Below are 55,537 nucleotides of genomic sequence, written 5' to 3' on the forward strand. Positions count from 1 at the left end.
GGGTGCCGGCGCCCGAGGCAGACCACGGTCCGCCGTGTCCGATCGGGCAGAAGCCGAGATTCTCGACCTGTTGGATCTCGCCGAATGCGGTCGCGTCGTGCACTTCGGCGACGTCGACGTCGTCCGGCCCAAGCCCCGCTTCCTCATAGGCGGCGAGGGCGGCTCGACGTCCGATGTGGTTGTGTGCGTCGTCTGCGGCTCGGTCGGTGCCCGAGACCAGCGCACTGCCGAGGACCGCGACCGCGCGGTCGCTCGAGGCGGCCCGGCGTGCGAACTCGGCGCTCGCCACGACCACTGCCGCAGCACCGTCGCTGACGGGTGAACACATCGGCACGGTCAGTGGCCAGGCGACGCGCCGTGCGGCCAGTACCTCGTCGGCAGTGAAGGATCTGCGGAACTGAGCACGAGGGTTGTGCACCGAATGGGCATGGTTCTTGGCGGCGACGGCGGCCAGTTGCGACTCGGTGGTACCGAATCGCTCCATATGCGCGCGGGCGAGCGCCGCATAGACCTCCATGAAGACCGACCTGTCCCCGCGCGAGGTGTCGAGCTGCGGCGGGAGCGGGGCGGCGAGCGCCGCCAGAGTCGCGAGAACTTCGTCGCGGTTCGCGACGTCGAGCGCACCGTCGAAGACCGCCAATCCCCGCGCGGGGTCAGCGCAGACGAGCTTGTCGACACCGGTGGCAAGTGCGACCTCGGACAGCCCGGCCCGGACGTGAGCGATCGCCAACCAGAGCGCAGTCGCACCGCCGGCGCACGCGTTCTCGACGTTCACCACCGGCACTCCGACGAATCCATGTGGGCGCAAGGCAACCTGGCCCGGAATCATGTGCTGGTGGTCGAGGGCCTTCTGGCTGACTGTTGCATGGAAGACCGCACCCACATCGGATCGCTGGAGTCCCGCGTCGGTCAGCGCGTCGGCCGCTGCGGCGCCCAACAGGTCTGAGGCGGTCTTGTCCGGGTGTCGGCCGAAGGGGGTTGCACCGACTCCCAGCACCATCACATCGCGGATCATGCGACCACCCGGTTGCGCAGGACGCCCAGGCCGGTGACCTCTAGCTCGATCACATCTCCGGGCTCGAGGTAGCGGCCGTGCTCGATTCCGCAGCCCGTCGGCACAGTGCCCGAGCACAACACCTCGCCGGCGTGCAGCCGGGTCGAACTGGAGGCGAACGCGATCATGTCCGCGAAGGTGTGGTGCATGTCTGCACTGGTTCCGCGGCTCACCTCCTCGCCGTTGATCCTGGCGACCATGTGAAGTCGATACGGGTCGCCCATCTCGTCAGCCGTGACGATCCACGGGCCCAGCACGTTGGAATCCGCGAAGTCCTTGCTCTTGCTCAGTCCGAGTCCGGTCGAGATCTCCTCGAGCTGGGTGTCCCGGGCACTGAAGTCGTTGAAGATGGTGTAGCCGAAGATATGGTCGTGAGCCTGCCCGCGCGGGATGTCCGTGCCACCGCGGCCGAGTACACATGCGAACTCCAGCTCGTAGTCTCTGACCGTCGAGTAGGCCGGCCACGCCACCTCGGCGCCGTGACCGGTCACCGACAACCGGTTGGCGACGTAGTACAGCGGTCGCTCGAGCTGGATCGCGGGGAGTTCGACCTCGCTGACAGGGATGCCCTGAATCCGAGCCCTGGCATTGCGGAAGTGGTCCATGAAGCACCCGAAGTCTCGGATCTGTATGGGCTGGGGCAAGGGTGACATCCAGCGAACCTCGTGCGCCTCGACGACCGCCTCGTTCGGGGATGCCGCGGCGATCCGGTCGAGCATCGCTCGTACTGGGGCGCCGCCTTCGATGATGAGCTGCATGGTGGACAGCTCCGGGGCCTGTTCCCCGGTCACCAGGGCATGCGCGCGGCCGAGCAACAGGAGCTTGCCGCCGTCCTCCAGCACGAGTGCGGTCTGCTCGGATGCCTCGTACTCAATGGTCGCCAATTTCATTGATGATCAATTCCTTTCGTTTGTTCGGGTCACCGTGTGGCGAACTCACACGAAGGCGACGACGCGAGCGGGTGCAGCGCTGGCGCGGGCGAGCTTGATGGGGAAGAACGCCACCCGGAACCCGGACGGTGGCAGCGCGGCGAGATTCGTCATCTGCTGGACGATGAAGACCTCGCGCTCGCGACCGGCTCGGTGTCCGTCCCACAGCACCGAGTTGTCGCCGGTCTCCTCGAACTTGCGAGCCATCACCGCGAAGCTCAGGTCCCATCCGGCGGCGTCGGTACCGAGGACCTTGGCGCCACGCTCGGCGAGGAGCAACGTGCCCTCGCGGCTCATTCCCGGGTATTGGAAGAACTCCGGGTCGGTCAGGGTGAATTGCTCCTGCCCGGTGCGCAGCAGGACCGCTCCGCCGGCCGGGATCGGGGCGCCGTTCGCTGTCAGGGCTGCTTCGAGCGCGTCGACCGAGATTGCGGTGTTCGCTGCGCAGCGACCCCGGAGGTCGAGAACGATTGCCTCGCACCACAGCTCGTCAAGAGCGATATCGGTGATCGTGCGGGACGGTTTGCCTTCGCACGTAGAGCCGTAGTGCAGCGGCGCGTCGACGTGCGTACCGAGGTGTGAGCTGAACTCCGTCACCAACTCCGAGCCCCACCCCTCGCCGCCGGGTAGATCTTCGACCGAGCACCGCATCGCCGCTGCGAACTCGTCCCGGCCGCTCCCGGAGGGATGCGCATAGGTCACTGCCGGCGCGACAACTGCAGCCAGCGGCCGCAGCTGCTCCGGGAGGAGATCGCGATCCGCCGGGTCCAGCGTCCGTGTCAGGTCGATCAACTGCATGATCACTCACACCTTCCAACTAGTTATTGGACGGTCAGCATAGAACTGGATGAGTGACATAGGCAAGGGTCCAGCGGCCCAGGCGCGCTGAACCTCACTGCCCGACCGGCGCTTCGATCTGCCTCCGGCTGCCCGGATGGCATAGCAAGAAATGGTCGATCACCTGCGAGAACCCGTCAGAAGCCTCGACCTAGGGCGGCTACCGGGGACGGATATCCGATCATTGGACCGATAACATAGGTATCCAGGGTGGGGCTCCCAGCCATGAGCACAAGCTCGCCCTGCCCCGCGCTCACAGCGATCAGAACGAGGCAGAAGACACGATGGCATCGACACGAAAACAGGAAATCTCCGAGGAAACGCGGCGGCGACTCGTCGCGGCCGCCACCGAACTCGCGGCCGAACGCGGGGCCACAGCCATGTCCATCCAAGCCGTAGCAGAACTGTCAGGCATCAGCCGCGGCTCAGTCGCATGGCACTTCGGATCGAAGGACGGACTGATTCGCGCCGTGGTCGAGGAATCGTTCCAGTGGGCGCTGACCCAGCTGCGAGACAACCTCGCGGCCGCAACCGAACAGGGCGTCGCGGCACTCATCGAGGCCAACTTCGCAATAATGTCGCAGCCCGAGGCGCGAATCTTCGCGACGATCCTCCTCGAGGCGACGAGCAAGGATTCCCCAGTGCGCGACACCTACGCCGAGCAGTATCGGACACTGCGCCGCTACTACGCCGACTACCTGCGTTCCGTTTCGGCGCCCGTCGCTGATCCGGATGCAGTGGCGGTGGCGCTCCTGGGCGGAACGCTGGGTATCAACATTCAGCACCGCCTCGACCCAGACCACGTGGATCGACGGGCCGCAGTGACTGCGCTCGAGACCGTCTACGCACGCGCACTGACGAAAACCCACACTGGCACAGAGGATCCTGACTGACCTGCTCACAACCTCTGACGAAGCGGAGCGCTCCTTCGCGACGTTGGACGCAGACACCATGTGGCAGTTGGTCACCGACTCGAGCCCCGCATCCGGTCTCGCCGTCTACCGCGACCCGACTTCGAGCACATCTACCGTCGCTGTGTGAGGGAGGCGTTCGACGCAAACACCACCCGCAAGAGTATTGATTCCTCTGGGGGCCGTACTGCTTGTTTGAGGGTGCCGGGCTTTTTTGTTGTGCAACTACGGGTTTGGTGTGCTCGGGCGCACTCTGATTGCCCTAGTCGCCGTCCTGGCCCTGACTGATCCAAGGACATTGATGGGTCCGGTTCTTGGCAATCAGTCGGCCCCGAACCGCACCGGAAGCGTCGAAATCTCCATCTATTGAAGGAGATCTCGAAGCGACGGCTTGGTGAGAAGAAGAATAGTAGTGTGCGCTTTGTTGTTGTCGAAGAGCACCGGGTACCAGCCCGCCGGATCCCGGTAACTCTCACCGGGGACAACCGCAGGGGTGCACGGTGAGATCACCAGGACGTCGCTCGGCGTCGAAACATCACTAGCGCAGAGGATTCGACTTGAAGCGTTCAATCATCGTTGCATTGGCCGGCGTAGCAACCATCGCCTTCGGCACCGTGGCTTCGGCATCGGCGGCCACGTCCCCCGATGGCACCCTGTCCTTGGAGGTGTCCCCGCCGCCCGGAGGATACGTCGTGGGTGTGAACGTGAGCATGGTCGTGGAGGGGATCGGCGGCTCGATGTTTCCCGTTCCCCAGGCGCGGGTGACCCTCAGCGACAACGGAACCTGCTACTACTCCTTCGACCCCGGCCAGGCTCCCCCTGGATTCAGCTACCTGTCTTGGATGCCGACTACGGCCGGCACCCACACGATCAGTGTCACTCAGTACGACAGGACGGTGTCGGAATCCGTCACGGTCAATCCGGCGCCCGACGGTGCTCCGGTGCCGGCTCCGGAGGCCCCGGGGTGCGGGGGCGGCGGGAGCCTCGACGCCCTCAACTCCGGCAGCCTGGGAAGCCTTGGATTCTGACAGCCGAGGCCGCGAACTGCGGTGGCCCATGAGCACAAGCAGAATGGCTGACCGCCGGATCGGAAACTATAGCCGCAGAAGCTGTTCGATACGCGTCAGGGAGCCGCGCAGCGTGTTGCCGCGCGGCGCTCCAACGCGATCTCGAGACTTGCGTCGTGAACCACCAGGGGGCCGCAGCTGGTGGATCGGCGGACGCGCTGAGGTGTCGCGACGACGAGCGCTGCGTTGCTCAGGCCGCTGAGTTGCTGGCCTGGGCGATGAGGTGTTCGACGAGCGCTATCAGTACGGACTTACACGACTCGCGATCACGAGCGTCGCAAAGCATGACGGGGGTATCGGTGTCGAGGTCGAGTGCCTCGCGAACCTCGTCAGTTGTGTAGGCCTGGGCGCTGTCAAAGCAGTTCACCGCGACCGTGAACGAGACACCGCGCCGTTCGAAGAAGTCGATGGCGGCGAACGAGTTCTCCAACCGACGGGTGTCTGCGAGAACGACGGCGCCGAGGGCCCCGCGCACCAGTTCGTCCCAGAGGAACCAGAACCGGTCCTGTCCAGGCGTGCCGAACAGGTACAGAACCAGGCTTTCATCGAGTGTGATACGACCGAAGTCCAGGGCCACGGTGGTCGTGGTCTTACTCTCCACGCCCGACAAATCGTCGACGCCGGTGGACAATTCGGTAATCGTTTCCTCGGTGCGCAGTGGTGTGATCTCGCTGACGGAGGACACCATCGTGGTCTTACCGACTCCGAAGCCGCCGGCTACGAGGATCTTGACCGAAGCAGCCAGGTCGGCTGAGGACGCATTGTCAGGCATAGTGGTCTACAGCTTTCGGATTCCATCGAGTACTGCTTGCAGGATGTGCAGGTCGCCGATCCCGGAAATGTCGTTGTAGGAGTCGCTGGCGGCGGGAGCCCGGAAGTTCAGCATTCCCTCGGCGATGAGATCACCGACCAGGATCTTGGTTACCGCCAGAGGCAGATTCAGGTGCGCCGAGACCTCGGCCACCGACTGCGCAGTGCGGCACAACTGAACGATCTCCGCGTACTCCGTCTCGATGTGCTGCAGCCGCGGAGCGGGGGACACGGTCACTACGAGCGTGAGCATGTCGAGATCGTGTCCCGCGCCCATCGTGCGGCCCCGCGTGACGGCATACGGGCGGACCAGGGGACCGGCCGCATTGTCGAACCACGGTTCGCCTATACGTGTCACGGCGATCTACGCTCCCTGCTCGGCCACACCGATACGAGGATCGGCGGACAGGAAGCTACCGACACGCTGCACAGTCAGGTTCATTTCATACGCGACCATACCCAGATTCGCGGTGTCGGCGGCCTGCAATGCGAGACATGCGTTGCTTCCGGCCGCCGTCACGAACAGCACCGCCTTCTCGAGTTCGATGACGGCCTGCCGAACGCCGCCGCCTTGAAAGCGATGTCCCGCGCTGCGTGCGAGCCCGTACAGAGTGGCCGACATGGCGCCGAAGTGCTCGGCGTCCTCACGACTCATGGCGGTGGATCGGCCCAGCAGCAGCCCATCGGTGGAAAGCACGACTGCGTAGCGCACCCCGGCGAGACGATTGACCAGATCGTCGAGAAGCCAGTTCAGATCACCTGAGTTAGAAGTCGTCACCTTCACCTTCCTTCACCTTCCATTTCGTCCCTGGTGGCATCCCCGGTCGGGGATGCCGAATGCCGAGCCTGCTGGGTACCGTACGCGATGGCGGACATCAGATCTCGCGCTTGCTCCGCCGATTGTTGCGGCTGCTGCGCTTCCGCCTCGAGCTGAGTGTCGTGCGCCAGCTCCGGTGCCAGACTGGCCTGCCGACGACGCCGAGGCAGGCTTGGGCGAACCCCACCGCCGTTGTCGGGCAACGGTTGCGGGGTATGGGACTCCGGTTCGACGGCAGGGGTCGGCGGCTGGTGCCACGTGGTTTCCACAGGAGGCTCCGTGTACTCGTTGTGTGGCGCGCCATCGATGTGCTCGAGGTGCGCCCACGCCCGCGGCGGGGCCACCGACTCCGCTGGCTGTTCGGTGGGAGGCGCTGGAGTAGGGGGTGCCAGCGTTGCGACACCCACTGCGGCCGAAACGGATTCGCCGAAATCGGGTTCCGGCATCGCGCTGGTCAACTGAAGCTCGGGCCGACGTCCGGCGAACCGATCTGGCAGATCGCCGGCCACAGGTGTCGCATCGGCGGCGACCACCGAGTTCGGCACCAGCACGATGGCGCGAATGCCGCCGTACTCGGATTCGGTTAGCTGCACACTGATTCCGTGCCGTGCACCCAGCTGTGAAACGATGAACAAGCCGAGGCGTGAAGTCGCCGAGAGCGTATCGACTCCGAAATCCGGTGGATTGCGCAGCATCTCGTTGACGCGGTCGATTTCTTCGACGGACATTCCCATGCCCTGATCGGTGATCTCGATCGCGACTCCCTTGCCGACCACGTTGCCGCTCACTTCGACGCGCGACTGCGGCGGGGAGAACGCCGTCGCGTTGTCGACCAGTTCGGCGAGCAGGTGGATGAGGTCGGCGACCACGTTGCCGACGATGAACACCTGAGGCATGCGGCGGGTGTGCACCCGCGTGTAGTCGAGGCTCTCGCCGACCGCGCTGCGCGCCAGATCGACCAGTGGCACCGGACTCCGCCACTGGCGGCCGGGCTCGCCGCCACCGAGGATGATGAGGTTCTCGGCGTTGCGGCGCTCGCGGGTAGCCAGGTGGTCGAGACGGAAAAACGTCTCCAGCATGGCGGGATCCTCTTGGCTTTGTTCGGCCTCGTCCAGGACCTCGAGTTGCCGGTGCACCACCATCTGGCTGCGGTGGGCGATGTTGAGGAACACCGCGCGCACGCCTTCACGGGTGCGGGCCTCGGCGACCGCGGCGGAAACGGCCGCGGTGTGTGCGCGGTTGAAGGCCTTTGCCACCGCACCGATTTCGTCGTCACCGAAGTCCAGGTGCGCGGCTTTGGGATCGATTTGCTCGCCCGCGCCCAGCTTGCGCATGGTTTCGGGTAGTTCGACCTCTGCCAGGTCCAGTGTTTCCTTGCGTAGGCGCGTGAGTCGCCCGATCAGTCGGTTGGCCAGCCACAGCGACAGCAGGAACGCCACGAGCGCAAGCGCGAGCACAGCGGCACCCGCCCACAGTGAGTTCGCCGCGGTGCGCTTGCCCTCGTCCGCAGCGATCTGGTTCGCATGGTCGTTCAGGCCTTTCCATGCGCCGATCACGCCTTCAGACAGCGGTTCCTGCGCGGTGTTCCACTCGTCGAAGGTCATGGGCGGTGGCGGGACGACGCCGGTTTTGTCTGCCTTCGGCGGATTGATGAGGTAGTCCTCCATCGCGGCCACCTGCTGCCAGTTGGGAGAGGCCAGCGCCGCCCGGATCTTCTCGGCTGCTGGATCGGCGCCCAGGTCGGCGGCGAGCTGCGGAAGTGCGCTCCGGTAGGACCCGACCAGATTTCGATAGTCGTTACGCAGCGGACCGCTGCTGAGCTGTCCCTGTAGTTCGGCGGCGGTGAGCGCGGCGGAACGTGACATTCCCTCCATCGCGTGCAGGATGCGCACGCCATTGATCAGTGCGACGCCGACCTCGGCGCTGGGCGCGTTGGAGGTGATGAGGTTGGTGCCGAGCGCGACCGCATCGAGAATGGTGTTGTAGAGGGCGTACGTGTCCTCGATCGGCATTTTTCCTGCATCGATCGCGCCGCGAATCTGGGGCAGGCGAGCAAGCAAGGTGTCGAATCCACCCGTGTCGGCACCCATGGTGCCCTGCGACGCGCTCTGCAGCCTTGATGAGTAGGGGGCCAGCTCTGCGAACGCGGTGTCGAGCTTGGTCCGTGCTGCGGCGAGCGCGGCCGGATCGCTCTGTTCACCGGACAGATGCCACAGCGACAGCATCCGTTCCTGTTCTACGCCGGCAACCACGTCGCGAGCGTGGCTCATGGCATCGCCGTTCGCTGCCGCCCATTGTTCGGACTGTCGGCCCTCACGTATCAGGTATCCCGCTGTGCCTACACCGACTCCGAGCAACGCCAGGCTTGGAACCAAAGCGATGGCCAGGATCCGGGCCCGGATCCCGAGGCGCACTTTCAACATCGGGGGAATATAACTGGTCGAATTATTTACCCGTACGTCGGCCTCGCTACCCCGATCTTCTCGATTCGGCCGGGCCGCTTGGCGTTTAACGCTATTCGCGCACGCGTCGGTGTGAATTGCAAGGCTAACGAAGCTTGCTATTCGTAGTGCTCCTGGAGACGATGGCGGACGTGGCCGATGGGGACTATCCCGGCGGTGTCCCGTGCGGCTCGCACAGCTGGGGCAATTCGGTGGGGCAATTCCTGATCACGTTTATTGCACTGCGGTTTGTGATGGCACGATCGGACCATGAATCAACTGACCAGCCGGCTCGCGGGGCAGCTCGACTTCGGCGAGGACTCGGCGGCCGGTGCCGTGCTACCCGCTGGGATAGACGGATTCGGAGCGGGTGCCTGGTATTGGGTTCACGGTGATGAGACTCTGAACCAGAGCGAACTCGACAAGGCAGAAGCCGCGCTCGGCGATGTGCGGGCTCTGGTCGCGGCGGCGTTCGTGGCTTTCGCCGCCGAGCTGACCGATCCGCGGTCGACCACGTCGTTGTTTCGAGAGTTTCACGTCGAGGAGATCCCCGAAGAGATGGTGCGCGAGCTGTTCGGCGTGGATGCCCGTGAGGTCGTCACCGACGAGGTCTTCCTCGACCATCTACACCTCGTCGGCATCGCGGTCAGCCCCGCGGCCACGGAACGTGTCCTCGCACTCGACTTTGCAGTCGGCGCAGACAAGCCCACCGACCAACTGCTCGTCGCCGTGTGGGATCGGAACGACACCGTCACCGTTCACCACGAAAGTTGAGCCCGGCGGCCGAGCCATCGTCCCGCCACGCCTGATCGCGACCCTCGTCACTCATCTCCGGTCGCGTCCTCCAGCAGCACCGCGATCGCCTGTCGGTCATACGGCAGGCCGACGCGCATGAGCGCCAGACCCGCGTTGCCGACGTTCGTTCCCCACAACCCCTCGTTCGCCACCAAAGCCGCGAGGAGCTGACGCTGGGGCGCGCCGATGTTCTCGGGTACCGGTGGGTACTGACCAGGAACGAACTCGACCTCGGGGAACGCGGCACGAAGTAACGGTCCCCAGTCGTTGTCGGCCGTGTACGGGGTCGAAAGCTGCACTATCGCAACGGCCGCCGGCAGGATCGCGGCGAAGGACGTTTCCCGTTGCAGGAGCGAATTCAGCAGCGTGAACCTGACGTGCATGGGAAAACTGCTCGGTCGCCGTTCGAACCACCGGTCGACTTCTTCCGGCTGAGTCAGCGCACGGACGAGTTCTTCCGCCGCCTCCCCCGAACGCGGCAGGCACAGGGCGGCACATGCGCGGATCGCGGGATCGGCGTCGGCGAGCCGGCCGCTGACGTCGGCCCCGACGGTGCCGAGAGCGAGAACAGCCGCGGCTCGGTCATCACGCTCCGTGGCGCTGTCCGCGAAGGAACCCAGCGCCGCGGCGACTCGGTGCTGATACGGCGGAGTGGAATTGCCGTTCCACCGCGCCAGCGCGCTCACCGCCCCGGCCTTGTGGGCGAAGGCATCCGATCTCATGAGCTGAAGAAGCCCCTCGAGGACCGGGTCCGCCTGCTGCCGGAGCGCCGGGATGGCGAGAGCCATGAGCGCTTCTGCCACCGGCGACTCCCACGCCTCTTCCGATTCCTCTTCGTCGTCGGACGCAAGGGCCTCGAAGAACTCGCGTTCATCCTCGCCGGAAGGCGGCATGGCGTCGCCTTCGTCCGGACGCAGTTCCCCGATCAGGGCAAGGCTGTCGCCCGCCGCATCGAGGAAGTCCACCAGCGCGGGCAAACGCGCTGACGCGGTCTTCCGGTCCGCGCCGCCGATCCAGAACGAGACGGCTTGTGCAACAGCGGCAACCGCGGGTGCCGTTGCCGGGTAGATGGTGCCCTGATGCAGCACCGCGCCGTACAGATGCTCCATCGCCGTCGAGAACGCCGTCTCGTCGGCACTCACCAACGCCTCCAGGTGAGCCGGCGTGTCCGTCGCCACCGCATAGGCGTGGAAGAGCCGATCCCAGTCGTGGGTCTCGCTCACGCGACGTAGTCCTGTTCATCACGCCGTGCCCGATCGATGTACCCCTCGGCCAGTGCAAGTGCACCGTCGTCGAGCGCGCGACCTGGCACGAAGAACGCCGCCTTCCCCGCCGTGTTCCGAAACACGATGCCGTCCTTGATGCGTACCGCTCCGGAGAACGAATTCCACGGCGCGCGCGATGAGCCGAAACTGCCATCCAACCCCAGCCCGTCCGGAGCTATCCGCACCGTGAGTCGCGATCCGACACGCATGGCGTCATCGACCGCCTTCGCGGCAACGCGACGAAGGATGCCCACGAAGACGACGAGCAGCAGCGCAAGGGCTGCGATCACCCCGAATGCGAAGACCCCGATGGAGCGACCCGACACCGCCAACACGATGCCGACGACCAGCGCGATCGGGAGGGCGATCATGCCCGTGATCCGCAGGCGACGCGACACCGCCGCATCGGCGAACGCCCGCCGGACGGCCGCCCTGTCCGCGGCATCGATCGTGATGCCGTTCTCGAACACGGCCGCCTACCCGCTTCCCTGTATCGCCGGCCCGGTGAGCGCCGCACGAATCCGCTCGAACGCCTGCCGAGTCTCCGACGGTGCGAGGAAGTCATCCAGCGGCGCCCCGCTCGCCTCGAAGTCCGCCTGTTCGAGCAGCGCGATGCCGAGAGCGGCGATCCGCTCCGAGGATCGTTCCTCCAGATGGCCGGCCCACGCCTCCAGCGCGGTGATCGCGCGCAGGAGATCCGGATCCATGTCGCCATCGGACAAGTCGCCCTCGTCGATCTCCACGATCCATGCCCGGAGCTGCTCGGCGGACGCCGTACCTGCTCCGTCGGCAGCCGCGCTGACCGCGCGTGCTCCGGCCTCCGCCAGCTCGGCGGCCGCCGCCGCGGCCACGCCATCCGCGGTGAGGAGCTCCCGCGTGACCGCGATCCCGAACGCGACCTGCGCCTCGACCGTGGCGTGGGTTGCATACTCACGAACGGAGTTCTCGACTTCCTCGTAGCTACTCACGCCGCGTCACCTTTCCAGCCCGGGCGAGGTCGCCGCATCCCGCAGCCCCTGGTCGGGATGTGAGAGAAACCGCTGGGTATCTGACGACGCGTGCTCCTGTCTTCACCGCGGCGATTGTTCCACCAGTTCCCGGAGCCGCGATGATCGACGGCATGGAGAACACCAGCGCCCAACCACGCGACACCGTCCGCGAGTCATATTCGGCCAGATCCCAGGAGTACGTGGATCTCTTGGGCTCCATGACCTCGACGCACCCATCCGATCGAGCCCTGGTGCGCAGCTGGGCCGCCACCCTGACGGGCCCCGTGCTCGACGCTGGGTGTGGTCCGGGGCAGTGGACAGACTTCTTGGCCACCGAGTGCGGACAAGCCGTGAGCGGGATCGACCTGGTTCCTGAGTTCGTTGGACGAGCTCGATTGGAGTACCCCGATCTCACCTTCGAAGTCGGCGGCTTCGAGGCATTGCATGCCGCGACGGGATCACTGGGCGGCGTGCTCTCCTGGTACTCGCTGATCCACCACCGTCCGCAGGAGATCCGGACTCCGCTCGCCGAGTTCGCGCGCGTGATCCGGCCGGGCGGAGGGGTGTTGGTGGGCTTCTTCGAAGGTGCGGCCGTAGGGCCTTTCGACCACGCCGTCACCACTGCCTATCGGTGGCCGGTGGCCGAACTCGGTCAGGAGTTGGTCACGGCCGGCTTCGAGGTGATCGAGACGCATACCCGAACGGGGAGCGGCTACCGGCCTCACGGCGCGATCGCCGCGCGCCGACGGAGCAGCCGGTGAGGGATCGGCCAAGGCCGCGTCCGCCGGACCGACCTCGGGACCCGTCAGTGCGCCGCGTCCGCCTTCTTCCGCTTCGGGATCAGGTGCATGATCAGGACGACGATCGCGCCGACGACGAGTCCGACCAGAGCGGACGCCAGGGTCCCCGCGCTCCAGGACAGCACGCCGCCGAAGCCGCCGTGCACGAGTTCACCGAACCAGTGCTCGAGGTCGTGGAGGCGATCGGCAGGCCAGTGGAAACCCGCCTCGCCGACGTTGACGATCAGGATGTGGCCGCCGACCCACAGCATCGCGGCGATTCCGACCACGGTGAGCACCGCCATCACCTTCGGCATCGCGGCCACGAGGCCGCGGCCGATCCGCTGACTGAACGACGACTTGCGCTGGGCGAGCGCGAGCCCCACGTCATCCATCTTCACGATCAGCGCGACCACGCCGTATACCAGGATGGTGATGAGAACCGCGACGACGATGAGCACCATCAGCCGGGTGAAGAACGGTTCGTCCTCGACCGACGACAGGGAGATCACCATGATCTCGGCGGAGAGGATCAGGTCGGTGCGGATCGCGCCGTTGACCATCGTCTTCTCGTGTTCGGGCCCACCCAGCGCCGCGGTCTCCGCCTCGCCCTCGTGATGACCGCCGGTCAGCGCCTCGTAGACCTTCTCGGCGCCCTCGTAGCAGAGGAACAAGCCTCCGGCGATCAGCAGGTAGGGCAGGGCCTGCGGCAGAAACTGGCTGAGGATCATCGCCACCGGGAGGATGATCAGCAGCTTGTTGCGGATCGAGCCGATCGCGATCTTCCGGATGATGGGCAGTTCGCGCTTGGGAGAGAAGCCGTGCACGTACCGCGGCGTCACGGCGGTGTCGTCGACAACCACGCCCGCCGCCTTGATGCTGGCCTTGCCGGCCGCCGCACCGATGTCGTCGATGGACGCCGCGGCCACTTTCGCGATCGCTGCGACGTCGTCCAACAGGGCGACGAGACCACCAGCCACGGGAACCTCCCAGTTCGGATGTGCAGAGCCGGTCGAACGACACGCGGTCGCGCGTCGACACAGAACGGTACCGAACCGGCGGTCACCGCTGCCCGCCTGACCGCGGACGGGTGCCCGGCCCGGGCGCGCCGGCTCAGTGAGATGTGGATGCGGTCGGGAGTGGGAGCCACACCGGCTCGGTAGGGATCCGTTCCAGCACGCCGCCCGCGAAGACGTCGTACAGCGGAAGCTGCTCTGCGTGCACATAGCCGATGTGGCAGTCACACACGTCCAGCGGGCAGGGGCGCGGCCGCAAGGCATGCCGGAAGGAGCCGTCGTGCAGGTTGCCCAGGACCTCGGGAACGAAATGACAGCGCCTGACGGTGCCTGCCCCGTCGACGGACACCACCGAGTCACCCGTACGGCATGCGCTCCCCCGCGTCCGGTGCGGGTGCCTGCTGAACTCGAAGAGGGGGTCGATCTCAGTCCAATCGGCCGCGTCGGCGTCGATGTACTCGTGTCCCTCGGCGGCGTTGACCCATAGGTACACCGAATCGGGAAGCTCGGCGCGCAGCCGGCGGGCGGCCTCCAGATGCTCGGGCAGTCCGACGACACCCACGCTGAAGCGCACCCCGAGCGTGGTCAGTTCGGCGGTCTTGGTGAGGAACCGGTCGCGGGGCGTCTGACCGGGGTGGTACGTGCACCACAGGGCGACCGTGTCGCGGTCGGCGTCGGCGAGCCAGCCGGTGCGGCAGCTGAGGTTGGTCTGGATCGCCACCCGGCGTACACGAGGCAGCCGGGACAGGTCCACCAGGGCCCGCCGATACCAGGAGCGGACGAGGCCCTCCCCCCACGGTGTGAAGAGGATCGACAGGTCCTCGTCCTGGTCTGCCGCCCACGCGCAGAAGCGCTCCAGTGCGGCCCGGTCGGCCCGCAACTGTTCGCGGGTGTCCCGGCGTTTGGCGAACGGGCAGTACGGGCAGTCGTAGTCGCAGGACGCCAGCGGACCCCGGTACAGGATGGTCAGCACCGTCAGCGGCCTTCGTACTCGGCCATCGCGGCCCGCACCTGCAGCGAGAACAGCTCGGGCCCCAGCGCGTCGGAGTACGCGATGCCCAGCGTGGTCAGCCGCAGCCGGGTGCCGTCGGAGTCGAGCCATCCGCGGTCGGACCACCGGTCCAGCTCGGCGCCGAAATGCTCGTGGGGATCGGCCCCGAATCGGGACCGGTAGTCCGCCAACGGCATTCCCGAGGCCTGCAGCACGGACTGCAGCAGGTGCCGGCGTCGGGCCTCGTCCTCGGTCATCGCGTGGCCCACCACGGCACGGCGGAAGTCGTCGACGGTGCCCGCCACGTAGTCGTCGATGATGGCGCGCACCTCCCGCGCGTCGACCGCGTAGTCGAAGGAGTAGTGCAGTCCTCGGGTGTACGACCGCGCGCCGCAACCGAGTCCGATCATGCCGTCGGTCTGACAGGCGTAGTCGTTCGGGCCGAGATCGGGGGCGTCGGCGCGGCGGAACATGCGCATCGACTCCTGGATGTAGCCCGCCGCGATCAGCCGATCGCGGCCGCGGCGGTAGAGGTCAAGCCGGCGGGCGTCCCATTCCGGATCGGGACCGGCGCCGCGGCGGGCCAGGCCCGTAAGCGGCCGCACGTACAGCGGGTACAGGTACAGCTCCTCCGGACGCCAGGCCAGCGCGGCGTCGAGGGAGGCGGCCCAGGAATCCGTTGTCTGTCCGTCGATTCCGTAGATCAGGTCGATGTTGAGCACCTCGATCGCGGCGTCCCGGATGCGCCCGAGGGCTGCCTCGACGTCCGCGCGCCGTTGCGGCCGGACCGCCGCCCTGGCCTCGGTGTCGTCGAAGCTCTGCACACCGAGGCTGAGCCGGGTGATCCCGCGCTCGGCCAGTACCGCGAGCCGGTCGGACGTGGCCGTCGCCGGGGACGCCTCCACCGACAGGGGGAGCGCCCGTAGGTCGGCCCCCATGCCCTCGGCGATGTCGCACAGCCGGTCCAGTTCCGCCGAGGTCAGGTAGGTGGGGGTCCCGCCGCCGAACGCCGCCGTCGCGAATCGGGCCGAGGGCGCCAGGGCCTCGCGCACCGCCTCGGACTGCCGCTCGAGGGCGTCGAGGTACCGGGTGGTCAGCTCGTCCGGTGCCCCGACCCGGGTGAACAGGTTGCAGAAGCCGCACCGCACCTCGCAGAACGGCACGTGCAGGTACAGCGACAGCGCGTCCTGCGGTTCGCCCGCCCACAGCTCGGTCAGGGCCGGGCGCGGGTGCAGCGGCCGATACGCGGTCTTGTGCGGGTACGCGTACACGTAGTTCTGGTACGGCGGAAGTTAATCCGCCGCAACGGAGTCCGGCGGCACCGGCAGGGGCAGGTCGACGGCGGTCATCTCGGTCCCTCGAGGAAGAAGTGGGCGTAGGGCACGGTCCACACCACGGGGTGGCCCAGCCGGTGCCCGGTGTAGCCGTCCTCGCCGTACGCGGTGCCGTGGTCGGAGCACACGATCGCGAAGCACCGGCGCCGGCTCGACATGGCGGCGAACAGACGCCCGATGTGCCGATCGACGTACTCCAGCGCGGCCGCGTGCGTCTCCCGGGTGTCCCCGGCATCCGCGGTGGCTCCCTCGGCGAAGAACCAGTTCGGTTGGTGCAGGGCCGAGACGTTGACGAACAGGAACAGCCGACGCTCCGCGGGGAGCCGGCCAACCACCCGCGACGCCAGATCCACCTGCGTCTCGAACGATGTCGGCGACGTCACCCCGAGTTCGGGTGACCAGTGCGCCTCGTCGAACAGGCCGGGCAGCACCGACCCCAGTGCACCCCGGCGGTTGAAGAAGCCGACGCCGCCGATGCACACCGTGTGGTAGCCGACGGAGGCTAGGCCCGCAACGAGATTCGACTCCGCGTACACGAACGTGCCGTCCGCGGTCGACTCGCTGCCACCGAACTCGGCCGCGAACAGTCGGGGGTGCGGCCCCTGCGCGACCGGGGTGGGCAGGAACCCGGCGAACATCGCCTGATGCGAGGCGTAGGTGAAGCTGCCGGGCGCATGACGTTCCTCCCACCGGCCACCGGGCAGGTGCTGCGCGAGGTTCGGGATCCGACCGGCCGCCGCGAGCTCGCAGGCCACGTCGTAGCGCAGGGTGTCGAGCGTGATCAGCAGGATGTCGTCGGAGTCGACGACGGTGTTCATGTCCGGCTGTGCCGCAGTCGATTCCGGCTGCGTGCCGACCGTCGTGTCAGGCCGCGACATGATCGGACCACCCTCCGGCGACCGCGGCCAGTTGGGCCGCATAGGTGTCGAGGCCGTCGGCGCGGCCCGGGAGCCCGCTCAGGCCCGGGAGCAGGTCGCCGAACGCATTCACCTCACCGACCGCGGCCCCGCGCCAGTTCGCGGCGGGCAGCAGGTCCACCCCGACACACAGCGTGCGCGGGAAGCAGGCGGCGGCCCGTTCCGCGACGGCCAGCGCGCTCTCCCAGCCGTATCCCGCGGCGTCGAAGCCGGCCCGCGCGGCCTCCAGGTCGCCGCGTTGCCCGCCCAGGTGCAGGTTGGTCATGGGGTGGGCGCTGGTCCGCAGCACCGCGTGGGTCGCCCGCCCGGCGATCACCACGACCCGCAGATCGGCGGCGCGACCCTGCCACGACGGCTTCGGCAACCACGCCTCGATGTGCAGGCATTCGCCTGCCAGCGCGTCGATCAGGGCGCCGACCTCGGCTTCGCCCGTGAGTCGGCGCACGCGCAGCGAGTTGTAGAGACCGTCCTCGGCGATCTCGACGCTGCTGCGCGCCTGCACCCGGCCACCGGAGGCGGTCTCGACGGCAACCACCCCGGCCGCGGACGATCCGTGCGCGGGCTTGACGAAGAACCGCCGCAGCCCGGCCGCCGCGGCCAGCTCGCGCACCTCCGGCCAGTCCCGAGGCGCCGACGCGTCGCCGCCCGAGGTGGGCGAGATCGGCACCGGCACACCATCACCCGCGAGGACGGCGTGGCAGCGTCGCTTGTCGAACAGCACGGCCAGATCGTCCGGATGGGTCAGCCGGCGCCCGCCGCGCAGCGTGCCGACCGCGGCGAGCAGCGACGCATACCACCGCGGGCCGTCGGCGATCCGGGTCGGGTCCCCGGCTCCGCGTAGCAGTGCGTCGACGTCGGGGTCCTCGCCGGGCGAGTCGAGGCGCACCCACTCGTCGGCGTGGAACCGGGTCCCGCGGCCGATGAGCACCTCGCGCCAGGACACCACCCGCGGGGTGGGCATGCCGGAGCGGGTCGCGGCGTCGAGCAGCATCGTGACGCGACGGTTCTCCGGGTTGCCCACGACCGCCAGTCGCGAACGGGTCATTCGCCGACCGCGACCGACCGGTAGATCGTTCCGTCGTACTCGTCTTCCTCGGCATCCTCACCGTCGAGACTCAGGTGCATTCCGGACGGTTCGAGTGCCGCCCGCAGCCGCTCCCGCATGCCGTCGCTCAGGTAGTTGTGGTGCAGGTCGAGCGTTTCGAGGTGGGTGAGCGACTGACCGCCGAGCAGCGCCTCGGCGCCGGCGTCAAGCAGTACCCCCTTGGACAGATCCAGGACGCGCAGCCGCGGAACGATCGGCGCCGTCGCGACGGCGGCCGCGATCTCGTCCTGGTACTCGCTGTTCGAGAGCGCGAGGCGGGTCAAGAGGGGGAGCTTCTCCCCGGAGAGGATTGGGGCGAGGTCCTCGACGCTGGAATCGGCGCCGTATTCCTCTGTGCCCAACCACAATTCCAGATCGGTAAGGGACGGAAGATCCGAATCGGCCACCGCCCGGACCACGTCGGCCGGCAGGCCGCCCGACTCGAACACCAGGCTGCGCAGGTTCTCGTGCCGGACCGGGGTCAGTGCCAGCTGGTTGCCGCCGCGCACCGACAGGTGCTCCAGCCGCGGAAACGCCGTCAGCAAGGCGGTGACGTCCGACTGCACGATCCAGGAGATCTCGCAGTCCTCGACGGTCATGTCTCCGATGAACAGGGCCCGCAACGCGGGGAGATCGCCGGAAGCCGCGACGAGAGCCTCCACCACGTCGGCGGAACTCTCCTCGTATGGATCCGTCCAGCCGCCGACGACGATCGCCTGCACCGTCGACGGATCGACCGCGGCACGGAACTTCTCGAAAGCCTCCGGCCACCCCATGGGCGGTTCGTACGTGGGAACCGAGATTCGCCAGGCGACCGGGCCCTCCTCGGGCATGGTGGGGGCAGTGTCGATGGGGAACTCCAGGACCGGAAGTCCGTGGAACTCTTTCTGCAGCTCGCTGATCACCGGGGGGCTCCTGGTCTCGGGTGGGCTCGGTGGGCACTATGCCCGATTTGGGGCGGTTGCTGACGACCCTACAGACCACCCCGCTCGGGCATTCATCAACGCCTCCGAGGTCGACCCGACGTCGGCGGCGGGCGGGGTCGACCGCCGCTGACCCTGAAACCCGTTGTCGCGCAGACGGGCACCAGCCGCGGTGGCAGCGCGGTCGTCGACATCACGGCCTCGGCGCCAAGACCGGGATCGGGGGTGCTGTCGGAGGTCGACCGTAGGGTCGGCACGACGGGCCGAGTGGCCCGCGAATGAGGAGGAGTGAGCTATGGGGGCCTGCGTATGTCGGGTCCCTGACCCCGGAGCAGCGTGCCTGGATCGTCACGACGCTCGAACGCGCGATCGCTGACAGCGACACATCGGAGCTGCGCGAGTTGTGTGCCGAGAACGGCCCGGAGGATCTGGAGAAGTGGCGGGCGCTGATCCTGCGCAGCGTGGAGAGCCTCGGGGCACTGGGCTGAGCGCGGGCCGGCAGTGAGACGGCCGCTCAGCGTTCCGCGAGTGGTGTGCTGAGTTCGGTGAAGTCGCCGGTGGGGGCCAGATCCCGCAGTAGCCGAAGCAGATCCTCGGGTGGGCTGGTCAGGCGCCGCTGGCCGAGGTCGAGCCAGCCCCCGGTCGAGGTCACCGTGGCGGCGACAGTGCCGTCTGCTCGGGTGAAGGTGTTCCGCATCATGAAGCGGGCGCCGTCGGGCGAGAGGCCCGCCATCTGCAGGGACAGCTCTGCCTGTTCGAGAAGGCGCAGTTCGGAGCGGTAACGGAGCTGGTCGGTTTGGATCACCGGACCGAAGCCGCGCCTCGCGAACTCACCCGCTGAGAACCCGGATCCGGCGAAGTACTGCATCCTGCTGTTCTCCGCGGCCGCCAGGTACGCGGTGGTGCGCATGTGGCCGTTCTGATCCATGTCCGACCATTGGGGTCGGAACGGGATCGCGAAGGTGTGATGTCGCTGCGTGTTTGTATCCGGACCACTCATGGGAACCATGCTCGGCGCCCCGATCCGTGGTGGCTAGTTCAAATTTTGAACCTCGCACGGCGTCGATTCGGGATTAGTCTCCTCGGGTGAGCGGATACGGCCAGTTCTGCGCGGTCGCGCGTGCCCTGGAGGTGGTGGGCGAGCGGTGGACCCTGCTGATCGTGCGCGAGCTACTGCTCGGTGCTGCATCCTTCGGCGACATCCGCCGAGGCCTGCCTCGGATCCCGAAGGCCACGCTGTCAGCACGGCTGCGCGGACTCCGGGCCGCCGGGATCGTCGACGCCGACTACCGGCTCACCGATACCGGGTTGGCGCTGGCGCCGGTGGTGCGGGAACTGGCACGGTGGGCGGTCGCCACCGACAGCGTTGCCCTGTCCGAGGACGACCTGGATACGGCGGCGCTGACGTGGGACATGCAGCGGCGTGTCGATACCGACGCCCTACCCGAGCGGCCGCTCGTGCTCGCGCTGGAGTTCACCGACAGGCCGGCTGCCGACCGCCGCTTCTGGCTGCACCTGTCGCGAGGGAGCATCAATCTGTGCCGCGACGACACCGGGGCCCCGGTCGATGTCTGGCTCACCGCACCGACCGGCGTGCTGACCAGGTGGTGGCTCGGCGAATTGGCCTGGACCGAAGTTCTCGGCCACCCGGAAGTGCGGGTACACGGCGACCGGACGCTCCAACGCGAGATGCCGCGCTGGTTCAAGCGCTACCTGTTCAGACCGGAAAATCTGAGCGGACCCGAGAACACGGTTCACGAGCCCTCGGGATAGCGCCATATGACCGCTCGGTATTCACTCGATCCCGGTCTGGGTAGGACGGGAAATCGCGCGGAATCCAGCGATCGAACTGGCCCGTACGCGTGGTGATCGATACGTTTGATCCTTCAGCGAAGGCAATTGCCCGTGGCCGATGAAGAGGATCGAACGTGACCAAGCGAATACTCCACGTCGTCACCAACGTCGCACACTATGCCGATCCATCCGAGCCGACCGGTCTGTGGCTGTCGGAGCTCACCCATGCCCACGAGATCTTCGCGGCGAAGGGGTACGAGCAGCGCATCATCAGCCCGAAGGGTGGACTCTCGCCGCTGGAGCCTCGCTCCCTCAAATGGCCGAATGTCGATGCGACGGCCAAGGCGTGGTTGGCGGACGACGCCCGCAAGGATCTGCTGTCGAACACGGCCAGGCCTGACGAGGTCGATCCGGCGGACTTCGATGCGATCTACTTCACCGGCGGGCACGCAGTGATGTGGGATTTCCCCGATGACGAAGGGCTGCAGCGGATCACGCGCGACATCTACGAGCGCGGCGGGATCGTCTCGTCTGTCTGCCACGGCTATTGCGGCCTGCTGAACACCGAGCTGTCCGACGGCACGCTGCTGGTTGCAGGGCGTCGGCTCACCGGCTTTTCCTGGCGGGAGGAAGTGCTGGCCAGGGTCGCCGACAAGGTGCCCTACAACGTCGAGGAGGACATGAAGCGGCGCGGGGCGCTCTACGAGAAGGCCCTGCTGCCGTTCACTTCGAAGGTCGTTGTCGATGGCCGACTGGTGACCGGCCAGAATCCGCAGTCGGCCAAAGCGACGGCCGAGCGGGTGGCCGACCTGCTCTGACGCCAGGCCTTGCTCGGGAAGGATCGCAGAGCACCGGTCCCGACCCTTCCCGACACTGAACGTCAGGCGTTCGCGGCCGCGTTGTTCAGCTGCTCGAGGGTGCCCGTCGCCTCGAGGTATTCCTGCACCCAGCGCTCGATGACGGCCGAGGTCTTCTCCACCTTGGTGAACTGGCCGACGACCTGACCGACGGGGTTGAACGCGACGTCGACGGTCTCGTCCGGGTACTTGTGGGTGGCGGCGACCGCCATCCCGGACACCATGTACTGGAGCGGCATGCCGAGCGGTTCGGGGTTGCCCTCCTGCTCCCACGCCTCGGTCCAGTCATTACGCAGCATCCGGCACGGCTTGCCGGTGAACGAGCGGCTGCGCACGGTGTCGCGACTGCTGGCATTCGCGTACGCGGCCTGCTGGACGGGTGTGTTCTCGGCCTCCTCGACCATCAGCCACTGCGAGCCGGACCAGGCGCCCTGGGCGCCCATCGCCAGCGCGGCGGCGATCTGCTGTCCGCTGCCGATGCCGCCTGCGGCGAGCACCGGGACCGGTGCGACCTCCTTGACGACCTGCGGCCACAGGACGATCGAGCCGACCTCGCCGCAGTGCCCGCCGCCCTCGCCGCCCTGCGCGATGATGATGTCCACGCCGGCGTCGGCGTGCTTACGGGCTTGGTAGGGCGAGCCGCACAGTGCGGCGACCTTGCGGCCTGCGTCGTGGATGTGCTTGATCATGTCCGCCGGAGGCGTGCCGAGCGCGTTCGCGATGAGCGTCACCTTCGGGTGCTGCAATGCGACCTCCACCTGCGGGGTGGCGGTGGCCTCCGTCCAGCCGAGAAGCTGCAACGCGTTCTCGTTGCCGTCGTCGGGCAGGGGCACGCCGTGGTCGGTGAGGATCTTGCGTCCGAAATCGAGGGTTTCCTTCGGCACCATCGACTGCAGCATCTTCGTCAGCTCGTCCGCCGACAGGTTCGAGTCCATGCCCTCGTACTTGTTCGGGATGACGATGTCGACCCCGTACGGATGGTCGCCGATGTGCTCATCGATCCAGTTCAGCTCGATTTCCAGCTCCTCGGGAGTGAACCCGACCGCGCCGAGGACGCCGAAGCCGCCTGCCTTGCTGACGGCAACCACGACGTCGCGGCAGTGGGTGAACGCGAAGATGGGGAACTCGATGCCGAGTTCGTCGCACAGGGGTGTGTGCACGGGTACTCCTTCGTTGAGGTGAACGCGTCTTCTGTAACGCGTTTCACCATAGGTCGAGGGCGTTTCCGGAGTGTGGCTGTTGGCGAATCGACCTTCGATCGGTCGTCAGCCGGCCGCCCCGGTTTCGGCCAATCCGGTCAGGGCCTGCGGCAAGGGACCAAGGTGCAGCACGCCGAGGCGTTGGGTGGCGCGGGTGAGTGCGACGTAGAGTTCGGCCGCCCCGCGCGGCCCGTCGGCGAGGATCCGTTCCGGTTCCACGACCAGGACCGCGTCGAACTCCAGGCCCTTCGTCTCCGACGCGGGAACCGTGCCCGGCACCCCGGGCGGCCCGATCACGACGCTGGTGCCTTCGCGCCCGGCCTCGTCCCGGACGAACTCCTCGATGGCCATCGCGAGTTCGTCCTCGGTGACCAGCCGGGACCATGGCCGGACGCCGCACGCGCGGACCGACTCCGGTGGCCGGACCCCGGGCGCGAACTCGGCGAGCAGCGCGCCGGCGACACCCATGATCTCCGCCGGCGTGCGGTAGTTCACCGACAGCGACCGGTAGGCCCAGCGGCCGGGCACGTACGGTTCGAACAGCGTGTCCCAGGAGGTCGCTCCGGCCGCCGACCGGCGCTGGGCGAGATCGCCCACCACCGTGAAGGACCGGTCCGGGCAGCGCCGCATCAGCACCCGCCAGTCCATCTCGGACAGTTCCTGCGCCTCGTCGACCACGACGTGCCGGTAGGTCCAGTCCCGGTCCGCCGCGGCGCGCTCGGCGAGTTCCCTGGTGTCCCGCTCGAGGAAGCGATCGGCAAGGTCCTCCGCGTAGAGCAGATCCGTTGCGAACAAGTGGTCGTCGTCGTCCATGTGGTCCTCGCGGCCGACCATGAGGTCGAGCACGCCGGCCGCGTACGCCGCCTCGGCCTCGGCGGCGGCCTTCCGCTCCCGCTCCGCGGTCTGCTCGGCCGCCGGGTCCGGGCCGAGCAGGTCGACCAGTTCGTCGAGCAGCGGCAGGTCCGACACCGTCCAGGCATCGCCGTCGGCACGCAGCAGGGCGTCGGCGCCCGCCGCGCGCAGGCGTTCGGGGGACGTGTACAGCTGTGCCAGAAGTGTTTCCGGCGTCAGGATCGGCCACAGTTCGTCGAGCGCGGCGACGAACGCGTCGTTGTCGGCGAGCTCGGCGACCAGGTCCGCCCGCAACTCCTCCCAGGCCTGCCCGTCCTTCCTGGTCAGCCAGCCCCGGCCGATCCGGGCCATCGCCCGTTCGGTGAGCACGTAGGTCACGATCTCGCGGAACACCGCGCGAGCCTCGTTGTGCGGCAGCCCGCTCGCGCGCGCCTCCTCCCTGGCCCATTCCGCGGTCTCGGCGTCGATCCGCACCGCGACATCCGACAGCTCGATCGGCAGCGGATCCCCTGGCAGTCGCTGCCGATCGGCGATCGCCGCCGCGAGCACGTCCAGGACCTTCAGCGAACCCTTGAGCCGCGCGGCTTCCGGGGCGTCCTCGGCGGTGACGCGGAGACCGGGCACGAGATCGCCTGCGGTCATGAACACCACGTCGGACTCGCCCAGCGACGGAAGAACGCGGCCGATGTGGTTCAGGAACGCCGGGTTGGGCCCGACCACGAGCACCCCGTGGCGCTCCATCCGCTCCCGCTGCGTGTAGAGCAGGTACGCGACACGGTGCAGCGCCACCACGGTCTTCCCGGTGCCGGGGCCGCCCTCGATCACCAGCACCCCGGGGTGGTCGAGCCGGATGATCTGGTCCTGTTCGGCCTGGATCGTCGCCACGATGTCGCGCATCCCCTCGCCGCGCGGCGCGTTGACCGCCGCGAGCAGGGCGGAGTCTCCCCTGCCGTCATCGTCGGCACCGTCCGGGCGGCCGAGCGCCTCGTCGGTGAAATCGACCACCTGGCGCCCCCGGGCGTGGAACTGGCGGCGCCTGCGCATGTTCTCCGGGCTGGCGGCGGTGGCGACGTAGAACGCGCGCGACGCGGGTGCCCGCCAATCGAGCAGCAGCGGTTCGTAGTCGTTCGCCTCGTCGAAGATGCCGATCCGGCCGACGTACGAATGTTCGCCCGAAAGGGTGTCCAACCGACCGAAACACAGCCCGTTGTCGGCCACGTCCAGCCGATTCACCTCCCGCGCCAGCGCGCGCACCTCGGCATCTCGGTCCACGAGGGTCCCGCCGTTCTCGGCGTCGATGGGGCCCCGCAACGCCGCGCCGTATCGACCCTTCACCCGCGCGCGCTCGGCGTCGAGCCGCGCGTAGAGCCCGGCCACGTGGTTCCGCTCGGACCGCAACTCGTCTTCGTGTCCCTGAGTCGACATGTGCCCCCATTTCCGCAGGTTCTGGCTTCGGCCAGCGATTCTGCGGCACCACCGGGGTCTTGCCGCAAGCCCCCCGGTGCGCTATAAGTTGAAAGTGGAAAGGAGCAGGTACTCCTTTCCATTCTTTGTTTGGCCGCACTTCCTTCCCGCGAAGCGGCGTGGTGTCGTCCGCCCCCTCCTGGTCGTGAACGCGCGCCGAACGGCGGCCGGAGCATGCGCGGGGACGGCGAAAGTTTCGTTGTGTAACGGAATCACCTTCGCGGCCGACAGTTCCGATGTACTGCAAACGAACAGGGAGGGAAGCACATGGGTTCGGCTGTCGATGCTCTGGAATGGATCCGCGAGGGGTACCTGGCCGGTGATCCGCTGCGATCTGCTCTCTTCGTCGGGGCGTCGTTCATCACGATGCCGTTGCAGCTGATCGCGACGATGCTGGGCCGTCCCTTCTAGCCCACTGTCAGCACCAATTTCAGAAGGCCGCCCCTCCCATAGTGGGAGGGGCGGCTTTTTGAATGCAGCACGGCAGTCCAGCCTGCCCGCACGCCAGGGTCAGGCGCGCGGTTCGCGTCCGAGGTAGCGCAGCAGCTCTGCGACCGCGGAATCGCCCGAGTCCCCCTCGACCACCGCGGCATACGCGCCCCACTGGCGCAGCGGCTCCACGATCTCCGCCTCGATCCCACTGCCCGGCGCCGGATGTGCGGTGCGTGCCGCGGTGAGCAGGTGGCCTGCGAGTTCATCGGTCAGCGGCGACGGCTGGCCGGTCGCGATCGCGATATCCCACGCGTGGACGGCGGCGTCCAGCGCGGCCATCACCGCGGCGACCGGGGTCGCGAGCGCGCCGTGCGGAAGCGGGGTCGGAACGGACTCGGTGTCGTCGGCGACGGTCGCCCACGCGGCGGCGGTCTGCTCGATCGCCTCGCGCACCAATGCCGCGGCCGAGCCGTCGATGGCACCGGAGGGATCGAAGGGGTTGTAGGCGGGCCCGACCCCGACGCCGAGGGCCTGGGCGAAGGCGAGCTGGTCGCCTGCCGCGTGCTGGATCACCTGCGCGACACTCCATTCCGAGCACGGGGTCGGCAGCTGCCACTGCTGGTCGCCGACCCCCGCGACGACGCCCTCCAGCGCGGCGTAGGAGGTCGAGAGCACGTCGCGCCACACGGGGCGCAGGGTCGCGGTGGCGTCGGCGGCGGTGGTGAGGTTCATGGTGAGCCTTTCGTCGTGCTTCCTGGTGGTGACCTGAGCCTATGGGGCCATTAGGCTGGATTCGTTCCTAATAATTTCGGAGGTGAATGTGGCGCCCACCACAACACGCGTCCTGCGGCTGCTCTCGCTGCTGCAGGACCGCGCGCACACCGGCAGGGAGCTGGCCGAACGGCTCGACATCACCGACCGCACCCTGCGCAACGACATCCAGCGACTGCGCGAACTCGGCTACCCGGTTCACGCCGAACGCGGCGCCATCGGCGGTTACCGCCTCGGCCGCGGCTCGACGATGCCGCCGCTGCTGCTCGATGACCACGAGGCGGTGGCGGTCGCCGTCGCGATCGACCTCGCCGCGGACGGTTCGACCGGCATCGCCGACATCACCGAGAGCGTCACGCGGGCCATGGTGAAACTGGAACAGATCCTGCCGAAACGGTTGCAGCGTAAGGTGACAGCACTGCGCAGCGCCACCGCGATCGGGCCGGCGACCACCGGCTCGCGTGAACCGGACGCACCGGTGCCCGCGGAGGTGCTCACCGCCCTCGCGGGTGCGATCCGAGACACGACCGCGGTGTCCATCGAGATCGAGAGCGGCACCACAGAAGTCGAGCCGTACCGCCTGATCAACTGGCAGCGACGCTGGTATCTGGTCGCCTATGACATCGAAATCCACTCCTGGCGGGCGATTCCCGTCGCGCAAGTGCACCGGGCGACCGCGGGGAGCCGCCGGTTCGGGCCCCGCGCACTGCCCGACGAGGACCTGGTCGCGTTCGTCATGCGCCACATCGCAACCACCGGCTGGAAGGTGCATGCCCGCGTCACCGTGCTCGCGCCCGCCGAAACGGTGATCGCCCGTATCAATCCCGCCGTCGGTGTCGTGGAGGCCGTCGACGCGGACAGTTGCGTCCTACTGACCGGCGCGGACGCTCTGGAGACCATCGCGATCTACCTCAGCATGCTGATGATGGACTTCCGCGTCGACGGCCCGCCGGAATTGGTCGCGCATCTGCGTACGCTGGCGCGGCGGTATTCCGCCTCGGTGGAATCCGCACCGTAATCGGGCGGCTCGAGTGACGATTCGGGAGGGCCGGGACAGACGGCAGACTCTCCATATCCTGCACGGGTATTCGACCAAACGCGCACCCTCGTAGAATCGGGTGCAGGCCGGGGCATCCGATTCCGATTCTCTTGGTACGTATGGAGGGCCGCGTCGTTCTCGCGAGCTCCCGAGCGGGATCTTTTGTGTGGGGGTGGGTAGCAATGCAGGCTGGTCAGCTTCACCGTCGCCTGGCCGAGGCGATGCATTCCGTCACGGATGTGCACGAGCCACAACGGGCGGCCCGACCGGCGGGATCGCTTCTCGGCGGGGGTCGCTACCGTCTACTCCGGCGCTGCGGGGTGACCACCGGTCTCGAATTCTGGCATGCGATGGATCGAGCCCTGGACCGCGAGGTCGCGCTGACCATCATCGATGGCGGTGCTACACAACACGGCCGCTCGTCCGGCAACGAGGTCTTCGCGCGGACGACGGCGCTGTGCCAGGTTCACTCCCCCGCTGTCGCTCACATACTCGACATGGTCGACGGGGATTCGTTCAGCGCGGTGGTCGCCGAGTGGGTACCCAGCGTGTCATTGGAGGAGGCGGCGTCCGGCTCGCCGTCGATCCTGGGTGTCGCCCGCGCCGTCGTCGAGCTTGCCGACGCGATGCAGAAGGTCCACGAGTCCGATGCGGTACTCGCGATCGGAGACACCCCGCGGGTGCGGGTGCGGGTGAGTCTGGGCGGCACGGCCTATGTCGCGTTTCCGGGGACGCCCGCGTGCAGCGACCACGATGGCGACCTTCGAGGCCTTCGCCACGCGATCCGAACCCTGGCCCCGGGAGTCGCGAGTCCCGACCTCCCGCTGGCCGGTGGGACGACCGCGGGTGCGATGGCCACCGCGCTGCGGAGGATTGTGGATCAGCCGCCACCTCCGGAGGCACCTGCGCCTGCGCCTGCACCGATCTCCGAGGAGCAGTCTGCGGCGCGGTGGGACCCGAGACAGCTGGGCCCGATTGCGCTGACAGGCATTGCCGCGCTCGCCGTAGCGATGTTCGGCGCGATCGGATGGCTCATCGGTACTTCCTTGGCCGATCCGCCCGTGTCCGAGGCCGTTGCCACCTCTGGTGAACCCGCCGGTGACGATGTGGCCCCGCCGCCGCGGCCACTGGTTCCCGTCGCTCCGGGTGGATCGGCTGTGTACTCGCCCCAGCAGTACCCGGACAATGCGCTGGCGAGTGGCCTGGCCATCGACGGGAAGCTGGAGACGGCCTGGTCGACGGACACGTACATGCAGCAGTTTCCACAGTTCAAGAACGGTGTCGGGTTGACCGTGGCGCTTCCCCCGGATACCACCCTGAGGGGGGTGTGGATCGCATCGCCCTCCGCGGGTGCCCGCATCGAGATACGAACCGTGCCTCCGGTGGGCGGCGTCCTCGAGGAGACCGCGGTCTTGGGTGCCGCGACCCTGCAATCGGGGGTGACACCCATCGCCCTCGCCGACTCGGCGCCGCACTCCGGGTTGACGGTCTGGATCTCAGCTCAGGCCGGAAGCGAGGGAAGCTACCGGACCGAGCTGTCGGAGATCGGGTTCCTGAACTGACGGCTCGCGGGCATCCGCGTGGTTCACATCGACAGGGGAGGTCGTTCCCCGGAGGGCTGATCGATGACCGGCGCCGTTGTGTTCATCGGTTCGCCGAACCAGCAGGAGAGCGCTTCCCGTAGTGCGCGTGCGGCGGTGCCGGCGGGTTCATCGATGTCTGCGGCCCAGGCGATATGGCCGTCCGGGCGGATCAGCATGGCGTCGGCCGGTCGATCGTCGGTCTCGGCCGCGCGGATGTCGACGCGGTGCTCCCATTCCCGTGCGACCTCGCGGAGCTCCGTGCGATCGGCGAGGTCGAGGAGGATCGGCCGAGCGGGGTGCATGAGCTCCGCGACACTGGTGACGCCCCGATCGGTGTGCAGGGTGAGGTCGGGGGCAAAGGTGCCGGTCAGGGAATGGTGCCCGGAGCCAGGCATCGGATAGCGAATGTCGTTGTGGCCGACCAGAGATCCCATGCGGCGCAGCGCCGGCTCGTCGACGACCAGTTCCTGGAAGAGTTGCCGAAGTGCCTCGGAGGCAGGGTCGTGTCCGCGGCGTAGCGCCACCTGGGCTCGGGTCTGAAGCTGGGCACGACCACCCGCGTAGTGACGCTCGTCGTGATACGTGTCGAGCAGCCCGGCCGGTGCCCAGCCGTGGATGTCGGCGCCGAGCTTCCAGGCAAGGTTGACCGTGTCGAGCATGCCGACATTGAGCGCCGTGCCCGTGGCGGGGAACAGGTGGGCCGCGTCGCCCGCGAGCAGGATCCGTCCCGCGCGATACCGCTCCGCCTGGCGATCTGTGAAGGTGTAGCGCGACAACCGAATCGGTTCTCCCAAGGGAAGATCCGCGCCGAGCACGCGACGGACACTGTCGCCGAGCTCAGCCAGGGTCAGCGGTTCATCATCGTCGTACTCGGTGGACTCCCCCTCGGTGGTCTGGAAGGACAGAACGCCTGAGCCGGCCGCGAACGCGAACACGCCGCGGTCGGTCCGGGTGAAACCCGCATGGATCCTGCCCAGTCCGGGGACGTCGATGTCGCCGTTGTCGAGCACGGTCACCGAATCGTGCACGGTGACCTGAGCGAGCCTGTTGACCTCTGGATAGGTGGTGCCGGGGAACGGGATACCGGCCATGTCGCGGATCCGGCTGCGTCCGCCGTCGCAGCCGACCAGGTATCGGGCGGTCACCCGGTACGGCCCGTCCGGCCCGCGCACGTCCGCGGTCACGGTGGCGTCATCCTGACTCACACCGACCACCTCGTGCCCGCGGCGGATGTCGGCGTCGAGTTCGCGCGCGCGGTCGTCGAGTAGGCGCTCGATCTCCGCCTGTGGGATCGGCAACGCCCGCATCGGCGGATCCACCATGTGCGTGAAGTCCAAATGCAGACCGCCGAAAGGGAATCGGGGAGCAATGTTGGGATCGCTGCTGGCTGCTTCGAACCGGTCTCGCAGGCCCCGGTAGCGAAGCAGGTCCAGGATCCGCCCGCCGAGGCCGCTGGCCTTCGGGATGTCCCGAAGCTGCGGCTGCCGCTCCAGCACCAGCGGCCGGACGCCCGCCAGGCGCAGTTCACCGGCCAGCATCAGGCCGGCCGGGCCCGCGCCCACGATGATCACGTCGGTGTCGACCACGCGCCCGCTCCCCTCGGCGTCCTTCTTCGCATCCCCGCTCGATCCGGTCGTCGGCAACACACGCATCTTCGCTACTCCCATTTCCGCAGAATCTGGCTCAGGCCAGCGATTCTGCGGCACCACCCGGGCCTTGCCGCAAGCCCCCGGGTGCGCTATACATTGAAATGGGAAAGGAGTAGATGCCCTTTTCCATCTCCGTGAATACGGACAATCTCCTCGTTGATCAATGGTGGTCTTGCTGTCGTATGAGGACTCTTCAATCGAGGTAGCCGGTCTCCGGGTCGATCGAGCCGACAAAGCCTCGGATCGATTCCCGGTGCTGCTGGATGGTCAGCAGGGGCGGCTCGGCCGCCGGATCGCCCGCGATGTACATGGTCGAACTGAATCCGTACCCGTCGTTCGGTCCGGATTCCCATGTGTAGTCGTACTCGGTGCGTGACCGCAGTTCGACCGTGAAGACTTCTCCGCCGACGATCAGTGTGAACGGTCCGTCTTCCGGGCACGGCTGGTAGTCATCCGTCCAATCCCCTGCGTTCATGAAACGAAACTCTCGCATGGAAATGAGCAGCTTCGCGGAGGCATCGAGCTCGGGGTGGGCCAGAAATGGGCGGAGTTGCGTCTGCGAGCATGGTCGGATGGAGCATCCGTCGGCTGAAGAAGCACTCGCCACCCTTCTCGGTGAGAGTGCTGTTCCACTCCTTAAGGAGTACGGATTCCGGAAGCGAAAGCTGACGTTCACGCGGGAGCGGGATGGCCTGGTCGACGTCATCAACCTGCAGCGATCGGCGGGCAACAGCCACGAGGCGATCCGGTTCTACGTCAACTGTGGTGTCTATTCGGCGGAGTTCGACAGGGTGATCGGACGGACACCACAGCAACGCCCGGCCGAGGTCGACTGCCAGTACCGGCGCCGGATCGAGGACATTGCGACCGGGATCGGGCCACATGTGACCGTGCACGCCGACACCGACGTTCCGGCAGTCGCCGAACAGCTGCGTGCTGCACTCACCAGTGCGTTGGCGGTGATGGGTCAGCTGGGTGGCCCCGACGATGTCGCCCATTCCGTGGGGTCGGACATCGACTTCGACGTTCTCCGCTACCGACTGGCGACGGGTGACGAGTCCGGCGCGCGCGAGCAGTATCTGAGTGCCCTCTCCCGCTTTGGTGCCGAGGACCGTTGGCCGCGTCTCGAGGAGCAGTTCCGGAGAGCGGCGGACTCCTACGGCGTTGCCGTCATCGACCGTGGGCGAGGGTAGGGATCGGTCGCGGCCCGGCCGGATCGAACGATCCTGGGCCGGGCCGGGATTCGCAGGCGCGCCTGCGGAACCGGAAGCGTTCATCCGGCCAGGGCATGCTCCCGCAGTGATCCGGTGGGCCAATGCCGGTGCTCGGCGTCGATGACGAAGACGTGGGTGTGCCGGTAGAGGCGATCGCCAACGCGGTCGGCGTCGACCAGACGGGCGGGGTCGATGGACCCGGCCTCGTGCAGGTGAGTGATCTCCGCCGGGTCGTGGCGCGGCCACATCCGCACTGCCACAGCGATTCCGATGGTCGCGATCACGGCCAGCACCGCCCAGGTGGTGGTGAGACCGGTGGTGGTCAGCCACCCGGCGATCGGGTAGGTGACCAGCCAGGCCAGGTGCGACAGCGAGAACTGGGCTGCGAAGAGTGCCGGTCGGTCGGCGGGTTGCGACGAGCGCCGCAGAACCTGGCCGGTGGGGGTGAGCACCGCCGCCGTGCCAGCGCCGACCACGGCCCACACCCCGATCGCGGCGACCCAGCGCCAGTCACCTCCGTCCGCGGCGGACAGGGCGACCGCCGAGCCGAGACCGGCGATCAGGACCGCGCCGCCCGCCAACATCACCGGCCGGGCGCCGAGCCGGTCGAGGACCCTGGGTACAGACAGTGCGACGAACATCGTGCCGAACCCGTTGGCGGCCAGCAGCAGTGCCACTCCGGACTGGGTACCGCCGAGCGTGTCGCGGACGTAATTGACTGTGTTGACCATGATCACCGAACCCGCAGCAGCGACGACCAGGTTCAGGCCGAGCAGTCCGCGCAGCCGCGGCGTGGCGACGAAGATTCGCATGCCCACCGCGATCCGATCCCGGAACGTGCCTTCCGCGGTGGCGCCGGCGTCGGGTATGCGGGTCGCGATCACCAGGACGGCAGAGACCGCGAATCCGATGGCGGTGCCGACGAACAGCCAATGGAAGCTGACCAGGGTCAGCGCCACCGCCGCCAGCATCGGGCTCAGCAGTGTCTCCATCGTCGCGGCGAGCTGCGCGGCCGACAGCGCCCTGCTGTACTCGCGCTCATCGGGGAGAATGTCGGGGATGATCGCCTGATAGGTGGGGGTATACGCGGCCGAGGCGGTCTGCAGCACCGCGATCAGCACGTAGATCTGCCAGATCTGATCGATGAACGGCAGCGTCAGCACCATCGCGGCGCGGATGACGTTGAGCCCGACCAGGAAAAGGCGGCGGGGGAACCGGTCGGCGTAGGCGGCGACGATCGGGGCGACCGTGACGTAGACGATCATCTTGATCGTCAGCGCGGTACCGAGCACAGCGGCCGCATCGGAGCCGGCCAGTTCATAGGCGAGCAGTCCCAGTGCGACGGTGGTCAATCCGGTGCCGAACAGGGCCGACACCTGGGCGGTGAACAGTCGCAGGTAGTCGCGGTGGGCGAACAGCGAGGTGATGGTCGGTTCTTGCATTGCGGGTGCTTCCTTCGAAGGCGTGGAGATGGTACGGGTGGGCCACGGGATCGCGGACAGTGGCAGTCGCACATGGGATTTCCTTCGGTCGTGGTGGCGTCAGTGCTGGTGAGCGGTGACGGTGAACGCAGCGGTGCGGACGGCGCCGTCGTGCTTGAAGTCGAGGAAGAGTCGGTAGGTTCCGGCGCCGGGCACAGCGGTGTGGAAGGTGATCGCCGGGCCGGGAGCCGTGACTCCATCGCCGGGTTCGCCGTCCGGGTGGACATGGACGTAGGCCAGGTCGCCGGCGCGGAGCACCACCAGGTGGCCGAAGGCGGCCAGGTAGGGCTGCAGGTCGGAGACGGGCCGGCCGTCCTTGCGCACGGTCAGGGTCAGCAGATCGCCGTTACCGGTCACGAGGTCTCCGTCGAGAGTCACCTCGTAGCCGTCGACGACGGCGGTGCGGTTCTGGCTCGGCGTCGGCTGCGGGTCGTAGGTGCCCGCGACGGCGAGATCGGCACCGAGGGTGATCGTCTTGTCGAGGAGCGTGGGTGAGACGTCGGTGAACACGCGGTAGGCGCCGGCATGGGGCAGGTTCAGCCGAACCGACCAGGTGCCGTCCGCCGCGAGCTCGGGGTGCACGTGCCAGAACCCGGTCAGTTCGCGCTGTACCACGATGAGGTGCAGGTTGCGGTCGTGGATCGGCGTGTAGTCGGTGACCGGTCGCCCGTCCGGGCCGAGGATGCGGAATCGGAAGTCGATCTCGCCGGGGGCGGCGATGGTCTCGGCGAGATCCAGCGTGTATCCATCCTGGGTGATCTGGAGACCGCCCGGTGCGCTCGCGCCGTGAGCGTGGTCGCCGGCCGGGGCCTGGTGTGTGTGAGCGGCGTGGTCGTGACCGGCGTGCGCGGTGGCCACCGAATGGCCGTGGTGGTGGGCGGCGTGATCGGCGTGGGCAGCAGCGTGGTCGCCGTGCGTGTTGGTGCTCATGTCTCGGCCTCTCGTCGTGTCGGTGTTTCCGACACTGAAGATAGTACCCCTGGGGGGTATGCGCCAGACGGGCGACATGTGGCGTGAGTCACACGGCGTTCCGCTCCGCCCCCGGTGGGGCGGAACGGAGTGCTCGAGAAATGCGGGAGGGTATGGGGCTCTCCCGCCTGGTGTCACCAGCGACGATCTCCACCCGGGTTCGGGTGGCCGCCCATGGAGGCGGTGATCACTGCCACCGGTGTTCGTGACGCGTACAGGTTGGCCCGTTCCTGCGGGGTCAGGTTGCGCTGTCCCCACGCCCGGTTCGCCGCGCGGCAGATCGCACGCAGCGCCGCGGACTCACGAGCGGTCGAAATATGTTGCGTAATAACAAAAGCCATGGTTCTCTCCTGTCGGAGGAGCCGACCCGAGGCGAAGGCGATGCTCAGCGGCCTGATCGACGCCTCGCCGGAACTCGGTCGAGGCCGTCGATGTGCACACGACGGCGAAGCCGAGCAGGGTTACCGAGACGTCAGGCCGCAGAATGCGAATGCTGCGCCGGGGCCGGTTCGGAACGAAATGAAAGTCGTAGACGGATACGGACTATCGCTGATACTCACTAGGTTCCTCACCTCCTCGCGGACAGGACGCACGCGGGCGTCGATTCGCAGCACGGGGAGAGCGCCGGGACGACTACTGTCCCGATCGGGCACCCCTCTCGTCAGAGCTTCGGCACTGCATGACGTGTCCCGATTCGTTCGAGAAGCCACTTTGGATAGACCCTTAATCCGGGAATACCTGTCCTAACCTTGGGCGTCTGTCGACGTCGTCAGATCAGTGGCCTGTGTTCATGCAGGAGCCTCGCCTAGCGAGGTGCTTTTACGCCGCCCATGATGCCGACACCCACGACATATGTCAAACCGCAAGGGCGATGGCATATCAAGATCATCCCGTTGATGGAAGAGATTGCTGCGAACTATGTTTCGCCGAAGATTCATCGAATCATGCAGTTGGCCAATAATTCTGGCAGAAATCTGGCAACGGCAAGATCGATGATCCACCGCAGGTGGGTTGACATCTCCCCGCCGCAGTGATTGATTGTCGGCGCAGCACCTCGTTAGGTGAGGCGTCTGCACGAACACAGGCCACTGATCTCACGACGTCGAGAGACGCCCAAGGTCAGGACAGGTCTCCCCGGCTTAAGGGGTGACCCAAAGTGGCTTCCCGCAGTGGTGTGGGACACGTCGTGCAGTGCCAAAACTCGTACGTGGGGGTGTCGAATTCGACAGGGCGGCTCGTCAGTGTCGGTATTCACACGCGGTCGCGTCGCGACCTCGATCCTTTCCTCCTGTGCTGTGGACACTCCACCGCGGAGCTACGTCCCCCTGGGCGTGCCCGCATCCGAATCCGGGAGGTGAGCACCGTGGACGAACCGCCGAGTCGATATCCGGCCTCGCCCGGACTTCTCACCGCCGGTGTCCATCGCGCTCGCTAGTCGCGGACACCGCCGGACCCCCTCGCGCGGTACCCCGCCGCGACCATGCCCGCGACCGTCGAAGTCGCAGAGCCTATTTCGTTGTGCCCGATCGCTAGCGAGTTCGTGCGCGACCGAGAGATCTGTCATGTCAACAACCAGTGTCTCGGCACCCCCGGGGCATCCGGGTAAGGCCACCAAACGAAACAGTCAGCCTGTTCTCCCCGACCGTCAGATGACGGAACTAGCTCGGCTGGCCCGCCTGCGTCAGCCGGGCGTGTACGCCGAACTGAAAACCACACCAAAGGGATTGAGATCAGACCAGATCGACCCGCTGCGCCGTAGGCACGGCAGCAACGAGGTCCGCCATGACCGACCGGCACCGGCGATAGTGCAGTTCCTCGCCACCTTCAAGAATCCCTTCATTCTGATCCTGCTGTTCATCGGCGTGATCATGTACATCACCGAGGTGGTGCTGGCCGACCCCGAAGAGGGTCCCGACTACATGGGGATCAGCACGGTCGGCGTGATGGTCCTGATCAGCGTGTCGCTGCGGTTCTGGCAGGAGTACCGGTCGGGACGAGCCGCGGAAGCGCTCAAGGCCATGGTGAGCACCACGGTCTCCACCACCCGTCAGATGGGCGACACGGTGGTGACCGCCGAGATCCCCATCGAGCAGTTGGTGCCAGGGGATGTCGTCCAGCTCGCCGCGGGCGACATGATCCCCGCGGACGTGCGGGTCGTGCGCGCCAAGGACCTGCAGGTCAACCAGGCGATGCTCACCGGCGAGTCGATGTCCGCCGAGAAGATGAGCGATCCGGTGACCGGGCTCCAGCCCGATCGGATCCTCGAGGCCGGGAACCTCGCGTTCATGGGCACGTCGGTGGTGTCCGGCTCGGGGACCGCGGTCGTGGTCCACACCGGGGACGACACCTACTTCGGCGCGATGACCGATGGGTTGGGCGCAGGCCGTCCCGAGACCAGCTTCGACATCGGCGTGAAGAAGGTCAGCTTCCTGCTGATCCGCTTCATGGTCATCATGGTGCCGACGGTCTTCATCATCAACGGACTCACCAAGGACTGGAGCCAGGCGCTGCTGTTCGGCGTCGCGACCGCGGTCGGGCTGACACCGGAGATGCTTCCGCTGATCGTCACCGCCAACCTTGCCAAGGGCGCGCTGTACATGTCTCGCCACAAGGTGATCATCAAGCAGCTCAATGCCATTCAGAACTTCGGTGCGATGGACGTGCTGTGCACGGACAAGACCGGCACCCTCACCGAGGACCGGATCGTGCTGGAGGAGCATCTGGACACCGCCGGTCGGCTCAGCGCGGACACGCTGCGTCTGGCCACGATGAACTCGGTGTTCCAGACCGGACTGCGCAGTCTCCTCGACGGTGCCGTCGTCGAGGCCGCGGGACCCGACCTGGTCGAGCGGATCCGCAGGGAGCACGGTCTGGTCGACGAGATCCCGTTCGACTTCGCGCGCCGACGGATGTCCGTTGTCGTCAACGACGGCGATGCCGACCTGATCATCACGAAGGGCGCCGTCGAGGAGGTGCTCGCCGTGTGCACCTCGGTCGAAATGAACGGTACAACCCACGAGCTGACCCCGGGCCTGCTCTCGGCCCTCGACCGGCTCGTCGCCGAGCAGAACGGGCTCGGCAAGCGGGTCCTGGCTCTCGCCACCCGGCGTCTGCCCGCCGGCCAGGGCGACGCCAGGGGCGACTACTCGACGGCCGATGAGGCCGAGATGACGATTGTCGGCTTCCTGACGTTCCTCGACCCGCCGAAGTCCTCAGCCGCCACCGCGATCGAGGCGCTTCGAGCCCACGGGACCGTGGTCAAGGTGATCACCGGCGACAACGAGCTGGTAGCCGAGACCGTCTGTGGGAAAGTGGGACTCGATGTCGGATCCATCATCACCGGCGCCGAGATCGATCGATTGGACGATGACGGCCTCGATGCGATCGTCGGAGAGACCGCGGTCTTCGCGAAAACCAATCCGCTGCAGAAGGCCCGGATCGTGGACGCGCTCAAGCGGAATGGGCACACGGTCGGATTCCTCGGTGACGGGGTCAACGACGCACCGGCCCTGCGCACCGCGGACGTCGGCATCTCGGTGGACACCGCCGCCGACATCGCCCGTGAGTCCGCCGACATCATCCTGCTCGAGAAGGACCTCGGCGTACTCGAGCGCGGCGTGGTCGAGGGGCGTCGCACCTTCGGGAACATCCTCAAGTACATCAAGATGACCGCCAGCTCGAACTTCGGCAACATGTTCTCGGTCCTCGTCGCGAGCGCACTGCTTCCGTTCATTCCGATGATCCCGGCCGTGCTGCTGGTGCAGAACCTCGTCTACGACATGGCGATGCTGACGATCCCGTGGGACCGAGTGGACCGCGAGTTCGTCGAGAAGCCGCGCAAGTGGGAGACCCGCAGCCTGACCAGGTTCATGGTCTTCATCGGGCCCATCAGCTCGATCTTCGACATCACCACGTTCGCACTGATGTGGTTCGTCTTCGCCGCAAACACCCCCGAGCAGGCCGCGCTGTTCCAGTCCGGGTGGTTCATCGAATCCATCATCTCGCAGACGCTGATCGTGCACATCATCCGCACGGGACGCATCCCGTTCGTCCAGTCGAGGGCGTCCCTGCCGGTCCTGATCTCGACCGGGCTCGTCTGCGCCTTCGGCCTGGTGTTCCCGTTCATCGGATGGGGTCAGGCGCTGGGCCTGGTTCCGCTGCCGTGGTCCTACTTCCCGTGGCTGATTCTGACGCTGGCCGCGTACTGCGTGCTCACCCAGGGGGTCAAGGTCTGGTTCATCCGCCGCTTCGGCGGCTGGCTGTGAACCACAACGGCGGTCGTGTGAACACGGCGCCGGCAAGTGTCCAACCAATGTCCGTTCTTCGGAATCTCAAAAGGAAATCCATGAACTCGAACAACTTTCGTACGCGCCGCCTCGCCCGCCTAGCCGGCATCGGCGCCACCGCGGCCGTCGCGATCGGCTTGATGTCGACCGGTGCGGCGAACGCCGACACCTTCGTGCCGCTGCCCGACGGGCAGAAGGCCGGACCGGGAGCGGTGCTCACCCGCACCGGCGAGAGCGCCCTGATCTCCCCGTCGCTGGCCGCCAACGGCGCCGGCCGCACCGCCTGGGTCTCGGGCACCGTCACCGCCGACGTCACCGGCGCCTCGGAGGACGGCGAGGCGGGCCCCTCGAACGGCGCCACCAACGAGAAGGGCACCAACAACTCGTCCACACACGGTGTTTCCCGCGTGAGTACCGGCTACATCGTCGGCTGCCAGGTCGACATCACCGGTCTCGGCGGCTCCATCGGCGCAGGTATCGACCTCTCGGGCCCCTCGATCTCCGGCTCGCTGACCGTCCCGGTCTCCGCGGGCCAGGTCAAGTTCGTGAACGTCGCGGGCAAGGACATCAAGAAGAACGGCACCTACTCGGTGCAGTACCAGGACACCCAGCTCGAGATCCAGAACTGCGGCGGCTTCGCCCAGGCCCGTGCCTACACGGTGGTCGAGATCGTCGGCAATGACTACTCCAAGACCACCCTCTACGGCCAGCCCTTCAGCATCGGGTAGCAAGGCGGCTGCGCACCCAGTCCACACGCGAAACTTGAAAGACCAACCAGCAAAGAGGAATTCATGAGCAACATCAACATCCGCCCGCGCCGCGAGCTGCGGATCGCCACCATCGCAGCGGCGGCCGCCGTCGCCCTCGGCCTATGCTCCGCCGGTACCGCCAATGCCGACACCGTTGTCCCGTTGCCCGGCGGCGCGATCACCAAGACCCTCGCCGACGGCACCGAGGTGACCGTCACGATGACCGACGAGTCCGCGACGGTGTCCCCTTCGATGGGGTCGACGCCCCTGCACCGCAATGTGTGGGTGTCGGGTTCGGCGAAGGTCGAGATCTCCGGCGGTTCCGGCGCCGAGGGCGGCTCCATCGAGCCCGGCTACATCGTGGGCTGCCAGCTCGCCCTCGGCGGCGAGACCGGTGCGGATGCCGGTATCGGTGCCGAGTGGAAGGGCGCCGCCGAACCTGCCGCAGGCGGTGCGGGCACCGTCTCGATCGGTCCAGGCGAGGCCGCGAGCTTCCCGATTCTCGATCTCGAGGAAGCCGACGACTTCGGGGGCGAGTCGCACTCCGGCGAGCACTCCTTCGAGGGCGCCTCCGGCAGCGTCACCTGGGCCGACTCCACCATGGGCGTCGAGGGCTGCGCCGGCTACGCCCAGGCCCGCTCCTACGTCAACGTCACCGTCGACACCGAGAACGTCATGAGCACCGTCACCCTGTGGGGACAGCCCTTCAGCATCGGCTGACCCAGGCGGCGGGTTGCGAGCGTGATCAGGGGCGGAGGTCGAGTCCGGCCTCCGTCCCGGTCGCGGTCTCGGCCGAACAGACAGTGCTGCAACGATATTGGAGCACATCTGGTCCGTACGATCTGCCCGCCCCTGGCGGCGTCGGATTCGGCTAGCATCGGGAGAATGCGTAGCGACCTGATGAAGAACGCGGAACGTAGTGGTGAGCCGGGGACTTTCGTGCTGCAGAACTCACGAATGCTCAAGGTCGACCTGGCCGGAACCGGCGGGCACTTCTTGGCCCGTCAGGGGTCGATGGTCGCCTACCAGGGTGATGTCGACTTTGCCTACCAGGGCAGCGGAGGGCTCGGCAAACTGTTCAAGAAGGCCCTCACCGGCGAGGGCATGTCATTGATGAAGGTGTCGGGCAGCGGCGACGTCTTCCTCGCCCGCGACGCCGACGAGATCTTCCTGCTCGAACTCGAGGACGAGTCCGTGACGGTCAACGGGACGAACGTTCTCGCGTTCGAGAGCTCGCTGAGCTGGGACATCAATCGGGTCGAGGGTGCATCGATGCTCAGCGGCGGGTTGTTCAACACCACATTCAGCGGGCGCGGTGTGCTCGCGATCAATGTCCACGGCACCCCCGTGGTGCTGAACGTGGACACCCCCACCTATGTGGACATGCAGAGTGCGGTGGTGTGGTCGACCGGGCTGCAGTCGACCATCCGCAAGACTGCGAAGATGTCCGCCGCGATCGGACGTGGTTCGGGCGAGGCGTACCAATTGTGTCTCACCGGAAACGGATTCGTCGTCGTTCAGGCGTCCGAGGGTCATCCCATCCCGCAGCACTGAACCTCTGACGCACCGGTCGGTGCGGTCGGCCGTGGCCGCGCTGCACCGACCGGGCGATCGTGCTCAGGCCGCATATCCCAGTGCCGCGGCGACGAGCACCGGCGCCAGGTACAGCAGAGGGAACGGGATGTGGGCGTACGAGCGCGCCCGCATCACGGTGATGACCGCCCCCGCGAAGTACAGGAACAGGCCGATCGTTGCCAGGATGCCGACCACCGGCACGAACAGGCCGACCAGCAGGCCCGCCGCCCCGGCGGCCTTGGCGGCACCGAGCCACGGCCACCACGACCGGGGCACGCCGTAGTCGGTCAAGGCCTCCACCACCCATCCGGCGCGGAGGAAGACGGCGGCGGCCGAATAGCCGACCCACGCGGCGGCCAGGACGGTGACGATGACATAGGCGGTGTTCATCGGATTGTCTCCTCATCGGGGTTCGAATGGACTCACCACCCTGACGGCGCCCGCGCCGAGAATGTGACAGCGCACGATGAACGGATTTTCCAGGAGCTGATCGACATGAAGATGATCGCCGTCCCCGCGGGGGACGTCACGCTCTCGGATCGGCGGACCAGCCGCAGTTGGCGTGTCGATGTCGATGCCTTCGAGATCGCCGCCACGCCCCTCACCCAGAGCGAGTACGCCGAGATCACCGGCGAATGGCCAGGGACGACCCGTGGTGCATCTCTGCCGGTCGAGGGTGTGTCGTGGTGGGATGCGATCACGTTCTGCAACAACATGTCCGAGCAGGCCGGCCTCGCCGCCGTCTACACCGTTGTCGGTGACGACGTCACCTGGGACACCGCGGCCGACGGGTACCGGCTGCCGACCGAGGCCGAGTGGGAACGTGCCTGCCGGGCCGGGACGACCGGTCCGCGGCACGGACCACTCGACGAGATCGCGTGGTATCGCCAGAACTCCGACGGCCGGCCGCACGAGGTCGGCGCGAAGCAGCCGAACGCGTGGGGACTACACGACACCCTCGGCAATGTCTGGGAATGGTGCTGGGACCTCTACGACCCCGAGGTGTACGGCTCCTATCGGGTGCTCCGCGGAGGCGGCTGGTTCGACGAGCACTGGAGCTGCCGAGCGTCAGCCCGACGGCGCAGCCACCCCACCTACCGGATCGACGATGTGGGATTCCGCGTCGCCCGCGGATGACCTGGTTGCTTCGTGCCTTGGCGACACTTCTGCGGTGGCCCGCGGCGGCTGTCGGTCTGCTGTGACGGCCCGTGACCCGTCGGCTACGGTCGGTCGATGCGCTCGCGCCTGAGGGGACACTGGAGGCTGGTCCTGCTGGTCATCGCCATGCTCCTGGGTTCGGTGGTCATGGTGACCCGTGTCGTGACGGATCGTCCCCCGGCCGTGGACTCGGCGGCCGAGCAGTTCGCGATCGAGACGCCCCTCGCTGAGCGACCCGAGGTGGCTTGGGCCCTCGATATCGGACGCCTCACCGACAACACCGGCGAGGTGCTGTTGTCGATGCCGACCACCCTCGACACCTACTACGGCTATGGCGGCATCCTCGACGCCGGCGACGTCGTGGTCGCGGCCACCGCGCACCCGCTCGCAGGCGGTGGTGATCCGTCTTCCGGCCAGGCGGTCGGCAATGTCACCCTCGTCGGGATCGACCCCGCGGACGGGTCCGCGATCTGGAGGACCCGGGTAGGGAACATCAGTCAGTGCAGCCAGGAGGTGGGTCCCGCCGTCCTCTCCTGCTGGTCCGGTCGCCGGATCGTGTTCGTCGAGACCGCGTCGGGAAAGCTGTTGTCCGAGCTGGGCACCGACTTCGATCTCAGCGGCGCGCAGGTGGTCGGTGACCTCGTGTACGCCTCGGGCTCGGAGGGTGAGGCTCGGACTCCGGTACTGACCAGCGGAACCGTCACGGACATCAGCGCACATTGGCGTCGCACGTTCACAGTCGACGGCGAATACCCGGCGGCATATGCGGTCCCGGCCGCGGGCGCGGTCATCGCCTCCGCCCGAGGCGACGGCGATCCCCAATACAATTTCGCGGTCTTCGACCTGGACACGGGCGCCGAGCGGTTCACGTTCGGCGGCGATTCGTTGCAGCCGGTCGGGGACGGCATGTTCCTCACCAGCCGCGGCGGGCGGTCGGGCACGGTGGGAACCCAGGACCTGCTGGCGGCCGACGGCTCCCTGATCCGGGCCGTACCCATTCCGTCGTACAGCGCGCAGTGGCACCCGAGCAGCCCGTCCGTGCCGTCGCCGCTGTTCCTCGGCGACGGTGCCTATGATCCGACGAATGGCGACGAGCGTTGGCGCAGTCCGGCTCTGGTGAAGGACGAGTTCTCCGGCCGGGACACCGCCCTCGCCGCCGTCGTCGGACGGACGGCGTTGGTCACCTCGCCGGAGTCCAGGACCATCACGGGACTCGATCTCGAATCGGGTGCCCAACGGTGGCAGACGCCGTGGCAGGACGCGTACTGGATACGCGACGGTCTCACCGACGGTGAGTACTACGTCTTCGGCGACTACACCGGCGTGCATTCGATCAGGGCCCGCGACGGCAAGATCGTGTGGTCATTGCCGCTCCCGGAAGGTGCCGACCCCCGTGAAGTCCGCGTCTCGAGCGCCGGTGGCGCCATGATGGTCGCGTGGCGCAACCAGTTCACCGTCTGGCGGTAGGGCGGCCACCCCCGGGCAACGGGACCGGGCCGGAAGATCCTCGACGGAACTATAAACTCACGCCTGCCCGGGCTTGAGCACGATGAACAGGCCGTGTGCCTCGGCGCAGAGCCGGTCGCCGTCGTGCAGGGTGGCGCGCACGAAGACCTTGCGGCCTTCCTGGCGTTCGGCCCAGGCACGGACCTTCAGCTCGGTGTTCAGCGGCGTGACGGATCGGTAGTCCACGGTGAGGGAGGCGGTTCGGGTGATCGAACCGGCGTGCATCGCGGCGGCCATGCCGAGTAGATCGTCGAATCCGACCGCCACCTGGCCGCCGTGCGCGGCATTGTTGCCGCCGAGGTGGTAGTTGCGGAAGGTGAGACGGGCGTCGACACCGCTGGAGTCGGCGTGGTCGATCATGAAGGGCGGGAGCGTGATGTTCCCGCGGGCGGGTAGGTCGAACCGGGTCCAGGTCGGCGTGGACCACTCGTTCACGACGGCCGCGTCCAACTTGTCGTTGAGCTGCTTGAGGATGCCGATCGCGTCCAACGCCAGCTCGTCAGTGGGGCTGACCAGCCGCGCGCGGTCCATCAGCCCGCGCACCTGCTCGATGAGTTCGCCGTAGTACGGCCCGCCCCGGCTGATGTCGGCGCCGCGTTCCTCGCGCGCGTTGATCAGCTCGGACATCGGCCGGAACCCGCCCTCGTGGTGTTCTTGATCGGGTAGCGAGCCGCCGACGTGCTGTTCGTTCATGAGAACACGTTATCGGTTGCCGGCGGGACGCCGACCTGGCGGGTTCGTCGCGTGGCCATCGTCGGGTGTGGAGTTCCCGCCGATCCGACTCCTCGGGTGCCTCAGCCCCGGTACGAGGTCAACAGCGTGCGTGCCGTGCTGGCGAGGTCGGTGTCGAGCCAATCGGGCAGCCGGCCGGCATGGGCGTGGCGGCGCAGCGCGGCGTACGGGAGGTCGACGACGGCGCGGCTGACGGCGTCGACCTCCCGGTCGCTGTCCGCGCCGAGGAGCTCGCGGGCCAGGCGCCGCAGGTGCTCGAACAAGGGCGCGTTCATCCCGCCGAGACGGCTGCGGAACTCCGCGTCGGGTCCGCCGTCGAGCAGGTCGCTCGGACGCAGGTTGAGCAGAAGTTTTGCGTCGTCGGGCAATTCGCGGCCGAACTGCACTGTCGCCACCGCCATCGCCACGCCGGCCTCGACGGGGTCCGGGTCGTCCGCGGCCCCCATGACGCGTTCCTGGAAGCGGGCGAGCGCGCGCAACCACGCCTCGGTGAGGACGCCGTTGCGACTGCCGAAACGGTGATACAGCGTGCCGACGGGGGCGCCACTCGCCGCGGCGATCGCCGCGACGCTGGCCGCGCGCGGGCCGTCGGCGAGCACGAGCGCGCGTGCTGCGTCGAGGATCACGTCGGTGTCGTGCTTGCGGGGTGGTGCCATCTACTAGTACGTTCCTTCTATATGGAGCGATTGCCCTACATTGACGAGCATGCCAGATCGATCGATGCGAATCGGGATCGGGCCTGGGAGGCGCTGCTCAAGGTCTTGTGCAAGGACCCGAACGACCCGTCCGCGCCGAGGGGGTTCCGGCTCGATTCGGCCGACGCCCCGGCCCGGTTGGCGCTGTCGGGTCGGCACTGGTTCTCGCGCTACGCGCTGATCTTCGAACTCGACGAGGAGGGTCCGAGCCGCACCCGGATCCGGGCGCAGTCGTGGGCCGAGTTCCCCGGCGTGCACGGCAAGATCTACCGGGCGCTGGTGATCGGCAGCGGCGGTCACCAGGTGGTCGTGCGCCGGCTGCTGCGCCAGGTAGCGGACGCGGCATGATCCCCGGGCTCGTCTGGGGTGCCACCGAGGCCGAGCGCGTCCAACCCCTGCCGTGTGACGACCTGGGCTTCGGCGGGGTGCAGGCAGACCGGGCCATCAGCATCGACGCATCACCGCGGGTGGTCTACGCCTGGTTGTGTCAGCTGCGCGTCGCGCCCTACAGCTACGACCTGCTCGATCGCTTCGGCAGGCGCAGCCCGCGCCGCCGCGACCCGGGGCTCACCGAACTCGAAGTGGGGCAACGCTTCATGTCCCTGTTCGACCTGGTGTCCTTCGTTCCCGGCGGGCAGATCACCCTGGTCACCGGCAGGATATGCGTCACCTATGCGGTGCGGCCCGAGGGCGGCGGGACCCGCCTCGTGGTCCGGATGCACTGCGGTGCGCCGTGGATCGTCGCGCGGGCGCTGGCGCTCGGCGATCTGGTCATGATGCGAAAGCAGCTGCTGACGTTGAAGACGCTGGCAGAGGCGGAGCAGCGCACCCTCGCGTGATGTGCGGGGAATCGGACGGCCGCCGGACCGGGTCCGGCGGCCGTCGTCTCAATCCTTGAAGTAGACCAGCTGGTGGGTCGTCGCCAACAGTTCGCCGTCGCGCCCCCACAGCTCCGCGGATTGGTCGAAGTAGCCCCTGCGGATCTGCTGGGCGCGGGCGGTACCGAGCAGGGCATCCTCCGCTTGCTCGGCGAGCACCTCCGCGTCGGCGTGGAAGTACACGGTCATCGAGACGGTGCCCGCCGGCATGTATTGGCCGCGGCGCAAGAAGATCCGGGGGAAGAACACGTCGCTCAGCGCGGTCAGGGCCGCGAAGTCGAGCGGACGGGCGGGGGTATCGCGCACCCACAGTGTCGAGACCGTGTCGGGGTGTTCGACGGCCTCGGTCGTGGGGATGCCACCCGCGACGAAGCGCATCTCGTAGTTGCGGGACCAGGCGATGAACTCGGGGAAGGCGCCTGCCTCGACGTCCTCGACGGCGGGAACGTCCGGGCGGGTGATCTCGGTGGAGGACCAGGTCTCGCGGCGGGTGCCGAACACCGCGGTCGCGGTCGTTGCGACGACCCCGTCCTGGGACAGCTCGAGGGCCCAGTGCTGGGTGCTGCGGTTGGTCCGGACGGGCCGGGCGGAGATCTCGAACGCGCCCTCGGCGATGGGGCCGGCGTAGTTGACGGTCAGCGAGAGCGGATCGCCCAGCCGGTCCGGGTGCTGCTGCGCCGCGCGCAGCAGGGTCGCGGCGGTGATCCCGCCGAACGGGCCGACCATGTTGGCGTAGGCCGGGGAGGTGTGCCCGCTGAAACGCCCGTCGCCTGCGGGAGTGAGCTCGACGGCAGCGTCGAAGGGGTGCGGCGGGGCGATGGTCCGGGTCACGGTTGCTCCTCGTAGGTGATGACGGATCGACAATGAGTATGACGCTTGGCATAGAAGCCGTCGGTACCGCCCTCGTGTCCGGCCCGCCTGGCAGGATCGACCCGTGACCATCGCGAACCTGACCCGCACCGAAACCGCCGCCCGATCGGCGGCGGTCACCGTCCGCGGTTACCGCGTCGAACTCGACCTCCTGGCCGCGCCCGACCACTCCCGCCCGGGCTTCCCGACGACCACGACCATCGATTTCGACGCCGTCGGGGCCGAGACGTGGATCGACTTCATCGGGCTCTCGGTCGAGTCGGTGACCGTCAACGGGACGGCGGCGCCCGTCGAGTACGACGGCGCACGCATCCTGGTCGGGGATCTGCGCGCGTCGAACCGGGTTGTCGTCGAGGCCACCGGCGAGTACAGCCGTTCCGGCGAGGGCCTGCACCGCTTCCTCGACCCCGTCGACGGCCAGACCTACCTCTACACCCAGTACGAGCCGTCGGACGCGCGCCGGGTGTTCGCCTGCTTCGAGCAGCCGGACATGAAGGCGCCGTTCACCTTTGCCGTCACGGCCCCCGCCGGATGGGAGCTGGTTTCCAATCGCCCGATCGCCGCCCGCGAGGCCGACGACGCCCGTCAGGCGGTGGAGTTCTCCCCAACCCTGCCCATCTCCACCTACCTGACCGCCGTGGTCGCCGGTCCCTATGCCCGGGTTGAATCAACTTGGAGCCGTGGCGATCTCACGGTCCCGCTCGGCCTGCTGTGCCGTGCCTCGCTCGCGCAGTACCTCGATGCCGACACCCTCTTCGAGGTGACCGGGCAGGGCCTCGACTTCTTCGCCGAGCAGTTCGACTACCCCTATCCGTGGGGCAAGTACGACCAGGTGTTCGTGCCGGAATACAACCTCGGCGCGATGGAGAACCCCGGCTGCGTGACGTTCACCGAGGCCTACGTCTTCCGTGGTGCGGCGACGGCCGCGCAGTACGAGGGGCGAGCCAACACGATCCTGCACGAGATGGCCCACATGTGGTTCGGGGACCTCGTCACGATGGTGTGGTGGGACGACCTGTGGCTCAAGGAGTCGTTCGCCGACTACATGGGCGCGCTCGCCAGCGCCGAGGCCACGCGATGGACCGATGCGTGGGTCGCGTTCGCGAACCGGCGCAAGGCCTGGGCGTACTCGCAGGACCAGCTGCCCACCACGCACCCGATCGTCGCGGACATCGTCGACCTGGAGGCGGCCAAGCTCAACTTCGACGGCATCACCTACGCGAAGGGCGCGAGCGTACTCAAGCAACTGGTCGCGTTTGTTGGGCGCGATGCCTTCTTCGAGGGTTCACGCCGCTATTTCCGGGCGCACGCCTTCGGGAACACCACCCTCGCGGACCTCCTGGCGGAGCTGTCGGCGGCCTCGGGGCGCGACCTCACGGAGTGGGCGCGCGCCTGGTTGCAGACCTCCGGGATGTCGACGCTGACGGTCGAGGAGGCCGACGGCGGCCATGTGATCGTCCAGACGGATCCGCGCCCGCACCGCCTGGCGGTCGGGCTCTACGACTTCGACGACGCCGGCGACCTGGTCCGCCGCGAGCGGGTGGAGGTGGATCTCCTCGCCGAACGTACCCCGATCGTGCTCGACCCTGCTCCGCTGCGCCTGCTGAACGACGGGGACCTCACCTATGCGAAGGCGCGATTGGACTCCGGATCGCTTGCCACCGTGGAGCGTTCACTCGACAGGGTCACCGATGCGCTCGCGCGCGGGCTGATCTGGTCCGCGCTGTGGAACGCGACCCGCGACGGCGAACTGGCCGCCGACCGCTACCTCACGATGGCCCGGGCATTCGCGCCCGCGGAGTCGAACACGGCGCTGTTGGCGGCGGTGCTGTCGAATGCGTCCTACGCCATCGGGCACTACCTGCCGACCGAGGATCGGGACCGGTGGCGCGGTGCCTGGCTCGACACGACCTGGGCAGCAATGCAATCCGCAGAGCGGGGTTCCGGGTCCCAACTCGCCTGGGCACGCGCGGCGGCGGCCGCGGCCACGGTCGACGATCGCCTGGCCGCCGATATCAGGGCTGTCCTCGACGGACGGGCGCCCGCCCCCGAGGGGTTGGCGCTCGACCCCGATCTGCGCTGGGCGCTGTGGACCGCGCTGGCCGCGACCGGCCACGCCGGTGCGGCGGACCTGGACGTAGAGCTCGGTGGCGACGACACCGCCTCCGGGCGGACCGCTCACCTGCGGGCGCTGGCGGCGCGGCCGGACGCGGACGTGAAGGCGAGCGCATGGGAGTCCGCGCTGGGTGACACGTCGTTGACGAACGAGCACCTCGACGCCGTCATCGCGGGGTTCCGGGCCGGTGACCGCCGCGACCTCACCGCCCGCTACGACGACGATTACTTCGCGGCGATCGGCGGCGTCTGGGCGCGGCGGAGCATCGAGATCGCGCGACGCATCGTGCTAGGACTGTTCCCGGCGGCGGAGTCGCTCGGCCCGGTCGACGACTGGCTGGCCACGAACCCGGACGCGCCGAACGCGCTGCGCCGGCTGGTGATCGAGCAGCGCGACCACCTGGCCCGGGACCTGCGGGTGCGGGCCGGGCTCGGATAGCCGTGCCCGCCGGCCGCGAGCGGGCACAATGACACCCGTGCCCACCGATCACGCAATCTCGTTCGACCCGGCGCAGCGCCGCGCCCGACTGGCCCGACGCCACCGGCTCGCGCCCGAGGCCCGCGCCGCGTGCGTGACCGAGGCGGCAAGGAGCCTGGTGTGCCTGCACGGCACGGACCCCGCGACGATCTTCCTGTCCGCCCGGGCAAGGGTCGACGGCATGGTGGTGGCGGACCTGGAGCGCGCCATGTACGACGAGCGCTCGTTGGTCAAACACCTCGCGATGCGGCGCACCCTGTTCGTGTTCCCGAGCGAGTCGCTGCCGTTCGTCCAGGCCGGTGCCAGCAATCGGGTTGCCGACACGGAGCGGCGGCGCCTGATCCGGGAGGTGGAGAAGGCCGGCCTGTTCGACGACGGGGCCGGCTGGCTCGGGGCGGCAGGAGACGCGGTGCTCGATGCGCTGGAGGGTGGTGCGCCGATGTCGTACACGACTCTGCGCGAACAGATCCCGCTGCTGAAGGGCTCGATGACCTATGGCGAGGGCCGGAGCTGGGGTGGGCAGGTGTCCGTCGGACCTCGGGTGCTGACCGTGCTGTCGGCCGAGGGCAGGATCGTGCGTGCGACCAATGACGGACCCTGGCGGGCGTCGCGGAACCGCTGGGCGACAAGCGAATCCTGGCTGGGCGCGCCGATCGAGCATCAGACGGAGGCGGCAGGCGCGGCCTGGCTGGTCGAGGCGTGGCTGCGCGCGTTCGGCCCCGGCACCGAGGCCGACCTCAAGTGGTGGCTCGGGTCGACGGTGTCCACCGTGCGGAAGGCGTTGTCCGCCTTGGATGTCGTCACGGTCGACCTGGACGGCCGAGCCGGCTACCTGTTGGCCGACGACCAGGAACGGGACGACCCCGTCGAGCCGTGGGCGGCACTGCTGCCCGCTCTCGATCCGACCACGATGGGCTGGCGGGACAGGGACTGGTACCTCGGGCCGCACAAGGACCTGCTGTTCGACACCAGTGGCAACGCCGGCCCGACGGCGTGGTGGGACGGCCGGATCGTCGGGGGCTGGTGGCAGGACGAGGCCGGGCAGGTGGTGGTGCACCTGCTCGAGGACGTCGGTGCCGAGGCGCGACGGGCGTTCGACGAGGAGGCGGTCACGCTGTCGGCCTGGCTCCAGGGTGACAAGGTGCTCCCCCGCTTTCCCTCGCCCCTGGCGAAGCTGCGAGCTTGACGGCCGGTCCTGATCGCGGCCCGCGAACGGGCGGTTATCGGAACAACGGCCGTGTGGGTGGCCCGACAAGCGCCCGTTCGAGAGGCAGGGACTGCTCTGGCATGTAGTCGTTTGTGTGGCTTCCTAGACGCCACAACGGTTTTCGCGCGCACTCTCGCCGCCCTTGACCTGCTCGCGCACTGCGAGTACGCATAGATGCGAGGCGTAATCGACCCCCGCGATGCGAGTGCAGCCGATTGGTGCACCCGGCGAGGGGTGTGCGCACAGATCTGGCGAACGCAGGGTGTGTCATGGCTGACGTCGATGTCGACTATTGCGTTGTAGGTGCGGGATTCGCGGGGCTGACGGCGGCGCTGCGGCTCAAACAGGCGGGCCGATCGGTAGCGCTGCTGGAGGCGCGGGACCGGGTCGGCGGCCGAACCTTCACGGAGGTGCGCGAGGACGGGACGTGGATCGACCGCGGCGGTGCGTGGGTGGGGCCGGGTCAGGACCGGATCTATGCGTTGATGGATGAGTTCGGTGTGCCGAGCTACAAGCAGTACACCGACGGGCAGGCCATGATGGTGGTCGGCGGCAAGCAGCACCGCTACGAAGGCACCATCCCCCTGACGATGAGCCCGTGGGTGACGGCGAACCTCGGCGCGGTCTTCCTCGAGCTCGGCTCGATGTGCAAGACGATCCCCCTCGATGCCCCCTGGCGGGCGAAGAAGGCCGCTGAGTGGGACAAGATCAGCCTGGCCAAGTGGCTCGACGACAACGTCCTGTCGGGACCGGCGCACGAGCTCCTCGAGACGGCGATCGCGGGCTGCTACACCTCCGCGGCCTCCGAGGTGTCAATGCTCTTCGTGCTCTACCAGATGGCGTCGGGTGGCGGCCCTGGCTTCGTTCTCGGGGTCAAGGACGCGGCTGAGGACGAGCGGCCGGTCGGCGGCATGGGCGCGATCTACCGGCCGATGGCGGCGGAGATAGGGGACGCAGTCCATCTAGGCCAGCCGGTTCGCGGCATCACGCAGGACGGCAACGGTGTGACCGTTCGCTCCGAGGACATGACGGTGCGTGCCCGGCGGGTGATCGTCGCGGTGCCGCTCGCCATCGCGAGTCAGATCCGCTACGAGCCGATGCTGCCCGTCGACCGCTCCTTCCTGCACCAGCGGATGCCGAGCGGCTCGATCGTCAAGATCGCGGCCGTGTACGAGGAGCCGTTCTGGCGGGCCGACGGACTGTCGGGCCAGTCGGCGGCACCGGGCTCCCCCGCCACCATCACCATCGACGCGGGCACGGACGCGGCCACGCCAGGGGTGCTGTGCGTCATCGTCGAGGGCCCGATCGCGCGCGAGCTCGGACGCCTCGGGGAGGCCGAACGCCGGAAGGCGGTGCTCGGCGAGCTTGTCGGGCGCTTCGGCGAGAAGGCGCGCTCGCCCGTCGACTACATCGAGCAGAACTGGTGCGTGGAGCGCTATTCCGGCGGCGGCATGCTCAGCCACGCACCGACCGGGGTGCTGACGGAGTTCGGTCCCGCGCTCCGCGAGCCCTGCGGTCGCATCCACTGGGCCGGCACGGAGAGCTCCGCGCAAATGTGCGGCTGGGTGGACGGCGCCGTCCGCTCCGGTGAGCGTTCCGCGCGCGAGGTGACCGAGCGCGACGGGCTGACCCCCGCCGGACGGTAGTCCGTCGCGCCGGCATGTCGGACCGCGCGGCTACCGTTGCGTGGTGACCGCCAAGGCTCGCCGAAAGACCGCCCGCCCCGCGAAGAAGGCCGCGGCGAAGAAGGTCGATGCGCCCGTCGCAGGCCCCGGGGAACGCGTCTGGGTGCTCGAGGTGCCGTTCCGGGCTCCCGCGCCCGGCGCAAAGTACTACGGGGCCATCAAGAGTCACGCCTACGTCGGGTCGAGCCTGCCCGAGGAACTCCGCCTCTATGCGGCGAAGCCGTACTCGTACCAGCAGTGGGTCGAGGACGAGCTGAACGGTACCCGGGGTCCGTCCGCCGAGGCAGCCCCGAAGGAGTTGCGGCGCGAACAGCTCGAGGGGGCCGCCGCGATCGCCCGGGCGGCCGAGGCGAGCTTCCGGGGCTTCTGCCTCTCCGACGACCCGGGCCTGGGCAAGACGCTCAGCGCGATCGCAGGCGCGAAGGCGGTCGCTCAGCAGCGCGGCGGCACAACGATTCTCGTCACCGTCGACCGCCCCACCTCGATCACCATCCCGCACTGGCGCGCGTCGATCGCGGCCGTTGGCGACGGTGGCTATCGCTGGCTGATCATCTCCCCCGACCAGCTCAAGAAGCTCATCGCCCGCAACGGCAGGCCGAGGTACCGATTCGACGTAGTCGTCAACGACGAGGCACACAACTTCCGGCACGACTCGCAGCGCACGGACTACCAGCGGCGGGTGACCCGCCATCTCGACCCGCCAGAGAAGGCGCCGTTCGTCATCTCGCTGACCGCGACCCTCGGGCACCACCCCGGCGAGTGGCGGTACCTGTCGTCGCTGCTGGCGCAGGTGCACCGAGAGCCGCCGCAGCGGTGGGACGAGCTCGGCGCCCGACTGGTCGAGCTCGGGGTGCCGCTGGAGCGGTACATGGGCCGCTGGCAGTGGACGGCGGAGGCGAAGGCGTCGGGCCGGATCCAGGCCGACGCCGTCGCCCGGGTGCGGGACGTGATGACCGCCGCCCAACCGCCGGTGATGCTGCACCGGGACGCGCCATGGGGGCAGGCCCCGATCGACGGGCTCGGGGTCGACCTGACCGTCGCGGAGCGACAGCAGTACGAGATGGAGTGGGGCGACTACCGCCGCGAGATGCAGATCGCCAGGACCGGCTCCGACACCGCGCGCGGTCGGGCGGCACTGATCCGGTTCCGACAGAAGGCAGGCATGATCCGGGCGCCGCACACCGCGGACCTGGTCGCGGCGACTGTGGAGCGCGGCTATCAGTGCCTGGTCGCGACGGAGATGGTGAGCACCGGCGCGGAGCCGGTCGCCGACCTCCTCGAGGCGCGCGGCATCGCGGTGTCCCGGATCTTCGGCGGCCGCCGCGACGCCGAGAACGAGAGGCTGCGGTTCCAGCGCGGAGAGACCCGGGTGGTCGTGTTCAACACGACCTCGGCGATCAGCCTGCACGCCGCCGAGCACCTCACCGACGGCTCCCGGGCAACCGCGACCCCTCGGATCGGGTTCTTCCACCAGCCCCGGTACTCCGGCATCGCCGCCCGACAGACCATCGGCCGTGGTCACCGCGACTACCAGGTGTGCCCCTGGTCGCTGCTCTACGCCACCGACACGGTCGAGGAGTCCGCTGCCACCACGATGGTCGACCGGCTGATGGTCACCTCCGCCAGCGTCGACGGCGACACCAGCGCGCTGGTGTCGATCGCCCGGATGTTCAACGCGGACTGGATCGACCAGCGGGCCTTCGACTGAGTGGACGTCCGGATCCTCGTCCCGCTCACCGGGACGAATCGGATCGGTGGTCGGGGCGCGCACCTAGCCTCCGATTCGGACGAACCTGGACGCAGCGATCGGCTCGGGGGATATCTTCGGAAACTGGGTGTCGCTCGGCGCATGCCCATTGACCGATTCGGCTTCTGGCCGTATCGCATCGAATCTTCTGTTCGAAGGGAATTTCATGGCGACCTACGTCATCACTGGCTGTGCCTCCGGGATCGGCGCGGCCACCAAGGCACGGCTGGAATCCGACGGCCACCGCGTCATCGGCGTGGACCTGCACAACGCCGACGTCAATGTCGACCTGAGCACGGCCGACGGGCGCCGCGACGCCATCGCGCAGGTGGCCGCGCTGGCCGACGGCAGCATCGACGGATTCGTCCCGTTCGCCGGCCTGGCCGCCGCCGCGGGCCGACCCGCGAATCTGCTGATCGCGGTCAACTACTTCGGCGCCATCGAACTCCTCGAGGGTCTGCGCCCGCTGCTGGCCGCGGGCAGGAACCCGTCCGTGGTGCTGATCAGCTCCAATTCCACCACCAGTCAGCCGAACTGGCCGACCGATCTCGCCGACGCCTGCCTGGCCGGTGACGAGTCGGGCGCCAACGCGGTCGCCGCGACGTTCGGGGAGTGGGCCGCGATCCAGGCCTACCCGGCCACCAAGGCCGCGCTGGCCTACTACGCCAGGACGAAGTCCGCCGAGTACATCGCGCAGGGCATCCGCCTCAACGCGATCGCGCCGGGCCTGATCGACACCCCGATGACCCAGGAGGGGCGCAAGGACCCGCTGGTCGGTGCGGGCATGGAGCACTTCCTGTCCACCATCCCCGCCGGTCGCGGCGGCACGCCCGAGGAGGTGGCCGCTCTGGTGGCGTTCCTGCTCGGCCCCGAGGCCAGCTACTTCGTCGGATCCGTCGTCTTCGTCGACGGTGGCACCGACGCCGCCAACCGCGGCAAGGACTGGCCGAAGGTGTGGGACATGAGCTAGGGCCTGTAGGCCACACCGGAGGACGAGGGGGTCCGTTCCGAAATGAACTGGTCCCCGAAAGTTGGACTGGCCAAGTAGGAGCCTAAGCGGCAAGGGCCTGGGTCCGGTATTGCACCGGGCTCAGGCCCTTGAGCTTTGTGGAGATGCGTTCGGTGTTGTACCAGTGGATGTAGTCCGCCAGCGCGGTGGCCAAAGCGTCGCTGTTCAGGTATCGCACGTGGTGGAAGAGTTCTTCTTTGAGGTGGCCGAAGAAGTTCTCGATCACGGCGTTGTCGAAGCAGTTGCCCTTGCGGGACATCGATTGGGTCGCGCCGGCATCGGCGAGCAAGCGTCGCCAGGACTCGTGCTGGTACTGGAATCCCTGATCCGAGTGCACCAGCGGCGTCTGCCCGTCGCCGAGGGTCGCGATCGCGGCACGCAGGGAGCTGTTGGTCAACTGCAGGTTCGGTGATGGACCGACCGAGAAGGCGATGATCTGTCGGTCGAACAGGTCCATCACCGGCGACAGGTAGAGCTTGTCCTCACCGACGCGGAACTCGGTCACGTCGGTGACCCACTTCTGGTTCGGTGCGCTGGCTTCGAAATCGCGCTCGAGCAGGTTCGGGGCGACCTTGCCGGCCTCA

The 55,537-nt window shown here is 67.9% G+C and carries 53 protein-coding genes, 1 pseudogene and 2 riboswitches; of the genes and pseudogenes, 24 read left to right on the forward strand and 30 right to left on the reverse strand.

Features of this window, described 5'->3' with window-relative positions; genetic code table 11:
* From RM1_RS21710 to RM1_RS21720, 3 genes are all read right to left on the reverse strand, one after another.
* On the reverse strand, positions 1-1,015 hold a 1,015-nt coding region (locus RM1_RS21710), incomplete at its 3' end, for a thiolase family protein (RefSeq protein WP_072753741.1).
* On the reverse strand, positions 1,012-1,944 hold the full coding sequence (locus tag RM1_RS21715; RefSeq protein WP_072753742.1) for a fumarylacetoacetate hydrolase family protein: 933 nt from the start codon (positions 1,942-1,944) through the stop codon (positions 1,012-1,014). The genes RM1_RS21715 and RM1_RS21710, both read right to left, overlap by 4 nt.
* Positions 1,945-1,989: 45 nt before the next feature.
* Entirely contained in the window at positions 1,990-2,781 is a 792-nt protein-coding gene (locus tag RM1_RS21720; RefSeq protein ID WP_143069461.1) for a cyclase family protein, read from the reverse strand.
* A 323-nt stretch (positions 2,782-3,104) separates the two neighbouring features.
* Between RM1_RS21720 and RM1_RS21725 the strand changes: the two genes are divergently transcribed.
* Both RM1_RS21725 and RM1_RS21730 read left to right on the forward strand, forming a co-directional pair.
* Positions 3,105-3,713, forward strand: coding sequence for a TetR/AcrR family transcriptional regulator (locus RM1_RS21725; RefSeq protein ID WP_072753744.1), 609 nt, complete (start codon positions 3,105-3,107; stop codon positions 3,711-3,713).
* Between the two features lie 710 nt (positions 3,714-4,423).
* Positions 4,424-4,759, forward strand: a complete 336-nt coding sequence (locus tag RM1_RS21730; RefSeq protein WP_143069462.1) for a hypothetical protein — start codon at positions 4,424-4,426, stop codon at positions 4,757-4,759.
* Positions 4,760-4,988: 229 nt separating this feature from the next.
* On the opposite strand, the gene RM1_RS21735 is transcribed toward RM1_RS21730, so the two are convergent.
* The 4 genes from RM1_RS21735 to RM1_RS21750 are packed head-to-tail and all read right to left on the reverse strand — an operon-like array spanning position 4,989 to position 8,848.
* The gene (locus RM1_RS21735; protein WP_072753746.1) at positions 4,989-5,570 is read right to left on the reverse strand and encodes a GTP-binding protein; all 582 of its coding nucleotides are present in this window, start codon (positions 5,568-5,570) and stop codon (positions 4,989-4,991) included.
* A gap of 6 nt (positions 5,571-5,576) precedes the next feature.
* Positions 5,577-5,966, reverse strand: coding sequence for a DUF742 domain-containing protein (locus RM1_RS21740; RefSeq protein WP_027502085.1), 390 nt, complete (start codon positions 5,964-5,966; stop codon positions 5,577-5,579).
* 6 nt (positions 5,967-5,972) lie between these two features.
* Positions 5,973-6,386 (reverse strand): roadblock/LC7 domain-containing protein, encoded by a 414-nt coding sequence (locus tag RM1_RS21745; protein WP_072753781.1) that lies wholly within the window; start codon positions 6,384-6,386, stop codon positions 5,973-5,975.
* A 2-nt stretch (positions 6,387-6,388) separates the two neighbouring features.
* Positions 6,389-8,848 carry a sensor histidine kinase gene (locus tag RM1_RS21750; RefSeq protein WP_072753747.1) on the reverse strand — a complete coding sequence of 820 codons (2,460 nt, stop codon included), beginning with the start codon at positions 8,846-8,848 and terminating at the stop codon, positions 6,389-6,391.
* A 288-nt stretch (positions 8,849-9,136) separates the two neighbouring features.
* On the opposite strand from RM1_RS21750, the gene RM1_RS21755 reads away from it, so the two are divergent.
* Positions 9,137-9,640, forward strand: coding sequence for a DUF2004 domain-containing protein (locus RM1_RS21755; RefSeq protein WP_072753748.1), 504 nt, complete (start codon positions 9,137-9,139; stop codon positions 9,638-9,640).
* 47 nt (positions 9,641-9,687) lie between these two features.
* Here the strand turns inward: RM1_RS21755 and RM1_RS21760 are convergent, their stop codons facing one another.
* Genes RM1_RS21760 through RM1_RS21770 form a run of 3 tightly spaced genes read right to left on the reverse strand, consistent with a single transcriptional unit; the run spans position 9,688 to position 11,894 of the window.
* The gene (locus RM1_RS21760; RefSeq protein WP_072753749.1) at positions 9,688-10,884 is read right to left on the reverse strand and encodes a hypothetical protein; all 1,197 of its coding nucleotides are present in this window, start codon (positions 10,882-10,884) and stop codon (positions 9,688-9,690) included.
* The gene (locus RM1_RS21765; RefSeq protein WP_072753750.1) at positions 10,881-11,396 is read right to left on the reverse strand and encodes a YcxB family protein; all 516 of its coding nucleotides are present in this window, start codon (positions 11,394-11,396) and stop codon (positions 10,881-10,883) included. Before RM1_RS21765 ends, RM1_RS21760 begins: the two co-directional genes overlap by 4 nt.
* Positions 11,397-11,402: 6 nt before the next feature.
* Entirely contained in the window at positions 11,403-11,894 is a 492-nt protein-coding gene (locus RM1_RS21770) for a hypothetical protein (RefSeq protein ID WP_072753751.1), read from the reverse strand.
* Between the two features lie 152 nt (positions 11,895-12,046).
* On the opposite strand from RM1_RS21770, the gene RM1_RS21775 reads away from it, so the two are divergent.
* Positions 12,047-12,676, forward strand: a complete 630-nt coding sequence (locus RM1_RS21775) for a class I SAM-dependent methyltransferase (RefSeq protein WP_174562988.1) — start codon at positions 12,047-12,049, stop codon at positions 12,674-12,676.
* Positions 12,677-12,720: 44 nt separating this feature from the next.
* Here RM1_RS21775 and RM1_RS21780 read toward each other — a convergent pair whose 3' ends face one another.
* The 6 genes and pseudogenes from RM1_RS21780 to RM1_RS21805 form a co-directional block, all read right to left on the reverse strand.
* Positions 12,721-13,674 (reverse strand): DUF808 domain-containing protein, encoded by a 954-nt coding sequence (locus tag RM1_RS21780; protein WP_072753753.1) that lies wholly within the window; start codon positions 13,672-13,674, stop codon positions 12,721-12,723.
* A gap of 133 nt (positions 13,675-13,807) precedes the next feature.
* A complete protein-coding gene (locus tag RM1_RS21785) occupies positions 13,808-14,683 on the reverse strand; it encodes an STM4011 family radical SAM protein (RefSeq protein ID WP_072753754.1) in 876 nt (291 codons plus the stop codon).
* Between the two features lie 2 nt (positions 14,684-14,685).
* A pseudogene (locus RM1_RS21790) lies at positions 14,686-15,975 on the reverse strand (STM4012 family radical SAM protein); the annotation flags it as partial.
* A gap of 71 nt (positions 15,976-16,046) precedes the next feature.
* The gene (locus tag RM1_RS21795) at positions 16,047-16,913 is read right to left on the reverse strand and encodes an STM4013/SEN3800 family hydrolase (protein WP_072753782.1); all 867 of its coding nucleotides are present in this window, start codon (positions 16,911-16,913) and stop codon (positions 16,047-16,049) included.
* Positions 16,900-17,997 carry an STM4014 family protein gene (locus RM1_RS21800; RefSeq protein ID WP_072753756.1) on the reverse strand — a complete coding sequence of 366 codons (1,098 nt, stop codon included), beginning with the start codon at positions 17,995-17,997 and terminating at the stop codon, positions 16,900-16,902. The genes RM1_RS21795 and RM1_RS21800 overlap by 14 nt, the downstream gene beginning before the upstream one ends.
* Positions 17,994-18,941, reverse strand: coding sequence for an STM4015 family protein (locus RM1_RS21805; protein ID WP_072753757.1), 948 nt, complete (start codon positions 18,939-18,941; stop codon positions 17,994-17,996). Before RM1_RS21805 ends, RM1_RS21800 begins: the two co-directional genes overlap by 4 nt.
* 296 nt (positions 18,942-19,237) lie before the next feature.
* On the opposite strand from RM1_RS21805, the gene RM1_RS21810 reads away from it, so the two are divergent.
* Entirely contained in the window at positions 19,238-19,447 is a 210-nt protein-coding gene (locus tag RM1_RS21810) for a DUF4259 domain-containing protein (protein ID WP_245816536.1), read from the forward strand.
* Positions 19,448-19,473: 26 nt separating this feature from the next.
* Here the strand turns inward: RM1_RS21810 and RM1_RS21815 are convergent, their stop codons facing one another.
* Positions 19,474-19,887, reverse strand: coding sequence for a thioesterase family protein (locus RM1_RS21815; RefSeq protein ID WP_072753758.1), 414 nt, complete (start codon positions 19,885-19,887; stop codon positions 19,474-19,476).
* 158 nt (positions 19,888-20,045) lie between these two features.
* Here RM1_RS21815 and RM1_RS21820 point away from each other — a divergent pair, with 158 nt between their 5' ends.
* Together RM1_RS21820 and RM1_RS21825 are read left to right on the forward strand one after the other, a co-directional pair.
* On the forward strand, positions 20,046-20,732 hold the full coding sequence (locus tag RM1_RS21820) for a winged helix-turn-helix transcriptional regulator (RefSeq protein WP_072753759.1): 687 nt from the start codon (positions 20,046-20,048) through the stop codon (positions 20,730-20,732).
* 155 nt (positions 20,733-20,887) lie between these two features.
* Positions 20,888-21,571 (forward strand): type 1 glutamine amidotransferase domain-containing protein, encoded by a 684-nt coding sequence (locus RM1_RS21825; RefSeq protein ID WP_072753760.1) that lies wholly within the window; start codon positions 20,888-20,890, stop codon positions 21,569-21,571.
* A 62-nt stretch (positions 21,572-21,633) separates the two neighbouring features.
* Here RM1_RS21825 and RM1_RS21830 read toward each other — a convergent pair whose 3' ends face one another.
* Complete coding sequence (locus RM1_RS21830; RefSeq protein WP_072753761.1) at positions 21,634-22,770, reverse strand: nitronate monooxygenase; 1,137 nt, start codon at positions 22,768-22,770, stop codon at positions 21,634-21,636.
* Between the two features lie 105 nt (positions 22,771-22,875).
* Positions 22,876-25,086 (reverse strand): RNA polymerase recycling motor ATPase HelR, encoded by a 2,211-nt coding sequence (helR, locus tag RM1_RS21835; RefSeq protein ID WP_174562989.1) that lies wholly within the window; start codon positions 25,084-25,086, stop codon positions 22,876-22,878.
* Positions 25,087-25,392: 306 nt separating this feature from the next.
* Between helR and RM1_RS26475 the strand changes: the two genes are divergently transcribed.
* On the forward strand, positions 25,393-25,536 hold the full coding sequence (locus tag RM1_RS26475) for a hypothetical protein (protein WP_169922360.1): 144 nt from the start codon (positions 25,393-25,395) through the stop codon (positions 25,534-25,536).
* Positions 25,537-25,635: 99 nt separating this feature from the next.
* Here the strand turns inward: RM1_RS26475 and RM1_RS21840 are convergent, their stop codons facing one another.
* Positions 25,636-26,289, reverse strand: a complete 654-nt coding sequence (locus tag RM1_RS21840; protein ID WP_072753762.1) for a TIGR03086 family metal-binding protein — start codon at positions 26,287-26,289, stop codon at positions 25,636-25,638.
* Between the two features lie 82 nt (positions 26,290-26,371).
* Here RM1_RS21840 and RM1_RS21845 point away from each other — a divergent pair, with 82 nt between their 5' ends.
* Positions 26,372-27,346, forward strand: coding sequence for a helix-turn-helix transcriptional regulator (locus RM1_RS21845; RefSeq protein WP_425528706.1), 975 nt, complete (start codon positions 26,372-26,374; stop codon positions 27,344-27,346).
* Positions 27,347-27,717: 371 nt separating this feature from the next.
* On the forward strand, positions 27,718-28,929 hold the full coding sequence (locus RM1_RS21850) for a protein kinase family protein (protein ID WP_143069463.1): 1,212 nt from the start codon (positions 27,718-27,720) through the stop codon (positions 28,927-28,929).
* Between the two features lie 23 nt (positions 28,930-28,952).
* On the opposite strand, the gene RM1_RS21855 is transcribed toward RM1_RS21850, so the two are convergent.
* On the reverse strand, positions 28,953-30,617 hold the full coding sequence (locus RM1_RS21855; protein WP_245816538.1) for an FAD-dependent monooxygenase: 1,665 nt from the start codon (positions 30,615-30,617) through the stop codon (positions 28,953-28,955).
* A 175-nt stretch (positions 30,618-30,792) separates the two neighbouring features.
* Positions 30,793-31,074 (reverse strand): hypothetical protein, encoded by a 282-nt coding sequence (locus RM1_RS21860; protein WP_072753786.1) that lies wholly within the window; start codon positions 31,072-31,074, stop codon positions 30,793-30,795.
* 97 nt (positions 31,075-31,171) lie between these two features.
* On the opposite strand from RM1_RS21860, the gene RM1_RS21865 reads away from it, so the two are divergent.
* A complete protein-coding gene (locus RM1_RS21865; RefSeq protein ID WP_072753764.1) occupies positions 31,172-31,792 on the forward strand; it encodes a DUF4304 domain-containing protein in 621 nt (206 codons plus the stop codon).
* Positions 31,793-31,872: 80 nt separating this feature from the next.
* On the opposite strand, the gene RM1_RS21870 is transcribed toward RM1_RS21865, so the two are convergent.
* The 3 genes from RM1_RS21870 to RM1_RS21880 all read right to left on the reverse strand — a co-directional run bounded on the left by RM1_RS21870 (position 31,873) and on the right by RM1_RS21880 (position 34,604).
* Positions 31,873-33,255, reverse strand: a complete 1,383-nt coding sequence (locus tag RM1_RS21870; RefSeq protein WP_072753765.1) for an MFS transporter — start codon at positions 33,253-33,255, stop codon at positions 31,873-31,875.
* Between the two features lie 99 nt (positions 33,256-33,354).
* The gene (locus RM1_RS21875; protein ID WP_072753766.1) at positions 33,355-34,224 is read right to left on the reverse strand and encodes a DUF8832 domain-containing protein; all 870 of its coding nucleotides are present in this window, start codon (positions 34,222-34,224) and stop codon (positions 33,355-33,357) included.
* Positions 34,225-34,397: 173 nt separating this feature from the next.
* Complete coding sequence (locus tag RM1_RS21880) at positions 34,398-34,604, reverse strand: hypothetical protein (RefSeq protein ID WP_072753767.1); 207 nt, start codon at positions 34,602-34,604, stop codon at positions 34,398-34,400.
* A 305-nt stretch (positions 34,605-34,909) separates the two neighbouring features.
* A riboswitch (M-box (ykoK) riboswitch) is annotated at positions 34,910-35,083 on the reverse strand.
* A gap of 226 nt (positions 35,084-35,309) precedes the next feature.
* Positions 35,310-35,483: riboswitch (M-box (ykoK) riboswitch) on the forward strand.
* A 429-nt stretch (positions 35,484-35,912) separates the two neighbouring features.
* Between RM1_RS21880 and mgtA the strand changes: the two genes are divergently transcribed.
* From mgtA to RM1_RS21900, 4 genes are all read left to right on the forward strand, one after another.
* Entirely contained in the window at positions 35,913-38,528 is a 2,616-nt protein-coding gene (gene mgtA / locus RM1_RS21885; RefSeq protein WP_245816539.1) for a magnesium-translocating P-type ATPase, read from the forward strand.
* Positions 38,529-38,608: 80 nt separating this feature from the next.
* The gene (locus RM1_RS21890; protein WP_072753769.1) at positions 38,609-39,277 is read left to right on the forward strand and encodes an MspA family porin; all 669 of its coding nucleotides are present in this window, start codon (positions 38,609-38,611) and stop codon (positions 39,275-39,277) included.
* Positions 39,278-39,340: 63 nt separating this feature from the next.
* Entirely contained in the window at positions 39,341-40,018 is a 678-nt protein-coding gene (locus tag RM1_RS21895) for an MspA family porin (protein ID WP_174562990.1), read from the forward strand.
* Between the two features lie 165 nt (positions 40,019-40,183).
* Entirely contained in the window at positions 40,184-40,852 is a 669-nt protein-coding gene (locus RM1_RS21900; RefSeq protein WP_027503541.1) for an AIM24 family protein, read from the forward strand.
* Between the two features lie 63 nt (positions 40,853-40,915).
* Here the strand turns inward: RM1_RS21900 and RM1_RS21905 are convergent, their stop codons facing one another.
* The gene (locus RM1_RS21905) at positions 40,916-41,263 is read right to left on the reverse strand and encodes a DoxX family protein (RefSeq protein ID WP_027503542.1); all 348 of its coding nucleotides are present in this window, start codon (positions 41,261-41,263) and stop codon (positions 40,916-40,918) included.
* Positions 41,264-41,374: 111 nt separating this feature from the next.
* On the opposite strand from RM1_RS21905, the gene RM1_RS21910 reads away from it, so the two are divergent.
* Together RM1_RS21910 and RM1_RS21915 are read left to right on the forward strand one after the other, a co-directional pair.
* Positions 41,375-42,010, forward strand: a complete 636-nt coding sequence (locus RM1_RS21910; protein ID WP_072753788.1) for a formylglycine-generating enzyme family protein — start codon at positions 41,375-41,377, stop codon at positions 42,008-42,010.
* 96 nt (positions 42,011-42,106) lie between these two features.
* On the forward strand, positions 42,107-43,498 hold the full coding sequence (locus RM1_RS21915; RefSeq protein WP_072753770.1) for an outer membrane protein assembly factor BamB family protein: 1,392 nt from the start codon (positions 42,107-42,109) through the stop codon (positions 43,496-43,498).
* Positions 43,499-43,555: 57 nt separating this feature from the next.
* Here the strand turns inward: RM1_RS21915 and RM1_RS21920 are convergent, their stop codons facing one another.
* The gene (locus RM1_RS21920) at positions 43,556-44,230 is read right to left on the reverse strand and encodes a PaaI family thioesterase (RefSeq protein WP_072753771.1); all 675 of its coding nucleotides are present in this window, start codon (positions 44,228-44,230) and stop codon (positions 43,556-43,558) included.
* A gap of 101 nt (positions 44,231-44,331) precedes the next feature.
* On the reverse strand, positions 44,332-44,925 hold the full coding sequence (locus RM1_RS21925; protein ID WP_072753772.1) for a TetR/AcrR family transcriptional regulator: 594 nt from the start codon (positions 44,923-44,925) through the stop codon (positions 44,332-44,334).
* A 21-nt stretch (positions 44,926-44,946) separates the two neighbouring features.
* Between RM1_RS21925 and RM1_RS21930 the strand changes: the two genes are divergently transcribed.
* Together RM1_RS21930 and RM1_RS21935 are read left to right on the forward strand one after the other, a co-directional pair.
* Positions 44,947-45,312: a hypothetical protein gene (locus tag RM1_RS21930; protein ID WP_072753773.1), complete on the forward strand. Its 366-nt coding sequence runs from the start codon at positions 44,947-44,949 to the stop codon at positions 45,310-45,312.
* Complete coding sequence (locus tag RM1_RS21935) at positions 45,309-45,803, forward strand: hypothetical protein (protein ID WP_072753774.1); 495 nt, start codon at positions 45,309-45,311, stop codon at positions 45,801-45,803. Before RM1_RS21930 ends, RM1_RS21935 begins: the two co-directional genes overlap by 4 nt.
* A 48-nt stretch (positions 45,804-45,851) precedes the next feature.
* Here RM1_RS21935 and RM1_RS21940 read toward each other — a convergent pair whose 3' ends face one another.
* Positions 45,852-46,673 carry an acyl-CoA thioesterase gene (locus tag RM1_RS21940; RefSeq protein ID WP_072753775.1) on the reverse strand — a complete coding sequence of 274 codons (822 nt, stop codon included), beginning with the start codon at positions 46,671-46,673 and terminating at the stop codon, positions 45,852-45,854.
* 103 nt (positions 46,674-46,776) lie between these two features.
* Here RM1_RS21940 and pepN point away from each other — a divergent pair, with 103 nt between their 5' ends.
* The 5 genes from pepN to RM1_RS21965 all read left to right on the forward strand — a co-directional run bounded on the left by pepN (position 46,777) and on the right by RM1_RS21965 (position 54,914).
* Positions 46,777-49,266, forward strand: coding sequence for an aminopeptidase N (gene pepN, locus RM1_RS21945; protein WP_072753776.1), 2,490 nt, complete (start codon positions 46,777-46,779; stop codon positions 49,264-49,266).
* A 28-nt stretch (positions 49,267-49,294) separates the two neighbouring features.
* Complete coding sequence (locus RM1_RS21950) at positions 49,295-50,491, forward strand: winged helix DNA-binding domain-containing protein (protein ID WP_072753777.1); 1,197 nt, start codon at positions 49,295-49,297, stop codon at positions 50,489-50,491.
* Positions 50,492-50,781: 290 nt separating this feature from the next.
* A complete protein-coding gene (locus RM1_RS21955) occupies positions 50,782-52,158 on the forward strand; it encodes a flavin monoamine oxidase family protein (protein WP_072753778.1) in 1,377 nt (458 codons plus the stop codon).
* A 43-nt stretch (positions 52,159-52,201) separates the two neighbouring features.
* A complete protein-coding gene (locus RM1_RS21960; RefSeq protein WP_083576895.1) occupies positions 52,202-53,905 on the forward strand; it encodes a DEAD/DEAH box helicase in 1,704 nt (567 codons plus the stop codon).
* A gap of 205 nt (positions 53,906-54,110) precedes the next feature.
* Positions 54,111-54,914: an SDR family oxidoreductase gene (locus RM1_RS21965; protein ID WP_072753780.1), complete on the forward strand. Its 804-nt coding sequence runs from the start codon at positions 54,111-54,113 to the stop codon at positions 54,912-54,914.
* Between the two features lie 82 nt (positions 54,915-54,996).
* On the opposite strand, the gene RM1_RS21970 is transcribed toward RM1_RS21965, so the two are convergent.
* The coding region (locus tag RM1_RS21970) for an IS3 family transposase (protein WP_143187339.1) at positions 54,997-55,537 on the reverse strand (541 nt) is incomplete at its 5' end.

This window comes from Rhodococcus maanshanensis NBRC 100610 (assembly GCF_001894865.1).
GTDB lineage: Bacteria > Actinomycetota > Actinomycetes > Mycobacteriales > Mycobacteriaceae > Rhodococcus_G > Rhodococcus_G maanshanensis.

What these genes read in the sequence shown, in the direction of transcription:
- RM1_RS21715 (WP_072753742.1), bottom strand. Translation starts at nt 1,944, where the DNA reads ATGAAATTGGCGACCATTGAGTACGAGGCATCCGAGCAGACCGCACTC.
- RM1_RS21720 (WP_143069461.1), bottom strand. Translation starts at nt 2,781, where the DNA reads ATGCAGTTGATCGACCTGACACGGACGCTGGACCCGGCGGATCGCGAT.
- RM1_RS21725 (WP_072753744.1), top strand. Translation starts at nt 3,105, where the DNA reads ATGGCATCGACACGAAAACAGGAAATCTCCGAGGAAACGCGGCGGCGA.
- RM1_RS21735 (WP_072753746.1), bottom strand. Translation starts at nt 5,570, where the DNA reads ATGCCTGACAATGCGTCCTCAGCCGACCTGGCTGCTTCGGTCAAGATC.
- RM1_RS21750 (WP_072753747.1), bottom strand. Translation starts at nt 8,848, where the DNA reads ATGTTGAAAGTGCGCCTCGGGATCCGGGCCCGGATCCTGGCCATCGCT.
- RM1_RS21755 (WP_072753748.1), top strand. Translation starts at nt 9,137, where the DNA reads ATGAATCAACTGACCAGCCGGCTCGCGGGGCAGCTCGACTTCGGCGAG.
- RM1_RS21775 (WP_174562988.1), top strand. Translation starts at nt 12,047, where the DNA reads ATGGAGAACACCAGCGCCCAACCACGCGACACCGTCCGCGAGTCATAT.
- RM1_RS21795 (WP_072753782.1), bottom strand. Translation starts at nt 16,913, where the DNA reads ATGTCGCGGCCTGACACGACGGTCGGCACGCAGCCGGAATCGACTGCG.
- RM1_RS21800 (WP_072753756.1), bottom strand. Translation starts at nt 17,997, where the DNA reads ATGACCCGTTCGCGACTGGCGGTCGTGGGCAACCCGGAGAACCGTCGC.
- RM1_RS21810 (WP_245816536.1), top strand. Translation starts at nt 19,238, where the DNA reads ATGAGGAGGAGTGAGCTATGGGGGCCTGCGTATGTCGGGTCCCTGACC.
- RM1_RS21815 (WP_072753758.1), bottom strand. Translation starts at nt 19,887, where the DNA reads ATGGATCAGAACGGCCACATGCGCACCACCGCGTACCTGGCGGCCGCG.
- helR (WP_174562989.1), bottom strand. Translation starts at nt 25,086, where the DNA reads ATGTCGACTCAGGGACACGAAGACGAGTTGCGGTCCGAGCGGAACCAC.
- RM1_RS26475 (WP_169922360.1), top strand. Translation starts at nt 25,393, where the DNA reads ATGGGTTCGGCTGTCGATGCTCTGGAATGGATCCGCGAGGGGTACCTG.
- RM1_RS21840 (WP_072753762.1), bottom strand. Translation starts at nt 26,289, where the DNA reads ATGAACCTCACCACCGCCGCCGACGCCACCGCGACCCTGCGCCCCGTG.
- RM1_RS21850 (WP_143069463.1), top strand. Translation starts at nt 27,718, where the DNA reads ATGGATCGAGCCCTGGACCGCGAGGTCGCGCTGACCATCATCGATGGC.
- RM1_RS21855 (WP_245816538.1), bottom strand. Translation starts at nt 30,617, where the DNA reads ATGGGAGTAGCGAAGATGCGTGTGTTGCCGACGACCGGATCGAGCGGG.
- RM1_RS21860 (WP_072753786.1), bottom strand. Translation starts at nt 31,074, where the DNA reads ATGAACGCAGGGGATTGGACGGATGACTACCAGCCGTGCCCGGAAGAC.
- RM1_RS21865 (WP_072753764.1), top strand. Translation starts at nt 31,172, where the DNA reads ATGGAGCATCCGTCGGCTGAAGAAGCACTCGCCACCCTTCTCGGTGAG.
- RM1_RS21870 (WP_072753765.1), bottom strand. Translation starts at nt 33,255, where the DNA reads ATGCAAGAACCGACCATCACCTCGCTGTTCGCCCACCGCGACTACCTG.
- RM1_RS21875 (WP_072753766.1), bottom strand. Translation starts at nt 34,224, where the DNA reads ATGAGCACCAACACGCACGGCGACCACGCTGCTGCCCACGCCGATCAC.
- RM1_RS21880 (WP_072753767.1), bottom strand. Translation starts at nt 34,604, where the DNA reads ATGGCTTTTGTTATTACGCAACATATTTCGACCGCTCGTGAGTCCGCG.
- mgtA (WP_245816539.1), top strand. Translation starts at nt 35,913, where the DNA reads ATGACGGAACTAGCTCGGCTGGCCCGCCTGCGTCAGCCGGGCGTGTAC.
- RM1_RS21890 (WP_072753769.1), top strand. Translation starts at nt 38,609, where the DNA reads ATGAACTCGAACAACTTTCGTACGCGCCGCCTCGCCCGCCTAGCCGGC.
- RM1_RS21895 (WP_174562990.1), top strand. Translation starts at nt 39,341, where the DNA reads ATGAGCAACATCAACATCCGCCCGCGCCGCGAGCTGCGGATCGCCACC.
- RM1_RS21900 (WP_027503541.1), top strand. Translation starts at nt 40,184, where the DNA reads ATGCGTAGCGACCTGATGAAGAACGCGGAACGTAGTGGTGAGCCGGGG.
- RM1_RS21905 (WP_027503542.1), bottom strand. Translation starts at nt 41,263, where the DNA reads ATGAACACCGCCTATGTCATCGTCACCGTCCTGGCCGCCGCGTGGGTC.
- RM1_RS21910 (WP_072753788.1), top strand. Translation starts at nt 41,375, where the DNA reads ATGATCGCCGTCCCCGCGGGGGACGTCACGCTCTCGGATCGGCGGACC.
- RM1_RS21915 (WP_072753770.1), top strand. Translation starts at nt 42,107, where the DNA reads ATGCGCTCGCGCCTGAGGGGACACTGGAGGCTGGTCCTGCTGGTCATC.
- RM1_RS21920 (WP_072753771.1), bottom strand. Translation starts at nt 44,230, where the DNA reads ATGAACGAACAGCACGTCGGCGGCTCGCTACCCGATCAAGAACACCAC.
- RM1_RS21925 (WP_072753772.1), bottom strand. Translation starts at nt 44,925, where the DNA reads ATGGCACCACCCCGCAAGCACGACACCGACGTGATCCTCGACGCAGCA.
- RM1_RS21930 (WP_072753773.1), top strand. Translation starts at nt 44,947, where the DNA reads ATGGAGCGATTGCCCTACATTGACGAGCATGCCAGATCGATCGATGCG.
- RM1_RS21935 (WP_072753774.1), top strand. Translation starts at nt 45,309, where the DNA reads ATGATCCCCGGGCTCGTCTGGGGTGCCACCGAGGCCGAGCGCGTCCAA.
- RM1_RS21950 (WP_072753777.1), top strand. Translation starts at nt 49,295, where the DNA reads ATGACACCCGTGCCCACCGATCACGCAATCTCGTTCGACCCGGCGCAG.
- RM1_RS21955 (WP_072753778.1), top strand. Translation starts at nt 50,782, where the DNA reads ATGGCTGACGTCGATGTCGACTATTGCGTTGTAGGTGCGGGATTCGCG.
- RM1_RS21965 (WP_072753780.1), top strand. Translation starts at nt 54,111, where the DNA reads ATGGCGACCTACGTCATCACTGGCTGTGCCTCCGGGATCGGCGCGGCC.